The organism is Pseudomonadota bacterium, assembly GCA_030859565.1.
Taxonomy (GTDB): Bacteria; Pseudomonadota; Gammaproteobacteria; order JACCXJ01; family JACCXJ01; genus USCg-Taylor.
On record JALZJW010000011.1, the window covers coordinates 1 to 47,226 of the forward strand.

Consider the following 47,226-nt stretch of genomic DNA (forward strand, 5'->3'; position numbering starts at 1 on the left):
ACCTCGGCGATACCAAGAGCACGATCACGCACCCGGCGACCACCACCCACAGCCGCTTGACACCCGAAGAGCGTATCCAGGCGGGGATCGGCGAAGGCTTAATCCGCATCTCGGTGGGGATCGAGGATAGCGCGGATTTGATCCGCGATCTGGAGCGGGGATTGGCGCAAGTTTGAACGGCCTCACGCCGGTTTCCGAAGCTTAGAACTCGGTGTGTGCAACACCGTGGCGGGCGCATGGCGGAGCGGCGCGCGCGGGTTGCGCATGGGAGTTTGCGCGTGTTAGATTGGCGCCGAGCTTGATCTCCAATAATCGCCCGCCTCTTCAAGCCGGCGGCGGTTAAAAAACAATTTAGAATTCTCGCCCATTCTCAGCGGAGGACCCCCCACGATGGCCGGACGTAATTTCTTGTTTATTCCTGGACCGACCAATGTCCCGGAGCGCATCTTGAATGCCATGCATATCTCGCAAGAAGACATGCGCGCCTTGGACTTCCCGAATTTCACGCTCCCGCTCTACCGGGATCTCAAGAAGATCTTCAAGACCAAAAACGCTCAGGTGTTTATTTTTCCGGCCTCGGGCACCGGCGGATGGGAGGCGGCGATTACCAACACGCTGTCCCCCGGCGACAAGGTGCTCGCCTCGGGCTTTGGTCATTTCAGTAATCTCTTCATCGATCTCTGCCAGCGGCAAAAGATGGATGTGCAGGCCCTCGAGGTCGATTGGGGCGAAGGCGTGCCAATCGAGAAGTACGCCGACATTCTCAAGAAGGACAAGAACTACAAGATCAAGGCCGTGCTCGCCACCCATAACGAGACCGCGACCGGTGTCACCAGCAACGTGGCCGCCGTGCGTAAGGCGCTCGATGATGCGAAACACCCGGCCCTGCTCATCGTCGATGGGGTCAGCTCGATCGCGAGCATCGATTTTCGCATGGACGAATGGGGCGTGGATGTGGCCGTCTCCGGATCGCAGAAGGGCTTCATGTTGCCGACCGGCCTCGCCATCCTCTGTTTCAGCGAGAAAGCCTTGAAAGCGAGGCTCAGCGCCAAGTGCCCGCGCTGTTTCTTCGATATCGAGGACATGATCAAGGTCAACGTCAACGGCTTTTTCCCCTACACACCGGCGACGATCATGTTGCGCGGCCTGCGAGCGTCGGCGGACATGCTGCTCGAAGAAGGTTTGAACAAAGTGTTCGCGCGCCATCATCGCATGGCCGAGGCGGTGCGCCGCGCGGTCGCGGCGTGGGGCCTCAAGCTGGTGGCGAAGGAACCCAAGTGGCATTCCGATACCGTGAGCGCCATCTACGTGCCGGCGGGGTTCGACGGCAACGAAGTGGTCCGCCACGCTTACCGGCGATTCAACCTGGCGCTGAGCGTGAGTCTCGCCAAGATCGCGGGTAAGGCGTTCCGCATCGGTCACCTGGGCGATCTCAACGAGCTCATGGTCCTCACGCCGATCACCGGCGCCGAGATGGCCATGAAGGACCTCGGGATCCCGATCCAGCTCGGCAGCGGGGTCGCGGCGGCTCAGGAGTATCTGCGCAAGACCGCCAAGGACATCAAGAGCCTGAAGCCGATGAAATAGGGACCGGTTACTGGTCCTGGACAAAATTGAAATAACGATTTTTTAGTAGCAGAGGAATATGAGTCACACACGATATGAACCCGCGCGTCAGCGCGTGCAGCGGAGCGAGCTGGCGGTACCGGGCTCGAACCCGGCCATGATCGAGAAGGCGGCCCAGAGCGAGGCGGACTTTGTCTTTCTCGATGTCGAGGACGCAGTCGCGCCCGATGATAAGGAGCGGGCGCGAAAAAATATCATTGCCGCGCTCAACGATATCGACTGGAGTGGTAAGACCATTTCGGTACGCATCAACGGTATCGACACCCATTACATGTACCGTGATGTGGTCGACATCGTGGAGCAGGCCGGCCACAAGCTCGACACCATTCTCATCCCCAAGGCCGGCGTACCGGCGGACATCTACATGGTGGACGCAATGATCACGCAGATCGAGATCGCCAAAGGCATCAAGCACCGCATCGGTCTCGAGGCGCTCATCGAGACGGCGCTTGGCATGGCCAATGTCGAGGTCATCGCGGCGTGCTGCCGGCGGCTTGAGGCCTTGCACTTCGGGGTGGCCGATTACGCCGCCAGTTGCCGCGCGCGTACCGTCAACATCGGAGGACTGAATCCCGATTATCCGGGCGATCAATGGCACGCGGCCTTGTCGCGCATGGTGGTCGCCTGCCGGGCTTATGGACTGCGGGCGATCGACGGCCCCTTCGGCGATTTCAACGATCCCGAAGGGTACAGGCTCGGCGCGCGGCGCGCGGCGGCGCTCGGCTATGAAGGCAAGTGGGCAATTCATCCGAGTCAGGTCGCGCTCGCCAATGAGGTCATGTCGCCGCCTGAGAAAGAGGTCACGCGGGCCAAGCGCATCTTGGTGGCCTTGAAGGAAGCGGCAAAGGCCGGCAAGGGCGCCGCGCAGCTCGACGGCAGGATGATCGACGCCGCCTCGGCGCGCATGGCGGAGAACATCGTCAATATCAACAAGGCTATCCAAGCCCGCCAGCGGGTGAAGACCAAGTCGAAGAAAAAGTAGCGAGGTTTGTTTCCGATGGACATTCATGAATATCAGGCGAAAGAGATCCTGAAAGACTTTGGGGTCGCGATCCCTGCCGGAGGGCTGGCCTACAGCCCCGAACAGGCGGTCTACCGCGCGAAAGAAATCGGCGGTGAGAAATGGGTGGTCAAAGCCCAGATCCACTCCGGGGCGCGCGGCAAAGCGGGCGGCATCAAGGTCTGCTCCAATGACCATGAGATTTGGGAGATCGCGGACGATCTGCTCGGCAAGCGGCTGGTGACCCACCAGACCGGTCCGAGCGGGAAAGTGGTCCATCGCTTATACATCGAGGCGGCGACCAGCATCGAACGCGAGATCTATCTCGGCTTCGTGCTCGACCGTCAGTCGGAGCGCGTGATGGTCGTGGCGTCCGGCGAAGGCGGCATGGAAATCGAAGAGATCGCGGTCAAGAGACCGCAGTCGATCCTGCGCCAATCGGTGGAGCCCGCGGTCGGTATGCAGGACTTTCAATGCCGGGAGATCGCGTTCGGGCTGGGGCTGCCCGCGGCGATAATTAGCCAGGCGGTGACGACCATTCAGGGCTGTTACCGTGCGTTTCGGGACCTCGACGCCACGATGGCGGAGATCAACCCCTTGGTGGTGACGAAGGATGGGCGCCTGCTCGCGCTCGATGCCAAGATGGCCTTCGACGACAACGCGCTTTTCCGGCACGCCAGTGTCTCCGAGCTGCGCGACAAATCGCAAGAAGATCCTCGCGAGATGGCGGCCGCGGATCGCGGCTTGAGCTATGTCGGGCTCGATGGAAACATCGGCTGCATCATCAACGGGGCGGGCCTCGCGATGGCGACCATGGACATGATCAAGCACGCCGGGGGCGAGCCCGCGAATTTCCTGGACATCGGCGGCGGCGCCTCGCCCGAGCGGACCGCCAAGGCCTTTAATCTGGTGCTTTCCGATGACAAGGTGCAGGCGATCCTGGTCAATATTTTCGCCGGCATCAATCGCTGCGACTGGGTGGCGGAGGGCGTGGTGCAGGCGGTCAAGAAGACCGAATTGAAGATCCCGCTCGTGGTGCGCTTATCCGGCACCAATGTCGAGGAAGGCCGCAAGATATTGAAAGACAGCGGCCTGCCGATCATCATGGCCGAGACCTTAGCGGATGCGGCCGGCAAAGCTGTCGCCGCCTGGAAGCAAGCGACCGGGAAGGCGTAACGCGGGAGTATGAGATGAGCATTTTAATCGACAACAAAACACCGGTCATCGTCCAGGGATTTACCGGGCAGATCGGGACCTTCCACGCCAAGGACATGATAAAATACGGCACCAATGTGGTCGGTGGGGTGACGCCCGGCAAGGGGGGCGGCACGCACCTCGAAAGGCCGGTCTTCAACACGGTCAAGGAGGCGGCGGACGCGACGGGAGCCCACGCGAGTATCATTTTCGTGCCGGCGCCTTTTGCCGCCGATTCGATCATGGAGGCGGCCGATGCGGGGATCCGTTATTGCGTCGCCATCACCGATGGGATCCCCTCCCAGGACATGATCCGGGTGAAGCGCTACATGCGCCGCTACCGTGCCGAAAACCGTATGCGGCTGACGGGGCCGAACTGCGCCGGAACCATTAGCCCGGGCAAGGCGATGATGGGGATCATGCCGGGGCATATTTACATGCCGGGCTATGTGGGGATCGTGGGACGTTCGGGAACGCTCGGTTACGAGGCCGCCTCGCAGATGAAGGCGCTGGGGATCGGCGTGACCACCAGCGTCGGGATCGGCGGCGATCCCATCAACGGCAGTTCCTTCAAGGACATCTTGGAACTCTTCCAGGACGACCCCGATACCAAGGCCATCATGATGATTGGTGAGATCGGCGGTCCACAGGAGGCCGAGGCCGCCCATTTCGTGAAGGACAATATGAGCAAACCCGTGGTCGGCTATATCGCGGGACTAACCGCGCCCAAGGGCCGGCGCATGGGACACGCCGGCGCCATCATCTCGGCCTTCGGTGAGAGTGCCGCCGAGAAGGTAGAGATTCTCCAGGAATGCGGCGTGACCGTCGCCCCGAGCCCGGCCGATCTCGGTACGACGATGGCGCGGGTGCTCAAGAAGGTAAGCTAGGAAGGGTTTTTAGACATGAGCAAACCAAAAGTCATCGTGACGCGCCGCTGGCCGGCGGAGGTCGAAGCGCGGCTCCAGGAGCTTTACGACGCCAGACTGAATACCGACGACAAACCCATGACGGGCACCGAGCTTCAAGACGCGCTGCGCGGCGCGGACGCGCTCTTGCCCACGGTGTCGGATAAGATCACGGCCGAGGTGCTTAGCGCCGAGCCGCTCAAAACCAAGGTCCTCGGTAACTTCGGCGTGGGTTTTAACCATATCGATATCGCGGCCGCCAAGAACCGGGGCCTTGTGGTTACCAACACTCCCGAGGTCCTGACCGATTGCACCGCCGATCTCGCGATGACCTTGCTCTGCATGATCGCGCGCCGGGCCGGAGAGGGCGAGCGCCACGTGCGGACCAAAGCGTGGACCGGCTGGCGGCCGACGCACATGATCGCGAGCAAGATCAGCGGAAAGACACTTGGATTGATCGGTTTCGGGCGCATCGCCCGGGCGGTCGCCGCGCGCGCACACCACGGCTTCGGGATGAAGATCCTCTTCCATGATCCCTACCCGCCACCCCAGGAGGCCGCGGACGCGGTAAAGGCGACTCAATGCGGCACGGTGGAGGAGGTCCTCGCACAGGCGGATTTCGTCTCGCTTCACTGTCCGGGTGGACAGGAGACACGGCACCTCATCAATGCCGAGCGCTTGAAACGGATGAAACCCACGGCGTTCTTGCTCAACACCGCACGCGGTGATGTCGTCGACGAACAGGCGTTGGCCGCGGCCCTTAAAAGCGAGACCATCGCCGGGGCCGGTCTCGATGTATACGAAAGCGAACCGCGTGTCACCGAAAAATTGCTCACCATGGAAAACGTCGTCCTGTTCCCGCACCTCGGGAGCGCGACCCGCGAGACCCGGGTCGCCATGGGGATGCGGGTGCTGGAAAACCTCGAGGCCTTCTTTGCCGGGAAACCACCGCGTGATCGCGTGGTGTGAGCGAGAAACGGCGCCCGGCGCGTAAGGGCAATAAGACCGGCGAGGGGGCGGGGGCTGCCTACGCCCAAGAGCTCCTCGATCTTCTTCTCAATCTCTTGTGCGAGATCGTACGCACGCGCCACCCGGAGGTGGAGGCGGTGCTGCGCGGGCGCGCGGCGCTCTCGCATAGCCCGCCTGAGCTTCTGCTGCGGACGCTGCAGGCCTGGGGGATCTGGTTCCAGCTCGTCACGCTCGTGGAACAGAACGCCACGATGCGCCGCTTGCGTCAGATGGAGGCCGAGCGCGGGGCGGAGCATGTTCCGGGTACGTTCGCGTTTGTCCTCGCTGAGGCCCAACGCGCCGGGATCGCGCCGGGTGTCATTCAGAGGGTCTTGGAGCGGGCGCGCATCCAGCCCGTGATCACCGCCCATCCCACCGAGGCCAAGCGCGTCACGGTGCTCGAAATTCACCGGCGGATCTATCTCTTTCTGGTGGAGTTGGAAACGCCGCGCTGGACCCCTCGGGAGCGCGAGAATCGTATCGGAAAACTGCGCAACGAAATCGAGCTCCTGTGGTTGACCGGCGAGCTGCGGCTCGAAAAGCCCACCGTGGCTCAAGAGGTCGCATGGGGATTGCACTTTTTCGATGAGGTATTGTTCGAGCGCGTGCCGGAGCTGATGGAGAAACTGGAACGGGCGCTCGACCAACACTACCGAGGCGCGGGCTTGACGCCCCCAGCGTTTCTTAAATTCGGATCGTGGATCGGGGGTGACCGCGACGGCAATCCCTTCGTTACCAACGAAGTGACGCGCGCTACCGTGCTCAGCAACCGCCGGGCGAGTCTCCACCGCTACCGCAGCCGCTTGGGTCACCTAGCGCGGGTCCTGAGCATCGCCGCTCATGCAGTCCCGGTTCCGCGTTATTTCGAAGCCGCATTGAACACGACCTTGGCGAAGTTTGAGGACCAAGCGGTGATTACACGCCGCAACCCGGGCGAGGTGTTCCGGCAATTCGCCGCCTGTATGTTGCGTAAGCTCGAAGCCACGCTTGCGGCGCCCGCTGCCGGAAACATCGATCCCCGCTACGGCAGCGCGGACGATCTCATCGACGATCTCAACACAGTAGAACGCGCGCTCGTGGATGCTCATTGCGAGAGCTTGGCGAAAAGCCTGGTGCGTCCGCTCCGGCGGGAGGTCGAGGTGTTCCGGTTCCGGACGGTGCGTTTGGATCTGCGTGAGAACTCGACCGTGACGACCAAGACATTGGCATCCGTCTGGCCAGATCAACACGGCGGCGCCGAGCCGCCCGAGATCGGGTCGGTGCGCTGGAATCAGTGGCTACACGATGGGCTGGCCCGGCCGCTCGGCGATCCGCTCCAGTTCCAAGGCCTCGATGAACAAGCCGTAGCGACGCTCGGCATGCTGCGAATGGTGCCGTTGCTGCGCCGGGAAGTGGATCGCGATGCGTTCGGCCATGTGATCTTAAGCATGACGCGCTCGGTAGCGGATATCCTGGGCGTCTATCTGCTTGCGAAATACGCCGGATTGTTCGCCGATCCCGAGGGCGTGGAGCACTGCACGCTGCCCATCGTGCCCTTGTTCGAGACCGTCGAGGATCTCAAGCGCGCGCCAGGGATCATGAAAGAGCTGCTGGCAGCGCCGGTGGTACGGCGCTCGGTCCGGGCGCAGGGCGGGGTGCAGGAGGTGATGATCGGGTATTCCGATTCCAATAAGGACGGCGGTTTTTTCACCTCCAACTGGGAGCTGAGCCGAGCCCAATCGCGTCTTACCCGGATCGGCGCCGAGGCAGGGATCGCGATCTCGTTCTTTCATGGCCGCGGGGGTTCGGTGAGCCGGGGGGGTGTCCCGACCGGGCATGCCATCGCGGCGCAACCGCCCGGCTCCATCGACGGACGCATGCGGATGACCGAACAGGGTGAGGTGGTTTCCTTCAAGTACGCGAACCGCGGCACGGCCTTGTATCAAATGGAGCTGCTCGCATCGAGCGTCCTGGAACATACGCTGAAATCCGAGCACGAGCGGGAACTGCGACCAGATGCCGAGACCGATGCCGCCATGGAGGCCCTCTCGGGGGCTGCCTACGCCGCCTACCGGCGCCTGGCCGAGCATCCAGGACTCGTGGACTACTACCAGGCCGCAAGCCCCGTCGATGAGTTGGTGCTCTTGAACATCGGCTCGCGTCCCGCGCGGCGCTTCGGCGCCAAGACCTTGAATGATCTGCGCGCCATTCCGTGGGTATTCGCGTGGACGCAGAATCGCCACATGATCCCCGGATGGTACGGGGTCGGAAGCGGCATCAAGAACTTCCTCGAGGTACGTGGCGCCGAAGGCCAAGCGCTCTTAAAACGCATGTTCCACCATGCGCGGCTGTTCCGGCTCATCATCGACGAGGTTGAAAAGACCCTCCCGCAAGTGAACTTAACCATCGCCCGTGAATACGCCGAGCTTGTTCCGAGCGCGGAGGCGCGCGAGGAGATCTATGCCATGGTCAAGGACGAGTACGAGCGCACTGTCGCGATGGTACATCGCGTGAGCGGCGCGCGGGATCTCTGCGTCCGCTTCCCGCGCTTTCGCCGGCGGCTCGCGCGAAGGCTCGCGATCATCGACCAAGTCGGCCACGAACAAGTGAGGCTGATTCGGCAGTTCCGCGGCGCCAAGAAATCCGAGAGAGAGCGGCGCCGGGAGCTCGTGCCCTTGCTGCTTTCGATCAACTGCATCGCCTCGGGCCTCGGCTGGACGGGTTAGATGCCGAGACCAAGCACGAAGCGGAAATTCTCTTCCAAGACTTCTAAAACGGTCTGGCCACGTTTGAGGTCGGTGGCTGTCGTTGCGCATCGATACCGAGGTCTTAGAAAGCCAACGATTAGCTTGAAGTGCGCGGCAACGCGTCACCTCGAAGCGGTTGTTATGCGGCAGTTTTCTCTGCCGCGTCCCATCCCGGAAATACCAAAACAGCCGGATGACACTTCAGCGCCTTGGCGAGAACCTTTGCCCGCTCGACACCCAGGCTCACACGACCGTTCTCGATCGCAGAAATAGTGGCCTGCGGGATACCGGTAAGCCGAGCGAGTTGGTTCTGGCTCAATTCCTGAAGCTCGCGAACGATCCGCAAGGACTCTCCAATCGATACCTCAATCCGCTTCTTGGCGGGATGAAACTGCTTCATATTCACGGTCTCCGATAGTCGTGGACGGTGATCGAGACGACCTGAAAGAGTTGTTCGTCGGAAACGAGTCTATAAATGACCCGGTATTTCAGCCCCAGGCGAGAGGAGCGATGCCCGGCCCACTCGCCCGACCGGGTTTCATCGTGAAACCCTTTGAGCCGGGAGGTCCAGAAATCACCGCGATGTCCTTCCACTTCTCGTAGCGCTTCAGTATTTCGCGGGGCGCGGAGTCAAGCTGCATGTCAACGCGCCGGTGCTCCTCGATGCGCCACATTTCATATTGTGTCTATACTATATATGATATGTCAAGCCTGGCGGTTACGGCCGCATAACGCCGAAAACCTTTCTCTCTTTGCGCATCGATACCGAGGTTTTACATAGCACCAAGCTCACCGGGCGCGACGATAGGAGCGCGCCGATGCAGCGCGTGGTTATGCGGCCTCGATTTCGACCAACTCGCTCGTTGACGAAGGATATGGAATAGGCTCTCCACCCTCCTTGATGTCAGCGAGATGCAGTTCGATGGCCTCTCGAATGAGGGTAAGAACCTCTTCCTTTGTTTCCCCAGCAGCGATACAACCGGGGAGGTCGGGCACGTACGCACCAAACGAAGTCGGTCCTTCTTCAACAACAACCAAGTAACGCATTCTTGATACTCCTACTTTTTGAGTCCGGCCTGTTCCAGTACATTGCTCAAGGTCCCGGGAGGCACATCGACGCTAGGCTTACCCGCAACGGTAACCGTCCCTTATTTGGTCGGATGGTGAAACTGCCGGTGGCTTACCTTCATGCGGACTTGATACCACCCATCGGATTTGAGCACGGCGATGAGCTCTTTGACCTTCATTCTTCATAGTCTACTACCGTGGCGCCGCAAGCCGCATAACGCTCAGATAAGCCGCGTCCGCCATTAGCGATGGGAAGAATCCGCGCCGATCTCTGGCGTCGGCTTGCGTGCCGGGTTGGGCCGTTGTGATTCAGAGATGAAACAGCTACCACTGTTTTGCAGCTACTCGTATGGCTTCCTGGATCTCTCGTACCGGATATCCCAACACGGTCCGCTCGCTACCCTCACGATCCGTAAAAACCATTACGCTGCCGTCAAACCGATACCTCGTTTCCCACTCGACGGCAAAATTATCCGGCGTTTCCGTGATACCAGACGGCATCAGCTGGCTATCTCTGGCAAGACAGCGCGCCAAACAATTTTCTGGTTCGAGCGCCCAGGCGTCGCCTGTCTCCGTCGAAAAGAAAAGTAGAGGTCCAAGCGTGACCACACGGGCGTCGTGTCGGGAAGCGCAATTGCTGATGTAATCCGCCTCGCGCTGAATACTGACTTGACAGCCCGACAGCGGAGTAGTCTTCCTGCGTTTCTTCACACAGGCCCTCCAAGTTCTAGTGAGCTTTCTGGCATGCCATACGCTATCCAGCATACGCCCGCTTTAGTTCATCAATGTCGATCTTCTTCATTTGAAGGATTGCCTCCATGGCTCTTTGGGATTTTTCAGAATCGGGGTCATTGATCATCTCGATCAAAACGCTGGGAACAACTTGCCATGAAGCGCCGTATTTGTCCTTGAGCCAGCCGCACTGCTGTGCCTTTTCATCGCCGCTCTCAGATAGCTTCTCCCAGTAATAGTCCACTTCTTCCTGCGTCTCGCAATTGACTTGGAACGAGATAGCCTCGTTGAATTTGAACATCGGCCCGCCGTTGAGTGCGGTAAACGCCTGCCCATCAAGTTTAAATGCCACGGTCATTACTGTTCCCGCCGGTTTTCCGTGGACCTCACGCCCGCTTCTCCATACCGAGCAATGTTTACGATCTTTGAATTTCTAAAGATAGCGGTATAAAACTCAACTGCCTCTTCGGCTTGATCATCAAACCACAAACATGGGGTGATCTTTTGAATGTATTGCATGGTGTTTCTCCTAGTCGGGTCTAATCACGGATGGGGATCACCGTGACTATCAGCTAGTCGTCTGCAGCAGCCCAAAACTAACGGGGCTGTCATCATGCTGACGTCCAGCGCCTAAGTTGAGCGGCGCGGCGTTTTTTGCCGCGTCCGTCTCGAACGCGATGTAAGCCCTGCTGACACCTGTGCAAGACCAAGAAGGGACCGCAGAGCGGTATTGACGGCGGTGGAATCGGGGAAGGCTTTTAATACGTCGGGGTCAAGGGCTACAACATTCGAGCCCTCCTTCAAAAGGCGCTTGTAGTACTTACCGCGTTCACCTTTGGAAAAATCCAAATCGTACTCAGGGCGCAGATCGTCATCGAGTTCGTGGCTTTTGCGTTTCATATTTTCGTCTTTCGCGAGGTGTGGCCATCCGCGCGCTGATTATCCGGATCCCGTCGGCTTGGTCTGTGTGTGCGATGACGAGCAGGTGATCGTGTGCGGAACAGCCAAAAGTAATGAATCGAAGTTCTTCAATTGAATGATCTGGATCTTTTAGGGTGACAGCAAGCGGGTCATAGAAAGCAGTAATGGCTTCTTCGAAGGACACACCGTGCTTTCGGACGTTTCGCTCGGCCTTCTTGCGATCCCATTCAAAACGCATGGAACCATTATAGTCTGTGCTGAACTTGCAGGCCCAACCGTACCCAACTCACCGGCGCGCTGTTTTTTGCCGTGCCCGGTGGAGCGCCTTGTTGGGCACATTGCCTGTGAAAACAGCGACCGGCACATGACGAGCCGAGCCAGTGCTACGGACTTACGAAGTGCCTTAATACGTTCAATCTCGTGAATGGTTTGAGCCGTGAAATACGACTCACCGCAATGGGGACATGACCACATCGGGATGCTCTCTATCACAAGAAGCTTAGGACCATGACCAAAACTCCGGGTGGAGGTGTACGGTGATGACGACAAGCCTTCCGGTGGGACCAATTTTGACAATGGTTTCTGCTTCGAGGTCATCGAGTGTGAAACCGCGGATGACACACTTGACCTCGCGGGTTTGGCGGTCGCGCTGGCGCTCGATGATTGCGCTCGTGAGGATGATGTTTTCGAGATCGAGGATCGTGAGGTTGTCATCGTCCTAGCTCTTCGGCGGCATGGATAGAGACTACATAGTTCAGTGAGCGAATAAATTCGCGCAACTGGGAAATCGTCAGCTTCGGCACTCATGAATTCTAGCAACGATCTATGTGTGTGCTCAACGAGGGTGTAGAAAAAAGCCGTTTCTGAAGACCCCCGGGCCGCGGGGTGATTTTTTTTCACGGGCGAGCGAAGCGAAGCAGGGACGTCCCCTGGCGCCGTTGATTAGCGGCTACCTTACCCGACGATACGCAGCGCGACATACGGAACGAGGTTAAACAGAAGGATGCCGATCTTATAAAGCGCCATCCCTGCGTAATGGATGGCGTCGAATTGCTCAGCCGACAATCGAAACCACCGACCGTGGAACCGATGCATCCAATCGTGAGCGAAGTTGAAGAATAGAAACCACCAAAGCAGCGCGCCATAGTTGATGGCGGCACACCAAAAAAGGACATCACGTGCTATCTCGATGCTCATCGGCCATTCTCTTTAGCAGCTAACGCCTAGCTAAGCCGCGTCCGTCGCCGACGCTCGGAAAAACCGCCGCGATGCCGGGGTCGGCTTGTAACGCAGGTAAGCAGGTAAGCAGGTAAGGGGTCGGAGTGATTTAAATTTGGGCATCCGCTGCTTGATGTATCGGACGGCCTCGCTTCTTCGCGCCGACCGTTTTGCCCAGTGCCGTCTCGATCTCGTTACGAAAGCGATCATTGCCCAGGGATATAGTTATAGGCAAGACACTCTCGGATTGGGTCATTTTTACTTCATCGCTAACACAGCGCCTTGTTGGGCGCCAGCCTCATGACTCGAACTCGCTGCGCGGTACGCCGGACTGACGAATGATGGACTGAAGCGTGCCTATGCGAAGCTCTGGATGATCTGGCACTGGCACCGTGATCGTTGTGCCCGGCAGCTTCTTCTGCATTACGATATGGCTACCCCGCTGACGCACTTCCGCAAATCCATGCCGGTTGAGAATAGCACATGCCTCTTCCCCGGAAAGCGTTCGCAATTTAGCCAATGGCAACGGGCACCCGCGTTACGTACACTTCCTCGTGGACACGTTCCTTGATCTCATCAGGCGAAGCCGATTCAAAGAAAAGCTCAAGCGCTTCTCGAAGGTTGTCGCGCGCCTCTTCGATAGTGCCACCCTGGCTGGCAACGTCCAGCTCAGGGCAGAGCGACACATAGCCATCTCCCTCACGCTCGATGATAGCTGTAAGTTGCCTTTGCATAGCATCTACTCCAGTCTACGAATATAGCGCCCAAACGACGAAGCTCACCTGACGCTTTGGATCTGGCGACGATAGGAGCCAGCGGAAAAGTCGTCAGGTGGAGCGCCTTGTTATGCGATACTGTCTACAAACCTAAATCTGAAACGACCCTTTCTAACGGCACGCCCTCTTTACCCTTAGATTCTTCTTTCGCTTCTCTGAGGTCTCGAAGATCTTCATAATCATGCATTACTTCTTCGAGCGCTTTGAATTCTTCATAAGAACAACAAATTCCTTTCTACCATCCTTTTCTATAACTTGCAGATGAAGCTCCATAACAGGTAAGCCTTTGGCCGTATTCGAGCTTCCATCGGTATGTCAAACAGGGGTGGCTGCCAGCCAATTGGGGAAGCAACATCGAACCACTCAACGGCGCTGACTTCGTGAATGAGTTGGCGCGGACACGCGCCCTACGCTCGCTTGAGTGTTTCGTTAGGCGGCTCATGATTTTTTACTCAGACTTCAGCGCAACGCCGACCCCACTGCTTTCACCGCCTGAAATACCTTCCCTGAGAATGTCGCTCGTACCATCGCGATTGCGTGCAGTGTAACCCGTCCCGATAACGTCCCGAATTCTGTTTTTATTCGCACCGCCGCGTGTTTCTGTATTTTGGGAGTCGCAGATGGGGCAGAGGAAGCGAAGGCTGCCGGGAGTGTTGTCGCAGTGATAGCCATATCTATGATCGAGAATGGGTGAAAATGGTTTTCCATTCCATTCGAGCGGACCGCTGTGGAACTGGCAGTCACGGTTGTCGCAACGGTCTGGCCAGTCTTGCTCACGACGAAACGCCTCGTAGTAGCGGCGTATGGTCGCCTGATTCCTCTTCTTGAACGTATCCTGAACGAGCACATCGCGCCAGTTGCGTTTCTGCTTCTTAATTTCCATTGTTTCTCCTGTGACTGAAAACGTTACTGTAACCTATCTGCCCGGCCGGTCACAGCTAGAACATAGGATGATGATCTTGGGTGAGATTCGCGCAGTCCGTTGCGCGATGTGCAGCGGTATGACCTCGCGTACGGTATCTTGGAAGACGTTCCTCTGGCCGGAATAGAGGCCGCGTGTTGAGCCTTCGATCTCTATCAACTTGAAACTATCTTTGTCGAACAAAGTAAACGCGACACGCATCGCGGGGTTTCGAACATACACGAGGTATATGGTTCCGTTATGTGGTGTCTGACCCCATTGATCCTCATCTTGCGCCTCTAGGATCTATTCCCCCTGGCGCAGCCCTTAAGAATCGATTTAGAGGTCTGTCGCTACGATGACCTTGACCCCGAGTGCGCCTATGGCGCGGGCTGCGCGGGGGTCTCCGCGATGCGCGGGCGGATCGATCGCCATAGGCCGTGGGTCGAATAACAGCCCCATCCCCAGCGCAGCCATCCGAGCAGGGCATAGGCGAGCCACAAGGCCCACGCGAGCATCAGTAGCCGGTAGGCGCTGAGCGGCACCGACCACACCTCGGTCTGCGGTAAGGCCGGATCGCTGCGGTCCTGAAACCAATTGAGATCATAGGCGGTCGAGCCATTGCCGGCGACTTGCATCTCCGGATATCCCAGGAGCCCGTTCTGGATCGCATCGAAAAGGCAGGACAATGCCACCACTGTAAGCAAACCCAGACCAAGCTGTATAGCGTCGAAAGCGTACGGTTTGATGGCGGGATTCAGTTGCGCGCGCCCACCGAGGGCGAGCAGCCAACCCACGACGATGAGCGCTCCCCAGATTGAGGCTTGGCTGAGTCCGATTCCGAGCGAGAACCACTGCCAGCCCTTGAGCGGCGTGAACCGCGTGCGCCCGAGCCCGTAGGCCACGAGCACGAGCACCGCCAGCACACCCCAAATGAGCACCGCGGGCCCGAGGCGCGGCCCCCGGCTCAGGAGCAGCCAGCGGTCGTTGCCCAGCGTGACCTTGAGGTAATGATTGACGCTCGGCAGGCCGAGATCGACCTCGGGCGAAAGGAACCGCGTCTCCATCCCGCGCGGCTCGCGCCACAGGAGTTGAAAACGTTGCGTCCCAGGCACCACCGGCAAGGTGACCCGGCGGCCTTGCTGGCGGATCGGTTGGGCGGCGCCGCCGATGGTGATCTGTTGTAGCCGGGCCGTCTCGGGCAGCGTGAGCGTGTGCTGGCCCCCTTGGCTGCTCTCGAGGGTGAGGTCCAAGGTGGCATCGATCGCGCGTTCCCCCGCGCTGACAGTCAGCCGGCTATTCTGTAGCGTCAGGGTCGGACCGGAGACCCCCGCGGGTCTAGAAATACCCAGCGTGACCGATTCGCCCGGCCAAGGGCGCCATTCCGGCAGCCAGCGGCCGCTCGGATCCTGATGATGCACGACCGCGATGCCTTGAACCGCCAGATGCCAGATCGGGCTCACATCCGCACGCCAGGTCTCGGTCCACTGCGTGGTCTCGGGTGCGGTCAGCTCGAAGGTGGGCGCATGCTCCAGCACGGAGTCCCAGCGTACCGATATCTGTTGTGCATCCAGGCTCACCAGCACCTTCTTGTCCTTCACCCGCACGCCGGAGGTGGTCACCGATTCGCCCGCGAGCAGTGGAACTTCGATGACCACCGGCTCGAGCGTTGGAGAGATGCGGGTCACGGTGGTTTCGACGCGCCAATCGAGTCCTAGCCGCAAGGTGCGCTCGACCCGTGCGAACGAGGGCAGGGGGCCGGGTTCCAAGACCGGAAGATCGTCCGTGCCCGCGGTGCGGGTGAGTTGGATCTGGGCATCGGGGACACCGTTCTCATGCACGCCATCGACACGCCAGCCCTCGGCGCGCACCTCGACGCGGTGCGGCCTCAAGGGTAGCGGCAATTGCAGTTGCGGGCGCGGCGGCAGGGGTCCCGAGAGCAGAAGCTCATGGCGTCCGGGTTCCAGGTGCACCCAGATCTCGCCACCCTCGGTGCGCGCCAGATCCGTGGCCGGCTGGGAATCGACCAAGATCTCTTGCGGCAGCCACTGGCCGGCCTGGGTGGGCAGGGGCACGGATACGGACTCCGCGACGTGGATCTCGACGCGCAACCGCATCGCCGTGGGCGTAATTTCCGCATAGAGTCTCGGGCTTTGCGCGCAATTGGGCAGGCACTCCGGCGGGGCTAGCAGACGCTGGCGGAGTTGTTCGAGGAGCTTGGCGCTCGGGTACTCGGCGCGCGCCTCGGGCACGGGTGCGAAAAGGTAAGCAAGAACCAAGAGCACCGGGGTCTTAGCCACCGGCGTGCCGGCGCCCCAGGTGGTCGCGAACGGCACTATCATCCGTGCGCACAGCACCAGGAGCAGGATCACGCGCGCGAGGCTCAAGCCTAGGTTCATCGCGGGTGAGAGGAGCACCAGCCGCAGCTCTTGTTCGCGTTCCACCGGACCGTTCCAGCGCAGCGCTACCTCGTTCCAACGCCATTCGGGCCGGCCCGGCCCGGTCTGGACGCGAGCCTTGGGGTCTACTTCGCCCAAGACACCCACCCGCGCCCTTACCTTTGGCGCGTCAGCCTCTGCCATCAATCGCCGCGCCATCCTATCCGTTTTCTGTTCGGCACGCTCTCTCATCTCCTCTACGCTCATGGGCGCATCCAAGCTGTCCGCCCTGCCGCCGGCCACCCCTTCCCCGGGCTGGCTAAGGGTGGCCGCCTCGGGCGGGGCGGCCGGTGAAACTTTCGTCACCGGTTGCACAAGCCCGGGCCGCTCGAGCTGCGGATAGAGACCCAGGCGCACTTGCTCGATCGCGAACGGGATCGCGATCAGCAGCAAAATCGCGGCGCTCACGTTTCGGTAGCCGCGTGCCAGAGCGAGGAAGCGGCCTGCGGGCAGCACCCGGACCAAGGCGTTCGCGGCAAGAAGATGTAACCAGATGAACTGTGGCGCATCGGCTTCGTGCCAGATAAGCGCGAGCCCGGCGAGCATCGCGAGTCCCCAGCGCCAATGCCACAGCCGGGCCGTCGCCAAGGCAGCGATTATGACCAAGAAGAGATCGAGCAGCGTCCAGCGTTCGACCCAACTCGCGGTCACGTCGTCGCTGCCCGCGGCCGCGAACAACCGCCATCCCGGGGGAAGGTGGAGGGTCGCTTGGAGCGACTGGACGTCTTGATTCCAACCCACCGCGGGGAAGCGGCCCACTTCGCCCTCGTAGCGGCTGTCGGCATCGAGATTCAACGCGCCGCGCCGGACTTCGACGCCAGGCCGGTTGGAGTCGGGGAGGGTGGTAATGAATTGCGGGACAGCGTCGATCGCGACCCGTCCGAGGTGTAATTGGTCGCCGGCCTCGATCCGCCAACCGCGGGTCATCGTGCCGCTCACGAGATCGCGGACGGTATACCCGCTCCCCTCCATGTCGAGCCACAGGTTCCGCACGAGACTCAAGCGGTCGGGGGCCGGATCGGGATCGCCCCGCCGCACCAGCTTGAATTCCAGGACATCCTTCGGGCCCACGCGGTACGCGGGCAAAGATTGCCACTCGGGGGGCACATTGGTCTGACGCGAATCGATGGCCGTCACGCCTTGGATCTCGACCAGACGCAGGTGATTGCGGGCATCGAATACCCAGATCTCCGTCTGCGGCCAAGGGTCGGTTGGAGACGCCGCGTGCAGCGCGGTCACCGTGCTTGGCGCGCGCGCGCTCAACTCCACCGCCCAGTGCCCCGGGCGCAGTTGCAATCGCAACCGGCCATCGGGCTCGAGACGCGCGGGCAGCGCGCTCGATAAACCCAAGGGAATGAACTCCGGTAGGAGCGCACTGCTTAGCATCACTTCGCGCGGCTCGCCGGCAACATCGATCTCAAGCCGGGTGACAAGCTCAAGCGGCACCTCGTCGATGATGCGCCGGAACACCTGGATCTCCAGCCGCTCTTCGAGCGCGGTCTTTCCCGCCTGTCGCTTCAACCAGAGCTGTCCATCGGGGCGGATGTCAGGCCAGCTTACGGCTGTCTCATTGACGATGAGTGATACTAAAGCGGTATCGGGCGGCACATACAGGGAGTCGGGCAAGCGTTCCCAGCGCCACCGGCCGGTGATCTGATACCGTCCCGGCGGCAGCGATACGCCGGGTTTACCCTCGCGCTCGGTCACGGAAGCAGGTTGCCCATCCACCTGCACCTCTTGGGGCCAGCGCTTGAGATCTCCCGGCAACCCGATCCAGCTTTCGCGGTAGACGCGCCAGAACTGGATAAACTCCCCCTCGCCCTGGTCGATCTTGAGCACCAGCCGCGATGGCCAAGCGCAGCGCCGCGCCGCGGGCTGGTTATGGATGAACGGGCACTCGCGATCGCGCTCTTCGTACAGCACCCACGGTACCCAGGGGGCGAGGCTAGGCGGGATCTCGTTGTCCCGAAGCGGGCGCGCCTCGGTGCCGAGGCTCGGGCAAAGCAAACTCAATAAGACCAACACGGCTCGGATATGCATAGCGAGGGAATCCCGGTTCGGTTCGAGCGGCGCTTTAAACACTACCCGCTAACGCGGGCTGTTGATTATGGAACCACCTTCGGTGTTCCGCGGGACCCTCATTGCTCACGGAAAATTTCCAGATCATCGGCGCGCGTTGACCAGGAGCGGAAAACCTGTTCGCGATGGGTAAAGTAGTAAAAATCAGCCGCATCCCATCCGAAAAGTTCCCAACCAGCGGACTTGATCCGTCCGTGGTGTTATCTATCATACCTTGAGCTTCGGTGTTCGTGTAAACCTACCTGATCCCCACATGAGGGAAATTGCATGTTGCTCTACCTATTCGAACGCATCAAGAGAGTGCTGTTTGATGTTGCCCTGTGTTTTGTTCGCAACCCGAACCTCAAGTTTCATTCCTTGAATCTGAAGTTCAAGCATGAGGGGGATCTGTCACAGATTTCCGAAAAATTCGGCATCAGACTGGAAACTCTTCAAAGACAACGAGATACCGGTCTTGACAACCCTGCTTATAGATTTCACCGTGACGAGGGTTTCCTGTCGTATTTTGCTTCCCACGCTGAAGTCCTTAAGGGATGTTCGTGGTTGGACGTTGGAGCCAACACAGGGGCCGTGAGCTTGTATCTTTCCGAGATCCTGGATTCTAGCAATTTCGAACTGTGCGATATCACTGTCGCTCGTCGTTCGAACTTCCCCGTGAAGAAAATTGCTGGCACGCACTTGGACTATGAGAGCAACAGCTTCGATCTCGTCTTCTTCAGTTATGTTTTGCATCACGCAGCGGACAATACCATACAGCTCTTACGGGACGCTCATCGAATTGCACGGAAGTACGTGGTTGTGACCGAAGACCCCAAGGAAACTCAGGACGACTACCTTTGGGCGTACATGCACGACAGAGGAGGTACTTTTAGAGGGCGGAAAGAATGGAGGGAACTGTTTTCCACTCTTGGTTTTTCGGTTGTCTACGAGAAGGCGCTCGATTGCCAACCGCACAGCCGTCACTTTTTTCTACTTGCGCCCAACAAAGTCAGTACCACGTAAGCTCGCACATGCGAACAGCGCTTTTAAACGCCCTTTTTCGTCGGGTGACCGTCGCGATGGACTGGATCGTCCGGAGGATACGCATGGCTCGAGTGATACAGATCGGTGCCCGGTGGTCGTAAGGATAGGCATTTCAACGCGAGTCTTCAACGGGCGATGTTTCGTCGGACGGTCAGAAAAACCTATCCCCTCACCCGGCCGCGACGATCGGTTCGCTCAAGCGCGCCTCTTGGGCACGCTCCAATTCCTTTGCCTCTTCTTCCTGCTGCAGGGCCCACATGCGCGCATAGGCGCCGTCAAGGTCGAGTAGCTCGCGGTGGCCGCCGCGCTCGATGATGCGGCCCTGCTCCATGACAAGGATCTGATCCGCGTCGACGATGGTGGACAGGCGATGGGCGATCACCAAGGTGGTGTGGTTCTGCGCCACCTGTTTGAGCTCGGCCTGGATGGTTTTCTCGGTCTTGGAGTCGAGCGCAGAGGTGGCTTCGTCAAACACCAAGATGCAGGGATCCTTCAAGATGGTGCGCGCGATGGCGACGCGCTGTTTCTCGCCGCCCGAGAGTTTCAGGCCGCGCTCTCCCACCAGCGAGTCATATTTGTCGGGCAGCGACTCGATGAAATCGTGGATATGCGCATGCTTGGCCGCCTGGATGACTTCAGCGCGCGACGCGTGGGGTTCACCATAGGCGATGTTGTAGTAGATGGTGTCGTTAAAGAGCACCGTATCTTGCGGCACGATACCGATGGCGCGGCGCAGACTTTTCTGCGTGACCCGGCGAATGTCCTGGCCGTCGATGGCGATGCACCCGGCGCTCACGTCGTAGAAGCGGAACAGCAAGCGCGAAAGGGTCGATTTACCCGCGCCGCTGGTCCCCACGACCGCGATCTTGTGGCCGGCCGGTATATCGAAGCTAACATCGTGCAAGATCGGGCGCCGCGGGTCATAGGCGAAATCAACACGCTCGAAACGCACCGCGCCCGGCCCGGCGGCCAGATCTTTGGCGCCGGGATCGTCTTGGATCTCGGCGTTGATTGCGAGCAGCCTGAACATCTTTTCCATGTCGGCGAGCGACTGCCTGATCTCGCGATACACCATACCGAGGAAGTTGAGCGGGATGTAGAGCTGGATCATCAGCGTGTTGATCAGCACCAGATCGCCGAGCGTCATCGTATGCTGCACGACGCCATCGGCGGCCCGCAACAGGAGCAGCGTCAGGCCGGTCGCGATGACCGCGCTCTGCGCGATGTTGAGGCCGGCAAGCGACGTTTGGCTGCGCACCGAAGCCTGCTCCCAGCATTGCAGGTTATCGTCGTAACGCCGCGCTTCGAATTCTTCGTTGCCGAAATACTTGACCGTCTCATAGTTGAGCAGGCTGTCGATGGCTTTGGTGTTGGCCCTGGAGTCCATCTCGTTCATCGCCCGGCGGAACTTGGTGCGCCACTCCGTGATGCTGATGGTCAGCACGATATAAATGACCAGAGTCCCGAGCGTAATGAGCGCGAACCAGATCTCATATTGGGTGATAAGGATTGCGCCCACGAGCGCCATTTCCAGCAAGGTGGGAACGATGCTGAAGATGAGCAAGCGCATCAGGTTTTCGATCCCGCGCGTGCCGCGCTCGATGTCGCGCGCCACGCCCCCGGTTTGGCGTTCCAGGTGGAAGCGCAAGCTCAGCGCGTGCAAATGCTGAAATACATCGAGCGCTAGGCGCCGGATTGCACGCTGCGTGACGCGCGCGAAGACGACGTCTCTGAGATCGGTAAATAGCGTCGTCGAGAATCGGAGCAAGCCATAGCCGATTAGCAGAAACGCCGGCACCATCAACAGCGCTGTGGGTTGATTCAGCCCATCGACGATCTGTTTTAGGACCAGGGGAACCGATACATTGGCAAGCTTGGCGACGATAAGGCAAGAGAGCGCCAAGACTAAGCGCCCGCGGTATTCCCACAAATAGGGTAGCAACACGCGCAACGCCTTGAGGTCGGCGGGATCGTCAGTCAACGGAGGCCGGCGGGATTCGGAACGCATATGTATATAAGGTCAGCTGCCGGCCGGATCGTCTGCCGTAGGCGTCCGAGCATCTATGTGACGCTCGCAGGGAACGCCTCCGGCGCCGGGGCTTCCGAAGACGATCAACTTGTGTGCGGCCCTGCAGCGTTCGGCCACTTGAAAGAGCGACGGCTTCTGTGGAAGCATCGCCGAAAAACGCACGATATCGGCCCAGCCGAGGTCATCCTCCGTCAAGGGTTCGCAGTTCAGGTCCACCAGGCGGATCTCATAGCGGCTGGGGGTCAACGCGCCGATGGTGATAAGGCCGAGCGGCGGCATCAGAGCTTGCTTGCCGATGAGAAGAAGAAAGTATTGCATTCCCCAGTAGGTCTTCGGAAATTCCGGGTAGACCATCAATAGGTGCCGATAGCGCATGCGCATAGCGTCGGGAAACGGGCGGCTCACCTTGTGCGTCAAACTATAGTTACACCCGGTCCAAGCTCATGCGGCCCGGGCCGTTAAACACAACGTAGAGCATACCACCCATAATTGCCAGGTTTTTCTGGAACTGGATAAGCTGCATCTTCACTTGCTCGGGGTCTACCGCCCAGAAAGCGTGAAAGATCAGGGTGGCCGGGATGAGGAACAGGAAAATCGCGAGCGCCGCCCAGCGAGCTTTGTAGCCGAGGGCGAGCAGCAGGCCGCCGCCCAACTCGATGAGGAAACGATAATCAACAACACCTCGCTTGGCGCCCCGAGGATGGAAGGCGCATCCACTACGAGCGGCGGGAGCGCGAGACGCCAACTGGTCTCGAAACTTGGCGCCTCGGGCCAATGAATGGCCAGAAAATTCTCCGATCCAGGACCCGCGTGTTTGACAGCTAACAGGTCCAGTCGCATCTTCCCTTCTGAAGAAAAAGGCCTTTTAAAATCCCTATTCCCAGCGCTCGTCTTGACGATGAGATGCAATCTAAATGTGAATTTCTCACAGAATTTTTGTGACAAAGTTCCTAGCTGAGCTTCGATTCAGTCACTATCTTACCTCGCATGCTGGAGAGTGATTGCCGGTGTGCAACTGCCAAGGCAACACGCTAAGGTCAGTAAGATAATCGCTACCTCAAGAAGGGGCGAACAGGACGTAGATGTTTTCTCCAGCATGACCTTACCACACTAACGCGTGTAAGGTTGACCCGGAGGCGTATTGGGCCGTGCTAAAAGCCCTGCGGCAAGGACGCCGGTTTCATTTCCGCGGCTTGAAGTATGACCAAGGTAGATCACAACATATTGGTTACCGTAGTTAAACCCGTGAAACATTAAAGGAGAGAAAGATGGACCCAATTCTGTTTTGGAACGACGTTTCACTCGAAGCCAATCGTGTAAGCCACACGAACGGCAAGAACGAGCAAACTGGCCCCACGCTGAGCGCACGCGCCTTGGGGATTGTGCATCTCGCAATGTACGATGCCTACGCCGGAGCATCGGGATATCCCGCGGGACTTGCCCCCTACCTAGGCGTGCCGGCACCCGCCGGCGCTCCGCTTCCCGACAACGCCAAAGACGCTGCCGTCGCCGCGGCAGCGCATGCCACGCTTTCGAAATTGTTTCCCAGCCAAAAAGCGTTCTTTGACGCCAAGCACACTGAGGCGGGCTTGGGCGGTACGGGGTTGAAGGCGGGCCATGAGTTTGGGCTTTTGGTTGCTCAAAAGTTGCTGGAAGATCGAAAGGATGATCCGAACGCGAGCGATGACGGCTACGCGGCGTCGATGGCGCGTGGCGCCCATCGCCCCGACCCTGATAATCCCGATCAAGGCTATCACGCTCCGTTTTACGGTGCGAAGTCCAACGGTTTTGCTGTCACATTCCGGCATAAGCTCGCTGCGCCACCGCAGCCAGGCACTTCCGCCTACACAAGCGCGCTCCGGCAAGTACGCGGCAAAGGCATCGCACCGGAGTTGATGGGAACCGTGCCCTCCAATACTCGCCGTACAGTAGACGAGACATTGATCGGCGTTTATTGGGGGTATGACGGAGCTGCCGATCTTGGCACCCCACCGCGCGAATACAACCAGATCGTGCGTGAAGTCGCCCGCAAAAAACCCAACCCCAACACCGGCAACCCCAACACTGCGGCGGAGAATGCTCGATTGTTTGCGTTGGTAAATGTGGCGATGGCCGATGCTGGCATCCTGGCGTGGGATCAGAAGTACATCCACGACTTCTGGCGGCCGGTCGTGGGCATTCGCGAGCATGACGCGTCCATGGGTCCAACGGGCATGGGTAACAACAACATCGATAACGACACCCACACGCTTTGGTTGCCGCTGGGCGCGCCAGCGACGAACTCGATGCACAAAGACTTCACACCATCGTATTCGATGTATCCATGCGGACATACAATAACGGGCAAGGCCAAGAATTTTACGCCGCCGTTTCCGGCCTACCCCTCCGGGCATGCCACGTTCGGCGCAGCAGCATTTCACATGACGCGTCTGTTCTATGGGACTGCTGTTGGCGATAAAAATCCGGACGCTTTGTTCCAAGATCTCACGTTCGTGTCCGATGAACACAATGGCGTGAACAAGGACAACAACGGAACGGTGCGGCCAAAACACGTCCGCGACTTCCCAAACGGCCTGTGGCAGATGATCGAGGAGAACGGCCTCAGCCGCATTTATTTGGGCGTGCATTGGGTGTTTGACGCCTTCGCTGTCGGTAACAACGGTAAGCCTGATTACACACAGAACGTTGGCGGTGTTCCACTTGGTGTGACGATTGCCGAGGACATCTTTGGCAGTGGGATGACGAAATCGCCAGTGCCTCTCCCGTCGTGAAGTAATGGCACACCGGTGGCGCGAGCGCCACCGGTGTGCTTATCCTAACGGTCCCGCCACACTCTTGAGCGCAAAACGCGGGCTCATATCTTTGATGTTCTGATATGTAAGCCGGCTGTACTTCAGCCGAGGCCCGTAGTTTTTTTACCCACTCAAGCTCCATCTTCAGCCGCCCGATCTCCTCATATATCGACGCCTGCACCACCTCTTGGTCCCGCACCTTTCTTGAGGCGTCGGCTCCTGAAGGCCTCCTTCGATTCCGCCCGAGCTGGCGCTTCCACTGGCTGATCTGCGTCGGACGCACCCCGTACTGCGTCCCCGGGGGCAGATTGTGAATCTGTCACAGAATGTTTGTACGAAAAGTCACTGAACAAGCGAAGTGCACTTCGTATCCTTAGGCAGCGTAAAAAAACTTGCTGCGGATTGGCCCCGCCCCGTGAAAGTCATCACCGAGTCGGGCAACGGTCAAGAGATCACCTGATTCAATACGAGAGTCACTCAGTTAATTAAAGTACCGGTTTTTAGATGAGAAACCAATCATTACGCTGGTACGGCATTGTCACTGCCATTGTGTTTGTGATCAGTTTAATCCTGATACAGAAACCCGCAACGGCTGAGCAAGAACGTTCCAATAACTGGCGAGTTTCACCGCGTCTTGCACGAATCGCAAATCCGATTACGGCGGACGCGTCCTCTGTGGCGATGGGTAAAAATCTCTACCTGCGAGAATGTCAACAGTGCCACGAAAAAAGCGGAAAAGGGGATGGCCCGGTAGCCGCTGCTCTGGGCAACACGGTCGCAAACCTGACGAGCTCCGAGGTTTTAGGGCAGTCTGACGGCGCGATTTACACGAAAATCAGGACCGGCAGATCCCCTATGCCCAGTTTCAAGAATCATCTAGCGAAAGAAGAAATATGGCATCTGATTAATTTCATCCGTTACGAGTTCGGCCCTAAGAGAATTTCGTCGGATGCTGACCATACGATGGTCGACAATGCTGATGGTAAATCGGGGGGTAAGTCTCACGAAGAACTGTTTAAAAAGGCCGAATTCCCATCTGCGCAAGAGTGCGGCGCCTGCCACCTGCAAATCTACCGTGAATGGTCTGTTTCGCGACATGCTTTCGCTCAGATAAGTCCTACCTTCCTTGCCTACCAGGCGACGTTGGTGAAATTGACTAAGGGGACCATGGGTGATTTCTGCGAGCGATGTCACACCCAAGCGGGCATGTTTACCGGCGAGCCAATTCTTACCAGCAATAGTAACCGTGCGAAGGTGTCTTTAGAGGGGATCACCTGTGTCGTCTGTCACCGAGTTCCCGAGGCCTATGGCAAAATCACCGGCCGTTTTCCCCTTGAACCCGGCGATATCCGCAACCCCATTTACGGTCCCCGCAAAGATGATGAGCTGCGACGTGTGCTCGATTCCCATTCAGACAACCCCCCAAAAACCCATCGCGAGGCACGTCTTCTTGAGCAGGTTTCCCAACCGGGGTTTTGTGCTCGCTGCCACGACGTACGCCTAGCTAACGGCATTCGGTTTGAGGATCTGTTTAGTGAATACAAGCAAACACCGGCGGCTAAACGGGGAGTGACGTGTCAAGGCTGTCACATGGGCCCGACCTCCGGTATACCGTCGGAGTACCCGCCCGCTTCCGCAGCGATCGTCCGCGGTGTGCCAACCCGGCCCGCTCGGCGCACTAATCATATGTTCCCGGGACCCGATAGTTCCGTGGTCCATCCAGGCATCTTTCCCATCAACCCAGAGGCGCAGGAGTTTGCCACGCCAGAGGAATGGTTGAGTTTTGACGTCGCAGCCGGGTGGGGATCCGAAGCATTCGAAAAAAGCGTGCCTGACGACGCAAAATTTCCCGGCATTTGGGCAGATCCCGAAGAGCGTATTGTGGCCCGGGAAATTATCGATCAGCAACTGGCGCTACTGGCCGAGAACCGAGCCCGTGCCACTACCTTATTGCGTAATGGCTACGGTCTCGGTGAAATAAAAATCATTGAAAAAGAAGACGGACTTAAGTTCGACGTCGAAGTTAAGAACCTGACCGACGGCCACAGCGTGCCCTCGGGGTTGATTGCCGAGCGCAACGTCTTCTTGCAGGTCACGGTGACCGACGCCGACGGAACGGTAATTTTGCGCTCCGGCGATCTGGACCCTAACGGAGACGTTCGCGACACGCACTCCTTGTACGTACACAATGGCGCCATACCAAGAGACGAACAGCTCTTCAACCTGCGGTCTCCAATTTTGGTCGGTACGGCTCATGGAGGAGAGCGCGAGCAGGTGATACCGGCCAACTACTCCTTAAATCCGTTGATCTACATGCGGCCCTCGCACACGCCATCGGTACTGTTTGGCGGCATTCGCGACCTTCGGCTGCAGAAGAAAAACATCGAGGCGCTGGGGCATCGCTGGGCAAGTTACCACGTCGATCCCAAACTCCTCACCGGTCGAACGCCTTATCGTTTAAACATCAAGCTCGTGGCGGGCCAACTCCCTCCGCATTTGATCCATGCCATTTCCGGAGCGGGCTTCGAGTACGGACTCAGTGCACGTGCCATCGGAGACAAATTGGTTGATCTTTACCGCGTACTTTGGGAACGAAATCTTGTTATTGAATAAAACCAGGGTGAGACGGTACTTGGGATTGCTAACAATGTTCGCGATCTTTGTGAGTGGTCTCGCTTTAGCACAAGGGCATCAGCCGCAAAGCAATCAGTCAAACGTACCGAAGGCCCAGAATCAGGCAACAGAAACTACCGTTCCCGAAGGTCGTAGTGCCGTCGATTTCTATCGCGACCAAGCGGTGGCGGATGACGACCCATGGCGTCTGCCCGATGAGGTTGTACAATATCCCGTAGATCCGGTGGAACGTTTGCAGCCGCTCCTCGAGATCGGTGATCCTTTTCTCGGAAAAGGACCAATCCAGCCCGGTATTAAAACGCCGACCGGTCAAATGCTCCAACCTTGGTTTTTGTTATTCGGAACTTTCCGCAGCGCCTTCCAGAGCTTCGAGAGCGGCGATGAAAACATCATTGAATGGAGCAACCGGCTTGATTTGCACGGTAACCTAAACCTCTCGGGAACTGAGCGGCTGCTCTTCTCCATGCGCCCAATCGATCGCGAAACCGGCGACTATACAGGCTACAATTTCGAACCCAACAAAGATGAGGGATGGCAGCAGGACTTCAACGCCAGGTTGACCCAACTCTTTTTTGAAGGTGATGTCGGTGAGATCTTCCCGGGGTTGGATCCGACCGACTCCGGCACCTTTGACGTGGGTTTTTCCATTGGTCGCCAGCCAGTACTGCTCCAGGATGGGCTCCTACTGAACGACATCATTGATATGGTCGGAATCACCCGCAACTCCCTTGTGTTTGACGGTGTGTCAAACCTCCGCTTGACTGGGGTATATGGCTGGAATCATATCAATCGAGGCAACAACGACCTAGCCGACAACAACAATGACCACTCTGCGCACCTGTTTGGTTTGTTCTCGGAAGCAGACACCGCATGGAATAACACCGTTTCGCTGGATTTCATTTATGTTGACGACGATCGCGATGGACATGCCTGGTATGCGGGAGCTGCATCGACCCAACGCTTCGGCTGGCTGAACACGACGTTCAGGGTTAATGCCTCTATTCCGGAGCAAGACGAAACGCCCACAGTGGGACGCGGAGTACTTCTACTCTCTCAACTGTCTAGCACGCTGCCTGGTTCCGACAATATCGCCTATTTCAATACGTTCTGGAACATTGACCAGTTCACATCGGCTGCGCGGAGCCCAGATCAGGGTGGCCCCCTGGCAAACCTCGGCATCTTGTATGGCCCAGTGGGAATGGGCCGTTACGGAGTGCCTCTCGGGCAGCCGATCGACGATACCATTGGTACGGCAATCGGCTACCAGATGTTTCTCGACGGCATCGATAGCCAGCTTATCTTGGAACTCGGCGCCCGCACGAGCACCAAAAGCGGGAGAGATGAAGGTGTCCTAGGTTTTGGCGCCCGCTATCAGCGCACTATCGGCAAACACCATGTGCTGCGTTTGGATTCTTCTGTGGCCGGCCAAGAAAGAGACGGGCCTTCTTACGGATTGCGTATAGAGTGGATGATTAAATTCTGAGGCAGATTAGCGATTAGATCTCTCTTCCTGATTGTTCCCTTGAAAACCGCATTATCAGGGCTAATAGACCAGCTACAGACGCACCATGCGGCGGACAACGCCATCGTTGCGGAAGGCATGGTACAGGGCGCCGCTGATATGCGCGGCCATCAGGGCCAGCAATATCCAGCAGGTCCACAAGTGAATATCAGAGTAAAACATGTTGAGGTCTTCGTTTTCGTAACCCCAGTCGGGCAGGTCCACCATCCACCAGAGTGTCGTACCCCAACCACTGTAGGATGAAGACATGTAGCCGCTGATACAGCAGGCAAGTATCGTCACGTACAGAATAATGTGATCGACAATCGCCAGTTTATGCATCCAGGGCTTCAACGCAGCGGATTGTTCCGGGGCCGGGCGATGCAGAAAACGCACATAGAGCAATAACAACAGCACGAACACCAGGGTAATGCCAAGATTCTTGTGTAACTGGAATGGAAATTCGCGGTAGCGATATTCTTCAGATGGCAACGGCAATGCCAGCATCCACCAGCTTGAAATAAACAAAAAGAATACCGATACAGCCAATAACCAGTGCATTATTACCGCTGCTCTACTATAACCTTGTCTTTGCATAACCCATCCCGCTCTTTATTCCATTCATTGGCAGACTCTGGCGCCAGCGATCTGCCAAATCAATCAACCGTACCGTTATGCCGCAGCCTGTTCAAGGTGTCCGGCAACGGCGGCAACCGTCATCATCATGTGCAACAGGAACCATAGCAGAACATTCCAGAGATACATTTCTCTGACGATGGGCCCGGTACTCACGACGCTCAGAAAGCTGACCAGATCTATCAGCGTAAGCGCAGCGAATGTCAGCAGCGCAACTGTCGAAGCCCAGGGCCGGTAATTAACCAGCGCAATCCCCACAAAGATCGAGAAGGCCGCAACCAGCGTACCGACAAAAGCCACGGTCATCATGAAACCCGGATACCAGTCCGGACTGGACATGCTAATATTATGGATGACGACACCCATTTGATGACACTGCGCTACCGTGATGCCCTCCTCCGCAAGCTCGCCAGGGTCGCAATCAATCGGTGGCGCGGATTCCAGTGTATGCGCCGGCTCTCCTATCAGCGCCAGCTTCATCCACTCGTTGGCATTCGATGCCGTCAGGAAAATACCAAGCACGATCGCGACAACGCCCAGGGCACTGGCCCAAGCCGGGCCCGGTGATGACGAACGGGTTGGATTATCAGGCGATAATGTTGCCATGCAGCACCTGCTTTGTATTAGACCCAGATAACGATATGAACTGTCCGTGGCGACAACCATAGTCGCATCCCGGCATTTTATGCTGAAATCAAACGATCGCCCGGATGCCGCGTTGCTGTCAGGCGTTAACGATATGATGACGGATAGCCAGGCTGAACCAAGTCGTTGAGCGTCGGGGAACGGGCGGCTCACCTTGTGCGTTAAACCATCCACGCGTTACGCTCGGTCCAAGCTCATGCGGCCCGGGCCGTTAAACACAACGTAGAGCATACCGCCCATAATTGCCAGGTTTTTCTGGAACTGGATAAGCTGCATCTTCACTTGCTCGGGGTCTACCGCCCAGAAAGCGTGAAAGATCAGGGTGGCCGGAATCAGGAACAGGAAAATCGCGAGCGCCGCCCAGCGAGCTTTGTAGCCGAGGGCGAGCAGCAGGCCGCCGCCTAACTCGATGAGGATGGCGATAATCAACAACACCTCCACCATCGGTATGCCCTTGGCGGCCATGGAGGCCGCGGTGTCCGCGAATCCGGTGATCTTGCTAAAGCCGGAGCCAATGAAGATGAGGGCCAGTAGGACGCGGCCCACGAGGAGGCCAAGTGGCTGTACGGTGTTCATGCTCTATGCTCCTTACAAGCGGTTGAGATCGAGCATGTCGATCGTGTTTCCCGAGGTACTGGCTAGCCGCCGTTGTACATCACGCGCGACGTCTGCCCCATTTTAATGTCTGCCGAATTGTAACCTCCCTTTGAGAGCAACCGCACCGATATCCGCCCGGCCCCGTGTATTTTTTTGACTGAGCGGCGGTACAATAACCCTGGCTACGGCAGGGGACATGGGGAAAGTAATCGCGATCACCAACCAGAAGGGAGGCGTGGGTAAGACCACGACCAGCGTCAATCTCGCCGCCTCGCTGGCCGCGACCAAGCGGCGCGTCCTGCTCGTGGACCTGGATCCACAAGGCAACGCCACCATGGGAAGCGGTGTCGATAAGCGCTCGCTGTCCACTTCCGCCTATGATGTCCTCACGGGCGAGGTTTCAATCGCGGGCTCCGCTATCCCGGCGGCCGCGGGCGGCTACGATCTGGTGCCGGCCAACAGCGACCTCACCGGGGCCGAGGTGCAATTACTCTCGTTTGATAGCCGCGAGTCCTGCCTGCGCGCGGCACTGGCGCCGGTGGCGGAGAACTATGACTATATTTTTATCGATTGTCCGCCGGCGCTCAACATGCTCACCGTGAATGCATTGGTGGCGGCGGACTCGGTCATCATTCCCATGCAATGCGAGTACTACGCGCTGGAAGGTTTGACCGCGCTTCTCGCCACCATTGCTACGATCAAGAACCGTTTGAATCCCGCGCTCGATGTCGAAGGGCTGCTGCGCACCATGTTCGATCCCAGGAATACCCTCGCGAACGATGTCTCGGCGCAGTTGCTAAACCATTTCGGCGCCCAGGTCTATCGCACGACCATCCCGCGCAACGTGCGCTTGGCCGAAGCCCCGAGCCACGGATTGCCGGCCCTGCAGTACGACAAGACATCGAGCGGGGCGATCGCTTATCTCGCCTTGGCGGGGGAGATCCTGCGCCGGCATGCGCTCCCCATGGCCCCGGGCGTGCCGGCGCAAACCGTAGCGGACGGAGCCATGCGCAATGAGCATTAAGAAACGGGGACTGGGGAGAGGTCTGGAGGCCTTGCTGGGGGTGGACGCTGCGCCCGGCCTTGCACCCGCTGGAGAAGTCCGTGCCCTCCCGATCGAGATGATCCAAAAGGGCCGCCATCAACCCCGGCTCGACCTCCGACCGGAAGCGCTCGAAGACCTGGCCCATTCGATTCGCGCTCAGGGGGTGGTACAGCCCATCGTCGTCCGTCCGCTCGGCGGCGGTCAGCGTTACGAGCTCATCGCCGGGGAACGGCGCTGGCGCGCCTCGCAGCTCGCGGGTCTGCACGAGATCCCGGCGATCGTGCGCGATGTCACCGACGCGGTCGCGCTCAGCATCGCGCTCATCGAAAATATACAGCGTGAGGATCTCAATCCCTTGGAAGAAGCGACGGCGTTTTCGCGCCTGGTGAACGAATTCAGCATGACCCACCAAGAGGTGGCGGATGCCGTCGGCCGATCGCGCGCCGCCGTGAGCAACCTGTTGCGGCTTTTGGAGTTGCAGGAGGAGGTCAAGCGCAAGCTCGAGGCGGGGGATCTCGAGATGGGCCATGCCCGCGCTTTGTTAGCCCTGGAGGGGCGGACGCAAATCGAAGCGGCGCAACGCGTCGTTGCCCAGCGCCTGTCCGTACGCGAATCGGAGCGCTTGGTGCGCCGGCTCCAGGAGGCTAAGCCAGCGGACGCGCGGCCGCCGAAGGAACCCAATATCGCGGCCTTGGAGCAACAGATCTCGGAACGCTTGGGCGCCAAGACCAGCGTACGCCATGATGGGCACGGCCGCGGAAGCGTGGTGATCTATTACAACTCGCTCGATGAGCTGGACGGGATCCTGAACCATATCAAATAAGGTCACCGCGCGGAAAAAAGTCAAACCCGGCGCGAGCAGCGGATCGGTACCGGAGCCGAAGCGCGGGTGTTGTCCTAATTAGCCCAGGTTGCCGGGTAATGCTTACGTAAAGTATTCTTTCGTTTTAGTGGCAAACTAAATTGTGGGGGTATTTGTGGCCGACAATCAAGATAGGGCAAATATACTTCAAGCAAGGATAAATGCTGCGGTCCAATCGGACATTCCTAAGATCAACTTCAACGGGATAGTAACCACCCTAGGGACGGCGGACATAACTGTTGTGCTTGAGCGGAACGGTCAACCCGTTGCGTTATTGAATGCTTCTTACACCGCCGCCAAGACCTTATCGGTGATGCTTGGCAATGCTATTGCCCAACTTGAAGAACTATCCGGCCAATCAATAATGACAACCGCGGAAGTTGAGCGATTTCTTGCGGCTGTAAAACCCAAAGAAGAATCGACGTCAACCGGCGCGAAACGCCAAAAGAAATCCAAACCCGAGACGGAAAAGGTGAAGCATTAAGGTTCTATCCATGACAATCAATTTCACATCAGCCTCGGATTTCGTCTCGGCGACGGCGGCGAAAATCAAATCGTTTAGGTCGTTGCCAATAGGCTGGCATTATGGCCAAGGCGGCCCATTAAGCGTGGATGTCGTCAACAAGGCGCTTGAGATCGATGGTTATTATCGCCAGCTTGGCTTTACAACCACGGATGCGTTTCCTGGCGCTAACGGTGAGCTGATGATTACCGCATATCGTGGGCTCCACTGCATCGAGACCACCATTTCTACCGACTTGCGTTATTCGGTGACGCATGAACGTGACAATGCAGAGATATCTGCCACTCAGGACGTAAGTGAAATTATTGCCAAAAGGATAATTAACCAAATCGGGGCGGAAATATGGCGCTCGTTCGGCTTATCCACGGAAAGCACTACGACAAGAGGCGGAAAAGGTTCACAAGCCTCGCGTTCAAAAACTCAAAGGGTGGTGGTATTTCTGTCATTCTCCGAGAGTGTGTGGATGCCACAAAGAAATCCATTTGCCAACACATCCGCACCTATTACCAGGCGCGGATCGCTGGCGAGCCCCCGATTTACTGGGACTTCCCTCAATCAATACTTCCTGACGAACACCACGTAGAACCGCATGCTACCAATGACCCTTGCCACGCAAATATTCTGCGGGTATCCGACTCGCAGGCCAAAGAACTTTTGCCGCGAGACCTTGCCGTCTATCAAATATGCGTGCATGGCGGAAGCCGAAGTCTCACCGAGGCTGACGTCTCGCAATATTGCCCGCAGTAATGACGGCTCTCCCTTTTGCCAGCTTTGCTAGCTGGCGACGCCTCCGTTATTATCCCTCGCGTGTTCATTAGTCTGTCCCTAGCGGCCCTCGATCGGCGTCTGCTATAGTGGATATTCTTACGGTGAACGAGCAGCTTTAAAGTCGGCCACGATAGCCGCTCTAACAGCAGCTTGCCGGGAATCGCGCGATCCCCGTTGACGCTGTCCTTGTTTTTGCATTAGCATGCCGCGCTTGTCCTGAATTGGGGGTCGCATGGACCGGGGTTTGCGAAAACTCATCGCCCTGCAGCTTGGACTGACGTTGCTCGCGGCGGGTTTATGTGCAATCCGGGAGATCGACTGGGCCGTCTCCGCATTGGCCGGGGGCGGTATCGGGACGGCGGCGACCGGCGCAGCGGCGGTGTGTATCACCCGAATCAAGGGGGGCTCGCCGGGGACGCTCCTAGGGGCGCAGATCCTCGCCGAGGTGATTAAAATTGGGGTCACGATGGGTCTTTTCGTCGCGGCGTTCGTTTTTTATAAGGAAGTCGCCGTCGGACCGCTTTTTGTCGCCTACGCGGCGACGCTCATCGCATACGGGTTGGCCATGGCAATGACTTAAAATGAGAATTAATGGCATCGCAAGCACCGCAGTCAACGTCCGAATACATCCTGCACCATCTCACCAATAACGCGCAGGGTTCGGGGTTTTGGACCTTTCATGTAGACACGCTCGCGGTCTCGGCATTTATTGGATTCGTCGTTTTCGGTTTGTTGTACTGGGTGGGCCGCAAGGCGAGTTCGGGGGTGCCCGGCCGCTTGCAGAATTTCGTCGAGATGGTCGTGGAGCTTGTGGACGGATCGGTCAAGGGGATCTTTCACGGCAAGAACGAGCTGGTGGCGCCCTTGGCGCTCACGATCTTCGTCTGGGTGTTCATGATGAACGCCATGGATCTCCTACCCATCGATCTCCTGCCGAAGCTCGTGGGTTACGCCGGCGTTCACGAATTCAAGTCGGTTCCGACAACCGATCCCAATCTGACTTTCGCCATGTCCTTGTCGGTCTTCGGTCTCATGATCTACTACAACTACAAGATCAAAGGGGCCAGCGGATTCGCGCACGAAGCCATGTCCTCGCCTTTCGGACCGAAGCTGGCGCCGATCAATGTGCTGTTTAGAATCATCGAGGACATCGCAAAACCGCTGTCGCTGGCGTTGCGGCTCTTCGGGAACATGTACGCCGGTGAGATGGTGTTTATCCTGATCGCGCTCTTGCCGTACTGGGTACAATGGCTGCTCGGTGCGCCGTGGGCGATATTTCACATCCTTATCATCACACTGCAGGCGTATATTTTCATGATGCTGACGATCGTGTACCTCAGCATGGCGCATGAAAGTCATTAAATCTTAAATAAAGGAGAATGCTATGGAGCTGGTGAATGTATTGAGCAACGTCCAGGGGCTCGCGGTGCTCGCGGTGGCCTTGATGCTGGGCTTAGGTGCGTTGGGAGCGGCCATCGGCGTCGGTCTGCTGGGAGGTAAATTCCTCGAAGGGGTGGCGCGCCAGCCCGAGCTCGCCAACCTGCTCATCGGCCGGTTCTTCCTGGTCGCCGGCCTGGTCGATGCCGTACCCATGATCAGCGCGGCCATGGGCCTCTATGTGCTGTTTGCCGATCCCTTCGGATTCAGCGACGCGTTGGCGAAAGTCGCCGGCGATTAAAGCACGTGCCTAGGCGCTAAATCTAAAGTTAAGGAGCTCGACCGTGGATATCAACGCCACCTTGCTTGGCCAGGCGATTACCTTTGCCATTCTGGTGTGGTTCACCATGCGTTTCGTGTGGCCGCCCTTGATGGAGGCGATGGAGGAGCGCGCGAAGCGCATCGCCGACGGTCTCGCCGCCGCAGACAAAGGCCGCCACGATCTGGAGTTAGCCGAAACCCGCGCCAACACCATCTTGCGCGAGGGCAAGCAGAAAGCCCAGGAAAACATTACCCACGCCCAGAAACGCGCCGATGAGATCATCGAAGAGGCGAAGGCGAACGCTCGCAATGAGGGCGAACGCATCGTCGCCGCCGCGCGAGATCAAATCACCCAAGAGACCCAACAAGCCAAAGAACAACTGCAACGGGAAGTGGCCAGGCTCGCGCTGGTGGGCGCGGAGCAGGTCTTGATGCGCGAGGTCGATGCCAACGCGCATCGGGACGTACTGGATAAACTCGCGGCCCGACTGTAAAGCGATGCAAGAAACAGCGACACTGGCACGCCCCTATGCGCAAGCGGTGTTTGAACGCGCCCGCGAGCGCGGTCAATGGGACGAATGGTCCGGCGCCTTAGTGTTTCTTCGGTTGTTGATGCAGGATCCAATGATGCACAAGATCGCTCTCGATCCGCGCATCGAGCGGTCTAAGCTGGAGCGGCTGATCTTCGATCTCGCCGAGGATAGGTTCACGCCCGAAGTCCGCAATCTCATTCGTGTGCTTCTCGACGGCGGGCGGTTGCAGGCCCTGCCCGAGATCGCCCGGCTTTTCGAGGAGCTGCGCGCCGAGGCCCAGGGGAGCGTCGATGTGGAGGTCATATCCGCTTTCGCTCTGAGTGCCGAGCAAGAACAAGTAATCGCCGCGGCCATGAAACGGCGCGTAGGCAAGGATCTCAAGGTGACAACGCGCATCGATCGGGGCTTGATCGGCGGTGCGATCGTGCGCATCGGAGATCTCGTGATCGACGCCTCCTTGCGGAGACGCTTACAGCAATTGAGCACGCGGTTTAATTGATAAAAGAGGAACGATATTCCGGCCATGGATTACCCGGAATCCAGGCACAGGGATGCCTCCCTTGGTGCTGGATTCCGTACACTCCCTGTACGGAATGACGGGTTACCGAACCTAGCGGGGTCACCGGAAAACGTTGCAATACTTAGGGATGGCTTAGCACTCCAGTGAGAATTTAAAGATGCCAATCAGCGCAATCGAGATCAGCGATCTCATAAAGAAGAAGATCCAGGAATATGATCTCCCGACCGAGGCCCGGACCGAAGGCACGGTGGTGAGCCTCACCGACGGCATCGCCCGCATTCACGGACTGAGCGACGTGATGCAGGGCGAGATGATCGAGTTTCCCGGAAGCGTGTACGGCCTGGCGCTTAATCTCGAGCGGGATTCCGTGGGCGCCGTCATTATGGGCGGCTACCAGCACCTCACGGAGGGTGATGTCGTACGCTGCACCAAGCGCATCTTGGAAGTCCCGGTCGGACCGGCTTTGCTCGGCCGCGTCGTCGATTCCCTCGGGATCCCCATCGACGGCAAAGGACCGATCGCGGCGGAGGAATCCTCGCCGATCGAGAAGATTGCGCCCGGCGTCATCACCCGGCAATCGGTCAGCCAGCCGGTGCAGACGGGACTGAAAGCTATCGACGCAATGGTGCCCATCGGCCGCGGCCAGCGCGAGCTCATCATCGGCGATCGGCAGACCGGCAAGACCGCGCTCGCCATCGATACCATCATCAATCAGCGCGGCACCGGGGTGAAGTGCGTTTACGTGGCGATCGGCCAGAAGGCCTCGTCCATCAATACCGTCGTGCATAAACTCCAAGAGCACGCGGCGCTGGAACATACCATCGTGGTCGCGGCGAGCGCCTCGGAGTCGGCGGCGATGCAATACATCGCCCCCTACTCGGGTTGCGCCATGGGAGAGTACTTCCGCGATCGCGGCGAGGACGCCTTGATCATTTACGACGATCTCACCAAGCAAGCGTGGGCGTACCGGCAAGTCTCCCTGCTGTTGCGGCGGCCGCCCGGCCGTGAAGCCTATCCCGGCGATATCTTCTACCTCCATTCGCGCCTGCTGGAACGGGCCTCGCGCCTGAACGCCGCGGAGGTCGAGAAGCGTACCGGCGGCCGGGTGAAGGGCAGGACCGGTTCGCTCACGGCCTTGCCGATCATCGAGACCCAAGCCGGCGACGTGTCCGCCTTCGTGCCGACCAACGTGATCTCGATCACCGATGGGCAAATCTATTTAGAGACCGACCTTTTTAATGCGGGCATACGGCCGGCCATCAACGCGGGGCTCTCGGTGTCGCGCGTGGGCGGCGCGGCCCAAACTAAAATCGTTAAGAAACTCGGTGGCGGTATTCGCTTGGCACTGGCCCAGTTTCGCGAGCTCGCGGCCTTCGCTCAATTCGCCTCCGATCTCGACGAGGCGACCCGCAAACAGCTCGAACGCGGGCAGCGCATAACGGAATTGATGAAGCAGAAGCAGTATTCACCCCTCACGGTCGCGGAGATGGCGGCGAGCCTCTATGCCGCCGACCGGGGCTATCTCGATGACATCCCGCTCGATCAGGTGGGACCCTTCGAGGCGGCGCTGCATAGTTTCGTGAATAGCGAGCGCGCGGATTTAATGCAACGCATTAACGAGGCCGGCGATTTCAACGATGACATCGATGCGGGGTTGAAAGCCGCCTTGGATGATTTCAAGTCAAATCATGCGTGGTGAGAGTTTGTGAAAAAACCTACTACGCTCGGGATCTCGCGTTCCGGCGGTGCTCGGAATCCTCATGTATTTCAATATACACTCCGGTTCCTGCGCTCCGGCGGAACGCGACCTCCCTTCGCTCGCGACGTTTTTTTCACAAACTCTGAGGCCGGGGCAGGCGCATAAGGTGGAGATCGATGGCGGCAGGAAAAGAGATCCGCACTAAGATCAAGAGCGTTCAAAGCACGCAAAAGATCACCCGCGCCATGGAAATGGTCGCGGCCAGTAAGATGCGTAAAGCGCAAGAGCGGATGCGTACCGCGCGCCCCTACGCGGATAAGATCCGCAAGGTGGTCGCGCACCTGGCGCACGCGCATAGCGAATACCACCATCCCTACATGATCGCGCGCGAACCGCGGCGCGTGGGCATGATCGTGGTGTCCACCGATCGAGGTCTCTGCGGCGGGCTCAACGCGAACATGTTTCGCGCTACGTTATTGCAGACCAAGGAGTGGAACGCCAAAGGGATCGGTCTCGAGGTGTGTACGATCGGCGCCAAGGCGGCCGGTTTTTTCGCCCGGGTGGGCGGCGCGATAGCCGCGCAGGCGAGCCATCTGGGTGATGCCCCGCGCCTCGAAAGTCTGATCGGCACCGTGAAAGTCATGCTCGATGGGTATAACGAGGAGCGTATCGATCGACTGTACTTAGTCTATAACCGCTTCGTGAACTCGATGACGCAGCAACCGCGGATCGAAGCGCTGTTGCCGCTTCAGGCCGATCCCGGGGGTGGGCTTGAACACCACTGGGATTATCTGTATGAACCTGAAGCCAAGGAAGTATTGGACCATTTGCTGCAACGTTACTTGGAGTCCTTGGTGTATCAAGGCGTGGTCGAGAACATCGCCTGCGAGCAGGCCGCCCGGATGGTGGCGATGAAGAGCGCTTCGGATAACGCCGGGAAGCTCATCGACGAATTGCGGCTGGTGTATAACAAGGCCCGGCAGGCGTCCATTACTCAAGAGCTGGCGGAAATCGTGGGCGGCGCCGCGGCGGTTTGACCTTTAGAGTTTGTGAAAGAACCGTCGCGAGCGAAGGGAGGTCGCGTTCCGCCGGAGCGCAGGAACCGGAGTGTATGTTGAAATACATGAGGATTCCGAGCACCGCCGGAACGCGAGATCCCGAGCGCAGTAGGTTTTTTCACAAACTCTTTAGAGAAGGGGATTAGCAATGGCGAGTAGCGGAAAGGTAGTGCAAATCATCGGCTCGGTGGTGGATGCGGAGTTCCCGAGCGGCGCTGTGCCCAAAATCTACGACGCGTTATTGGTGGAGGAGAGCGGCACCACGCTCGAGGTACAGCAGCAGCTTGGAGGCGGTGTGGTACGCACCATTGCGCTCGGATCGACCGATGGCTTGCGGCGCGGTTTGAAGGTCGCCAACACGGAGGCCCCGATCTCCGTTCCGGTCGGGCAAAAGACACTCGGACGCATCATCAACGTGCTAGGCGAGGCCATCGACGAGAAGGGGCCGATCGGCGCCGAGGTGACCTGGCCCATCCATCGTGATGCCCCGAAATTCATCGAGCTCTCGCCGACCACGGATCTCTTGGAGACCGGGATCAAGGTCATCGATTTGATTTGCCCCTTCGCGAAGGGCGGCAAGGTCGGGCTCTTCGGCGGCGCGGGCGTGGGCAAGACCGTCAACATGCTGGAGCTCATCCGCAACATCGCCATCGAACACAGCGGCTATTCCGTCTTCGCGGGAGTCGGTGAGCGTACCCGCGAGGGCAATGACTTCTATCACGAGATGACCGAATCCAAGGTGCTCGACAAGGTGTCGCTGGTGTACGGCCAGATGAACGAGCCGCCGGGAAACCGGCTGCGGGTGGGTCTCACGGGTCTCACCTTGGCGGAATATTTCCGCGACGAGGGCCGGGATGTGTTGCTTTTCATCGACAACATCTACCGCTTCACGCTGGCGGGGGTGGAGTGCTCGGCGCTCTTGGGCCGCATGCCCTCGGCGGTGGGCTATCAACCGACCCTGGCCGAAGAGATGGGTAAGCTGCAAGAACGCATCACCTCGACCCGCACCGGATCGATTACTTCCGTTCAGGCGGTCTACGTTCCGGCGGACGATCTCACCGATCCCTCGCCCGCTACAACCTTTGCGCATTTGGACGCGACCGTGGTGTTGTCGCGCCAGATCGCGGAGCTTGGGATCTATCCAGCCGTGGACCCGCTCGATTCCACCAGCCGTCAGCTCGATCCACTGGTGGTCGGTCAGGAACACTACGACGCCGCACGTGCAGTTCAGAAGACCTTGCAACGCTATAAGGAGCTTCGGGACATCATCGCCATCCTCGGCATGGACGAGCTGTCCGAGGTAGACAGGCTCACGGTGTCGCGGGCGCGCAAGATCCAGCGCTTTCTGTCGCAACCGTTTTTCGTGGCCGAGGTCTTCACCGGAAGCTCCGGAAAGTATGTGTCGTTGAAAGATACCATCAAGGGCTTCCGGGGCATCGTCGAGGGCGAATACGACCATCTGCCGGAGCAGGCGTTTTACATGGTGGGCGGGATCGAAGAAGCGGCAGAGAAAGCGAAACGTGTCTAGACGACTGCGCCGGCCATGACCATCCATGTCGATATCGTGAGCGCCGAGGCCGAGATTTACTCCGGGCAGGCGGAGATGGTGTTCGCGCCGGCGCTGATGGGGGAGGTGGGGATCGCGCCCGGGCATACGCCTATGTTGACACGGCTCAAGCCTGGCGAGGTGAGGCTCAAGCTTGCCGATGGCAGTGAAGAAGCCTTTTACGTCTCGGGTGGGATGCTCGAGGTGCAGCCGCGCATGGTGACGGTGCTTTCCGATACCGCCGTGCGCGCCCACGATATCGACGAAGCAGCGGCGCTGGAAGCGAAGCAGCGCGCCGAGCAAATGCTCTCTGATCGGAGCGCCGAGATCGACTACGCCAAGGCCTTGGCCGAGTACGCCGAGGCGGCGGCCCAACTTCAGGCGATCCAACGCTTGCGGCAACGCTCCGGGCGGAGCTAGCTCACCCTCCTGCGTACATGCGCGGTAGCCCCGACGGATCGAGAGTCAGAAATCGAGGCAAAAGGCAGATTCTGGCTAGTTCAATAAATTCTGTTTGTCTAATCAACTGTTGAATTAGCGGTCATGAGATAGCAGAGCCCATGAGCAAGTTGATGCGCTGGCCAATACTTTCACTCGGTCTTACGCTTTTTCTAGGCTGCGCCCCAGATCCATATGAAAATGATGCCCCTCGCGCGTTCTTCGGCAAGCACAAAATTGGCACATCGCCAGACTATGGCATCGTTAAATTCGGCAACATTGAAGACCATGTTATTACGGTTCATGGTTTTGCCAATGATTTTGCGTCATGTCAACAAATCGTGAGGGCGCTAAACAAAGATGCCTGTCAAGAAATCACCGATGGCTCTGCTTGCCTGGACCCTTACTCGTGCCAGCCCCTCAACCACTGACCGCTAACCCGGCGCTGGAGAGGGACACAAAAAAAGCGCGGTGCCCCTCAGCTTGGTTCGGTTATGTTGCAAAGTCACATTGTATTTTGGCCGTTGTTATACAACTGACATGAAACGCAGCTTATTCATGACAGTGACGGTTGCTATGTATTCTATGGTGGCGGGAAACTCCGTACGCGCGGACACAGCCATGCAAGTTCATTTTGCCGAATTGATTACACAGCACCCTGTTCATTTCACGCTGGGTTTGCAGAAGCAACTGTCTTCCCGCTCACCTCAGCAAGCACCGCACTTGCGATGGTTTGAGGTTCAGCAATGGGAATTCACATGTGGCATGTATCAGATTTGCCGTTTGCAGCGAAAAGTGGTTGATTGTATGCACAACAGCTTGAACACTGTGGAATACCAGAACAGCGTTGAGGCTGGAGATATGGTCATTGAAAACTATGTCCCACGCAAGGGAGTCCTTCGATTCCGCTTCCGCGAGAAGCCGCTAGGTGAAGAATGGGTTGCTGCGCATGTCGTGCTTGAAGGAAGCCGTTACGTTAAGGATGTGAAGGCGGAAGTAACTGAGTGGGGTCGAGTCGACCCAAAGAAGCAACTAGGCGTTTACGAATTCATCTCAGACCGTGGTACGTTTGAACGATCAATACCTTGCAAGGTTTCCTGGCCAGGTATGGTTGATGGCCGGTAATCGATGCAGACAATCGCAACATAACATTTGGCTCAACCGGACTCTGGTAAACTCCGTGGCGCCTCTCGGCGTATTCTAGGACGGCGCCGGTGTAGCTTGGGCGTTTAGACCCTTCCCGTGCCGAGTCTCTACAAGTACCTTCCTGCGAAGAACGTTGATGCCTTTATGCACAGAGGGGAGGTACTCTTTCGCGCGCTATCCTACTTCCGAGACTACGAGGACGCACAGGTTAGAGGCGATGAGTTCGAAGGAACGAAGCTCTATCGCCCAAAGGGAGGCTTGGAGATCACGCTAACCGAAACACAGGAGAAGCGGATATTACCCCATTCCTTTGAATCGGCCGCAAACGAAGACGACATATTTGTCTTCTGCCTCAGTACTGCGCTTAGTCGAGAGCTGGCGACCCAGTTTAACGCCAACGCCTGCATCGAGATCATCAACCCTCAAAGGTTCATTTCAGGGGTTCGCTCAGCGCTGCTAAGGCGGCCGTCGGTCAAGGACAAGACCCTCGTACACGGCGACGTAAGGTACTACGCACCCGATGAGCCACCAATCGTCGATTGGGCCCTCCCAGAGAAGATCGCAATGTCAAAGCTCAACTTATACAGCTACAGCGCACAGAACGAGTATCGACTCGCGTTTGCCGTCAACGGAGCATTCAAGGTCGAGAACACGCGCCTTCGCTTGGTAACACCTGGAGAACGGCGGCACCCAAGGTCAGTGGGTCATCCTGAGCGCCTGCTCAAGCTTGGCAATCTTTCAAGGCTATGCAAAGTTCATCCGTTCGAATAACAAGGTCTAACGATCGGTTCCAGGCGTCGGCTCACCTTCGCTTCGCCGCACCTGAACCGGGTCGTTGCCCGTGTAGCATGGGTTGGCGGCGTGGTGGCGGCGCCCAAGCTGTTTGGCGCGGAGTTGAACGGGATGCTGGATGAGTTGAGTGAGGCGTTGGTGGCGTGACACCACGGCGGTTGATGCATATACTTACAACCATATCGTATGCATCGGAGCCCGCCATGAGAACCACCATCAACATCGATGACGAGCTTCTCCTCGAAGCCCAGAAAATAACGCACATCAAGGAAAAAACGGCAGTCGTGCATGCCGGCCTCAAGGCGCTCATCGAGCGCGAAGCCGCCCGCCGCTTGGCCGAACGCGGCGGCAGCGACCCGGCAGCCACTGCCGGCCCGCGACGCCGCAGCGCACCGCCGCCTGAATGATCCTGGCCGACAGCTCGGTCTGGATCGACCATCTGCGCAAGGGCGATCCGCAACTGGCGGACTTGCTCCTGCGCGAGCAGATCGTCATGCACACCATGGTCTTAGGCGAACTGGCCTGCGGCAGCCTGAAGGACCGCGAAAGCGTATTGCTGCTCTGGCGCCGGCTGCCCCGGCTGGAGGCTGCGAGCGACGAGATCGCCGTGCAGTTTCTGGAACGCCATAGGCTGATGAGCCGCGGCATCGGCTTCGTGGACGTGCACCTGCTGGCGGCCGTTGCGGAGCGGCAGGGCGCGCATCTTTGGACTAAAGACAGGCGGCTTGCGGACATAGCACAGGAATTGGGATTGGGCTTCCCGCCTCCCTGATCGTGCTGTTCACCGTGCCGTAATGCACAGCGAAATGTCGTGCGATGCCAACGAACGAATACTGCCCGGACCGGGACGCGTGGCTACCATGGCGGCACGCCGGTCCCAGTAAGCGTTGGCATACGCCGGGAGCGGTTTGACGGGAGGGCGTCAACGCAAAATCTGGCTCGTTCTGCTGCGCAACAGCAGCCTGAGCCAGCCGCCGGGTAGCCGTCGAAAGGAGCGGGGTACCCGGCATCGCCAAGTGAGCGGTGATCCGCAGGCAACCCTTCCGGCACAGCGGATAGGGAGCGCGCCGAGCAAATGCTCTCCGATCGGAGCGCCGAGATCGACTACGCCAAGGCCCTGGCCGAGTACGCCGAGGCCGCCGCACAGCTTCAGGCGATCCAACGTTTGCGGCAACGCGCCGGGCGGAGCTAGCCCACCCGTCCGGCGCGGCGGAAAGCCCTTTTTCCTCAGGCGAAGATACGCCCACCGAAACCTGGTCGGTGTCGGCCAGGTAGGTCATGTCCTGCTCTTTAAATGAGATAGCCTTGGCGTGTCAACAACCGCATAAGACCCGTGATGATCCGGGTAGGATGTTGACGCACCTAGCCTCGGCGGGGCCAATCTGCATTTGTGCGGTGTGGAAATCGGAATTTCCGAAATCTCTCAAAACGGCAGATTTGCCCTGGTGCTGGTTGTAGTCTATTGTTATGCAAAGCAAGAATGACAGTGAAGAAAATACGAGTTTGCCGCGATGCTGAATGCCTTTAGAGGGACAAAGAAAAAGCTTCACTCGTAAGAATCACAAAAGCTCCGCAGCAGGCAAATCGAAAGGGGAGACGGCAATGTGGAACGGTTTAGTCCGATTGTGCGCCGGCTTTGTTGGCGCGTCTCTGATGTTTGCACTGTTTGCATCTGGCGTACACAGTGCGGAGGTTACGCCAGAACAGCCCGCTGTGCCGGCAGCACCCGCCGCGGCGCCTCCAGCAGGTAAGCCGCCGGCAAAATCTCCGGCGCCGCCTCCACCAAACTCTCCGCCCCCGGAGACGAAAGCCGCGCCGCCGGCGGTGACAATCCGGTGCGTCTTCGTAAGAGACCATGAATTTCTCGATGGGCTGGGTCTGGACGCGGACCGGGGTACACAGCAAGCGAACGCGCCGAAGAAGTCCGACGCGTCAGCTGCGAATCCAGGCTTTGGCGCTGACAGGACGCAGGAGCCGACGGCGTGTCCCCAGGACGCGTCTGATGAGACTGTCATGACCTATGGCACGCTGACCGGAGCCGGCGACGTCGAGGTCGTTGTCACGCAAGCCAGCTACAAGCTGGCGCTGGGCTACGAAGTAAACACCGGCATGCCCATGGTGCTGTACCTCAACGGCGTGGCGTTGGGTTCGGACGCAGAGTTAATCGCGATAGAGAACCGGAACCGGGATGTCCATCTGCGTTATCGGGTGAAGCCCGAAAAGAACAGCCAGAAGCTGTGGGCCATGCTATATCGCAGCGGAGCATTGACGGAACTTCATCCGCTGCGTGTCGCGCTGGGGTGGACCGGGGCGCCGACGAGCGCACCGCAGGCGACGGATCGCCGCGCAAAGATCGCGGTTACGAACACCCTGAAGGAGATTATTGTTGCGGTTGTGCTGATTCTTCTCGGCGCTCTTACCCTCGTCATCGCAAAAAAAACGGACGCGCTTCGGGACGCGCCGCTGCCCAAGGAGCAGAAGGATCAGCGGAAACCGGTGCGGGCGGCGTTCAGCCTTGCTCGAGTCCAGCTCGCTGTCTGGTTTGTTTTCGCGGTGGCTGCCGGGGTGTTCATGTGGATCGTATACGGACAGTTGCCGCCGATCGATGCGTCGCTGCTGGCTTTGCTGGGCCTCAGCGTCGGCACTGCCGGAGTTTCACTGGCTGTCGATAAGAACTCGGGCGGGCGTACCTATTCCCCGTCTCAAGGCTTTCTGACGGACCTTGTGACGGGTTTCGACGATAAGCAGCAGGTGCATCGGTACCAGGCCGTGGTGGTAAACCTGCTCCTGCTCTTCGTCGGGATATCGCACGTCCTCCAGCAATTGACCTACCCGATCTTCGACGCGACATGGCTCGCTTTGCTCGGAGTTAGCGGGGTCGCCTTGGGCGTGGGCAAGCAACTCCTTGAAGACCCGAAAACACAGCCCGGTCAGGCCCCGGCTCCGGCGCCCGCTCAAGGCGGCGCCACCCCTGCCAGCGACGAGGCTGGCGCAGTAGGCTGAGGAGAGCCGACATGTTCTTAATTAATAAGCACATTCTCTCCGGCCAGGATCCTCAAGGAAACGCTGTCGTGCAATCATCGTCCTCCAACCATCACGGTGAGATACGCCCGAAGTTTCTCGTCTTTCATTACACGGCTTGCGATGTCCAAGCGGCGACGAATGTCTTCCTGCGGAAAACGGGCGCCAACCGGGTGTCTGCGCATCTGCTGGTGGACACCAACGGATCGGTGACTCAGTTCGTGCCGTTGAATCTACGGGCATGGCACGCCGGGGAGAGCGAGTGGGGGGGCTACAAGGATATCAATTCGCACTCGATCGGCATCGAGGTCGTGAACTACGGGTATTTGCTCAAGAGCGCTGCCGGTACTTTCCACACGGCCGAGGCGAAGCTGACGATCAACGCGGCTCAGGTCATCGACGCTCGCCACCGGCTGGTGCATTGGCCATGGCATTACTGGCACGCGTTCACCGCTGAGCAGATCGCAACCTGCGAGGCGCTCGCAGAACTTCTTACCCCGGCGTGCGCTCTCCAGGACGTGTTGGGGCATGACGACATCGCGCCAACGCGCAAGGCGGATCCCGGGCCCGCATTTCCTCTGCCGCGCATCCGCGGACTGGCTCTCGGGCGTGACAGCCAACAAATCGCGGACGGCGTGGTCTACGTGTCCGTCGACAAGCTAAACATCCGAAAAGGCGCTGGCACCTCCTTCGAAAAGGTTGGGCCTGCCCTGATCAGAAATACGCAACTGAAGGTGATCAGCCCGGACGTGAGCGATTGGCTACATGTTGTGACCGCGCAGGAGCCGGCTGTCGACGGTTGGGTGATGGCGGCCTATACCAGCAACCAACCGACGTGACCGGCACGTTAGGCACTGAAAAAGCGACGACCAGACCGGGTCAAAAATAACTTGGCACGCGGCTCAAGCCTGGCGAAGTGAGGCTCAAGCTTTCCGATGGCAGTGAAGAAGCCTTTTACGTCTCGGGCGGGATGCTCGAGGTGCAGCCGCGCATGGTGACCGTGCTTTCCGATACCGCCGTGCGCGCCCACGATATCGACGAAGCAGCGGCGCTGGAAGCGAAGCAGCGCGCCGAGCAAATGCTCTCTGATCGGAGCGCCGAGATCGACTACGCCAAGGCCCTGGCCAA

At 58.5% G+C, this 47,226-nt stretch carries 48 protein-coding genes and 6 pseudogenes; 33 read left to right on the forward strand and 21 right to left on the reverse strand.

Annotated elements, in window-relative coordinates; genetic code table 11:
• The 7 genes from M3436_02920 to M3436_02950 form a co-directional block, all read left to right on the forward strand.
• On the forward strand, positions 1 to 176 hold a 176-nt coding region (locus tag M3436_02920), incomplete at its 5' end, for a PLP-dependent transferase (GenBank protein ID MDQ3563122.1).
• Positions 177 to 390: 214 nt separating this feature from the next.
• Positions 391 to 1,587 (forward strand): aminotransferase class V-fold PLP-dependent enzyme, encoded by a 1,197-nt coding sequence (locus M3436_02925; protein ID MDQ3563123.1) that lies wholly within the window; start codon positions 391 to 393, stop codon positions 1,585 to 1,587.
• 58 nt (positions 1,588 to 1,645) lie between these two features.
• Positions 1,646 to 2,608: a CoA ester lyase gene (locus tag M3436_02930; protein ID MDQ3563124.1), complete on the forward strand. Its 963-nt coding sequence runs from the start codon at positions 1,646 to 1,648 to the stop codon at positions 2,606 to 2,608.
• A 15-nt stretch (positions 2,609 to 2,623) separates the two neighbouring features.
• Complete coding sequence (locus M3436_02935; GenBank protein MDQ3563125.1) at positions 2,624 to 3,802, forward strand: malate--CoA ligase subunit beta; 1,179 nt, start codon at positions 2,624 to 2,626, stop codon at positions 3,800 to 3,802.
• A 14-nt stretch (positions 3,803 to 3,816) separates the two neighbouring features.
• The gene (gene sucD / locus M3436_02940) at positions 3,817 to 4,707 is read left to right on the forward strand and encodes a succinate--CoA ligase subunit alpha (protein ID MDQ3563126.1); all 891 of its coding nucleotides are present in this window, start codon (positions 3,817 to 3,819) and stop codon (positions 4,705 to 4,707) included.
• A gap of 15 nt (positions 4,708 to 4,722) precedes the next feature.
• Entirely contained in the window at positions 4,723 to 5,694 is a 972-nt protein-coding gene (locus M3436_02945) for a D-glycerate dehydrogenase (protein ID MDQ3563127.1), read from the forward strand.
• Entirely contained in the window at positions 5,691 to 8,438 is a 2,748-nt protein-coding gene (locus M3436_02950) for a phosphoenolpyruvate carboxylase (protein ID MDQ3563128.1), read from the forward strand. The genes M3436_02945 and M3436_02950 overlap by 4 nt, the downstream gene beginning before the upstream one ends.
• 160 nt (positions 8,439 to 8,598) lie before the next feature.
• Here the strand turns inward: M3436_02950 and M3436_02955 are convergent, their stop codons facing one another.
• The 9 genes and pseudogenes from M3436_02955 to M3436_02995 all read right to left on the reverse strand — a co-directional run bounded on the left by M3436_02955 (position 8,599) and on the right by M3436_02995 (position 11,747).
• Positions 8,599 to 8,859 carry a helix-turn-helix domain-containing protein gene (locus M3436_02955; GenBank protein MDQ3563129.1) on the reverse strand — a complete coding sequence of 87 codons (261 nt, stop codon included), beginning with the start codon at positions 8,857 to 8,859 and terminating at the stop codon, positions 8,599 to 8,601.
• A gap of 2 nt (positions 8,860 to 8,861) precedes the next feature.
• Positions 8,862 to 9,133, reverse strand: a pseudogene (locus M3436_02960) (type II toxin-antitoxin system mRNA interferase toxin, RelE/StbE family).
• 157 nt (positions 9,134 to 9,290) lie between these two features.
• Positions 9,291 to 9,506 (reverse strand): type II toxin-antitoxin system HicB family antitoxin, encoded by a 216-nt coding sequence (locus tag M3436_02965; GenBank protein MDQ3563130.1) that lies wholly within the window; start codon positions 9,504 to 9,506, stop codon positions 9,291 to 9,293.
• Positions 9,507 to 9,517: 11 nt separating this feature from the next.
• A pseudogene (locus M3436_02970) lies at positions 9,518 to 9,706 on the reverse strand (type II toxin-antitoxin system HicA family toxin).
• 145 nt (positions 9,707 to 9,851) lie between these two features.
• On the reverse strand, positions 9,852 to 10,238 hold the full coding sequence (locus tag M3436_02975) for a hypothetical protein (protein MDQ3563131.1): 387 nt from the start codon (positions 10,236 to 10,238) through the stop codon (positions 9,852 to 9,854).
• Between the two features lie 43 nt (positions 10,239 to 10,281).
• A pseudogene (locus M3436_02980) lies at positions 10,282 to 10,778 on the reverse strand (VOC family protein).
• 111 nt (positions 10,779 to 10,889) lie between these two features.
• Complete coding sequence (locus M3436_02985) at positions 10,890 to 11,159, reverse strand: hypothetical protein (protein ID MDQ3563132.1); 270 nt, start codon at positions 11,157 to 11,159, stop codon at positions 10,890 to 10,892.
• Positions 11,131 to 11,418, reverse strand: a complete 288-nt coding sequence (locus M3436_02990) for a BrnT family toxin (GenBank protein ID MDQ3563133.1) — start codon at positions 11,416 to 11,418, stop codon at positions 11,131 to 11,133. Before M3436_02990 ends, M3436_02985 begins: the two co-directional genes overlap by 29 nt.
• A gap of 140 nt (positions 11,419 to 11,558) precedes the next feature.
• Positions 11,559 to 11,747 (reverse strand): annotated as a pseudogene (locus M3436_02995) (YgiT-type zinc finger protein).
• Here M3436_02995 and M3436_03000 point away from each other — a divergent pair.
• Positions 11,710 to 11,922: a hypothetical protein gene (locus tag M3436_03000; GenBank protein ID MDQ3563134.1), complete on the forward strand. Its 213-nt coding sequence runs from the start codon at positions 11,710 to 11,712 to the stop codon at positions 11,920 to 11,922. The pseudogene M3436_02995 and the gene M3436_03000 sit on opposite strands and share 38 nt — an antisense overlap.
• Positions 11,923 to 12,134: 212 nt before the next feature.
• On the opposite strand, the gene M3436_03005 is transcribed toward M3436_03000, so the two are convergent.
• The 6 genes and pseudogenes from M3436_03005 to M3436_03030 all read right to left on the reverse strand — a co-directional run bounded on the left by M3436_03005 (position 12,135) and on the right by M3436_03030 (position 18,553).
• Complete coding sequence (locus M3436_03005) at positions 12,135 to 12,377, reverse strand: hypothetical protein (GenBank protein ID MDQ3563135.1); 243 nt, start codon at positions 12,375 to 12,377, stop codon at positions 12,135 to 12,137.
• A 319-nt stretch (positions 12,378 to 12,696) separates the two neighbouring features.
• Positions 12,697 to 12,918 carry a type II toxin-antitoxin system HicA family toxin gene (locus M3436_03010; GenBank protein MDQ3563136.1) on the reverse strand — a complete coding sequence of 74 codons (222 nt, stop codon included), beginning with the start codon at positions 12,916 to 12,918 and terminating at the stop codon, positions 12,697 to 12,699.
• Positions 12,911 to 13,132, reverse strand: coding sequence for a type II toxin-antitoxin system HicB family antitoxin (locus M3436_03015; GenBank protein ID MDQ3563137.1), 222 nt, complete (start codon positions 13,130 to 13,132; stop codon positions 12,911 to 12,913). Before M3436_03015 ends, M3436_03010 begins: the two co-directional genes overlap by 8 nt.
• Positions 13,133 to 13,256: 124 nt before the next feature.
• Positions 13,257 to 13,447, reverse strand: a pseudogene (locus tag M3436_03020) (type II toxin-antitoxin system Phd/YefM family antitoxin).
• A 175-nt stretch (positions 13,448 to 13,622) separates the two neighbouring features.
• The gene (locus M3436_03025; protein MDQ3563138.1) at positions 13,623 to 14,057 is read right to left on the reverse strand and encodes a hypothetical protein; all 435 of its coding nucleotides are present in this window, start codon (positions 14,055 to 14,057) and stop codon (positions 13,623 to 13,625) included.
• Between the two features lie 398 nt (positions 14,058 to 14,455).
• Positions 14,456 to 18,553 carry a hypothetical protein gene (locus M3436_03030; GenBank protein ID MDQ3563139.1) on the reverse strand — a complete coding sequence of 1,366 codons (4,098 nt, stop codon included), beginning with the start codon at positions 18,551 to 18,553 and terminating at the stop codon, positions 14,456 to 14,458.
• A gap of 306 nt (positions 18,554 to 18,859) precedes the next feature.
• Between M3436_03030 and M3436_03035 the strand changes: the two genes are divergently transcribed.
• Positions 18,860 to 19,594: a class I SAM-dependent methyltransferase gene (locus tag M3436_03035; GenBank protein MDQ3563140.1), complete on the forward strand. Its 735-nt coding sequence runs from the start codon at positions 18,860 to 18,862 to the stop codon at positions 19,592 to 19,594.
• A gap of 190 nt (positions 19,595 to 19,784) precedes the next feature.
• On the opposite strand, the gene M3436_03040 is transcribed toward M3436_03035, so the two are convergent.
• The 3 genes from M3436_03040 to M3436_03050 are packed head-to-tail and all read right to left on the reverse strand — an operon-like array spanning position 19,785 to position 22,296.
• Entirely contained in the window at positions 19,785 to 21,623 is a 1,839-nt protein-coding gene (locus M3436_03040; GenBank protein MDQ3563141.1) for an ABC transporter ATP-binding protein/permease, read from the reverse strand.
• A 12-nt stretch (positions 21,624 to 21,635) separates the two neighbouring features.
• Complete coding sequence (locus M3436_03045) at positions 21,636 to 22,049, reverse strand: hypothetical protein (GenBank protein MDQ3563142.1); 414 nt, start codon at positions 22,047 to 22,049, stop codon at positions 21,636 to 21,638.
• Positions 22,050 to 22,068: 19 nt separating this feature from the next.
• The gene (locus tag M3436_03050) at positions 22,069 to 22,296 is read right to left on the reverse strand and encodes a DoxX family protein (protein ID MDQ3563143.1); all 228 of its coding nucleotides are present in this window, start codon (positions 22,294 to 22,296) and stop codon (positions 22,069 to 22,071) included.
• Between the two features lie 616 nt (positions 22,297 to 22,912).
• On the opposite strand from M3436_03050, the gene M3436_03055 reads away from it, so the two are divergent.
• The 3 genes from M3436_03055 (at position 22,913) to M3436_03065 (ending at position 28,553) form a co-directional block, all read left to right on the forward strand.
• Complete coding sequence (locus M3436_03055) at positions 22,913 to 24,415, forward strand: phosphatase PAP2 family protein (GenBank protein MDQ3563144.1); 1,503 nt, start codon at positions 22,913 to 22,915, stop codon at positions 24,413 to 24,415.
• A 525-nt stretch (positions 24,416 to 24,940) separates the two neighbouring features.
• Positions 24,941 to 27,049, forward strand: coding sequence for a c-type cytochrome (locus tag M3436_03060; protein MDQ3563145.1), 2,109 nt, complete (start codon positions 24,941 to 24,943; stop codon positions 27,047 to 27,049).
• Positions 27,050 to 27,083: 34 nt separating this feature from the next.
• A complete protein-coding gene (locus M3436_03065; GenBank protein ID MDQ3563146.1) occupies positions 27,084 to 28,553 on the forward strand; it encodes a hypothetical protein in 1,470 nt (489 codons plus the stop codon).
• A gap of 72 nt (positions 28,554 to 28,625) precedes the next feature.
• Here M3436_03065 and M3436_03070 read toward each other — a convergent pair whose 3' ends face one another.
• The 3 genes from M3436_03070 to M3436_03080 form a co-directional block, all read right to left on the reverse strand.
• Entirely contained in the window at positions 28,626 to 29,132 is a 507-nt protein-coding gene (locus M3436_03070) for a cytochrome b/b6 domain-containing protein (protein MDQ3563147.1), read from the reverse strand.
• 111 nt (positions 29,133 to 29,243) lie between these two features.
• The gene (locus tag M3436_03075; protein MDQ3563148.1) at positions 29,244 to 29,813 is read right to left on the reverse strand and encodes a hypothetical protein; all 570 of its coding nucleotides are present in this window, start codon (positions 29,811 to 29,813) and stop codon (positions 29,244 to 29,246) included.
• Positions 29,814 to 30,029: 216 nt separating this feature from the next.
• Entirely contained in the window at positions 30,030 to 30,428 is a 399-nt protein-coding gene (locus tag M3436_03080; protein ID MDQ3563149.1) for a DoxX family protein, read from the reverse strand.
• 217 nt (positions 30,429 to 30,645) lie between these two features.
• On the opposite strand from M3436_03080, the gene M3436_03085 reads away from it, so the two are divergent.
• The 21 genes and pseudogenes from M3436_03085 (at position 30,646) to atpC (ending at position 47,226) form a co-directional block, all read left to right on the forward strand.
• Complete coding sequence (locus tag M3436_03085; protein MDQ3563150.1) at positions 30,646 to 31,473, forward strand: AAA family ATPase; 828 nt, start codon at positions 30,646 to 30,648, stop codon at positions 31,471 to 31,473.
• Positions 31,463 to 32,317: a ParB/RepB/Spo0J family partition protein gene (locus M3436_03090; GenBank protein MDQ3563151.1), complete on the forward strand. Its 855-nt coding sequence runs from the start codon at positions 31,463 to 31,465 to the stop codon at positions 32,315 to 32,317. Before M3436_03085 ends, M3436_03090 begins: the two co-directional genes overlap by 11 nt.
• Before the next feature lie 154 nt (positions 32,318 to 32,471).
• The gene (locus M3436_03095) at positions 32,472 to 32,840 is read left to right on the forward strand and encodes a hypothetical protein (protein ID MDQ3563152.1); all 369 of its coding nucleotides are present in this window, start codon (positions 32,472 to 32,474) and stop codon (positions 32,838 to 32,840) included.
• A gap of 10 nt (positions 32,841 to 32,850) precedes the next feature.
• Positions 32,851 to 33,462, forward strand: coding sequence for a hypothetical protein (locus tag M3436_03100; GenBank protein MDQ3563153.1), 612 nt, complete (start codon positions 32,851 to 32,853; stop codon positions 33,460 to 33,462).
• A gap of 429 nt (positions 33,463 to 33,891) precedes the next feature.
• The gene (locus M3436_03105; GenBank protein ID MDQ3563154.1) at positions 33,892 to 34,227 is read left to right on the forward strand and encodes an ATP synthase subunit I; all 336 of its coding nucleotides are present in this window, start codon (positions 33,892 to 33,894) and stop codon (positions 34,225 to 34,227) included.
• 11 nt (positions 34,228 to 34,238) lie between these two features.
• A complete protein-coding gene (gene atpB, locus M3436_03110; GenBank protein MDQ3563155.1) occupies positions 34,239 to 35,009 on the forward strand; it encodes a F0F1 ATP synthase subunit A in 771 nt (256 codons plus the stop codon).
• A 22-nt stretch (positions 35,010 to 35,031) separates the two neighbouring features.
• Positions 35,032 to 35,325 (forward strand): F0F1 ATP synthase subunit C, encoded by a 294-nt coding sequence (gene atpE, locus M3436_03115; protein ID MDQ3563156.1) that lies wholly within the window; start codon positions 35,032 to 35,034, stop codon positions 35,323 to 35,325.
• A 43-nt stretch (positions 35,326 to 35,368) separates the two neighbouring features.
• The gene (locus tag M3436_03120; GenBank protein MDQ3563157.1) at positions 35,369 to 35,839 is read left to right on the forward strand and encodes a F0F1 ATP synthase subunit B; all 471 of its coding nucleotides are present in this window, start codon (positions 35,369 to 35,371) and stop codon (positions 35,837 to 35,839) included.
• Between the two features lie 4 nt (positions 35,840 to 35,843).
• The gene (locus M3436_03125) at positions 35,844 to 36,377 is read left to right on the forward strand and encodes a F0F1 ATP synthase subunit delta (GenBank protein ID MDQ3563158.1); all 534 of its coding nucleotides are present in this window, start codon (positions 35,844 to 35,846) and stop codon (positions 36,375 to 36,377) included.
• A gap of 178 nt (positions 36,378 to 36,555) precedes the next feature.
• Entirely contained in the window at positions 36,556 to 38,097 is a 1,542-nt protein-coding gene (gene atpA, locus M3436_03130; GenBank protein MDQ3563159.1) for a F0F1 ATP synthase subunit alpha, read from the forward strand.
• Between the two features lie 176 nt (positions 38,098 to 38,273).
• Positions 38,274 to 39,134: a F0F1 ATP synthase subunit gamma gene (gene atpG / locus M3436_03135; protein ID MDQ3563160.1), complete on the forward strand. Its 861-nt coding sequence runs from the start codon at positions 38,274 to 38,276 to the stop codon at positions 39,132 to 39,134.
• A gap of 169 nt (positions 39,135 to 39,303) precedes the next feature.
• On the forward strand, positions 39,304 to 40,683 hold the full coding sequence (atpD, locus tag M3436_03140) for a F0F1 ATP synthase subunit beta (GenBank protein MDQ3563161.1): 1,380 nt from the start codon (positions 39,304 to 39,306) through the stop codon (positions 40,681 to 40,683).
• A gap of 15 nt (positions 40,684 to 40,698) precedes the next feature.
• On the forward strand, positions 40,699 to 41,121 hold the full coding sequence (locus tag M3436_03145) for a F0F1 ATP synthase subunit epsilon (protein ID MDQ3563162.1): 423 nt from the start codon (positions 40,699 to 40,701) through the stop codon (positions 41,119 to 41,121).
• A 140-nt stretch (positions 41,122 to 41,261) separates the two neighbouring features.
• The gene (locus M3436_03150) at positions 41,262 to 41,570 is read left to right on the forward strand and encodes a hypothetical protein (GenBank protein MDQ3563163.1); all 309 of its coding nucleotides are present in this window, start codon (positions 41,262 to 41,264) and stop codon (positions 41,568 to 41,570) included.
• 127 nt (positions 41,571 to 41,697) lie between these two features.
• Positions 41,698 to 42,264, forward strand: a complete 567-nt coding sequence (locus M3436_03155) for a hypothetical protein (GenBank protein ID MDQ3563164.1) — start codon at positions 41,698 to 41,700, stop codon at positions 42,262 to 42,264.
• Between the two features lie 117 nt (positions 42,265 to 42,381).
• Positions 42,382 to 43,056, forward strand: coding sequence for a hypothetical protein (locus M3436_03160; protein MDQ3563165.1), 675 nt, complete (start codon positions 42,382 to 42,384; stop codon positions 43,054 to 43,056).
• A gap of 224 nt (positions 43,057 to 43,280) precedes the next feature.
• A complete protein-coding gene (locus tag M3436_03165) occupies positions 43,281 to 43,484 on the forward strand; it encodes a type II toxin-antitoxin system VapB family antitoxin (protein ID MDQ3563166.1) in 204 nt (67 codons plus the stop codon).
• Positions 43,481 to 43,849 (forward strand): type II toxin-antitoxin system VapC family toxin, encoded by a 369-nt coding sequence (locus M3436_03170; protein ID MDQ3563167.1) that lies wholly within the window; start codon positions 43,481 to 43,483, stop codon positions 43,847 to 43,849. Before M3436_03165 ends, M3436_03170 begins: the two co-directional genes overlap by 4 nt.
• Before the next feature lie 1,241 nt (positions 43,850 to 45,090).
• Positions 45,091 to 46,080 (forward strand): hypothetical protein, encoded by a 990-nt coding sequence (locus tag M3436_03175; protein MDQ3563168.1) that lies wholly within the window; start codon positions 45,091 to 45,093, stop codon positions 46,078 to 46,080.
• Between the two features lie 11 nt (positions 46,081 to 46,091).
• Entirely contained in the window at positions 46,092 to 46,937 is an 846-nt protein-coding gene (locus tag M3436_03180) for an N-acetylmuramoyl-L-alanine amidase (GenBank protein MDQ3563169.1), read from the forward strand.
• A gap of 50 nt (positions 46,938 to 46,987) precedes the next feature.
• Positions 46,988 to 47,226: pseudogene (gene atpC, locus M3436_03185) on the forward strand (ATP synthase F1 subunit epsilon).

Bases quoted from the DNA above. Each gene is read 5' to 3' on its own strand.
- M3436_02925 (MDQ3563123.1), top strand. From the start codon at position 391: ATGGCCGGACGTAATTTCTTGTTTATTCCTGGACCGACCAATGTCCCG.
- M3436_02930 (MDQ3563124.1), top strand. From the start codon at position 1,646: ATGAGTCACACACGATATGAACCCGCGCGTCAGCGCGTGCAGCGGAGC.
- M3436_02935 (MDQ3563125.1), top strand. From the start codon at position 2,624: ATGGACATTCATGAATATCAGGCGAAAGAGATCCTGAAAGACTTTGGG.
- sucD (MDQ3563126.1), top strand. From the start codon at position 3,817: ATGAGCATTTTAATCGACAACAAAACACCGGTCATCGTCCAGGGATTT.
- M3436_02945 (MDQ3563127.1), top strand. From the start codon at position 4,723: ATGAGCAAACCAAAAGTCATCGTGACGCGCCGCTGGCCGGCGGAGGTC.
- M3436_02955 (MDQ3563129.1), bottom strand. From the start codon at position 8,859: ATGAAGCAGTTTCATCCCGCCAAGAAGCGGATTGAGGTATCGATTGGA.
- M3436_02965 (MDQ3563130.1), bottom strand. From the start codon at position 9,506: ATGCGTTACTTGGTTGTTGTTGAAGAAGGACCGACTTCGTTTGGTGCG.
- M3436_02985 (MDQ3563132.1), bottom strand. From the start codon at position 11,159: ATGAAACGCAAAAGCCACGAACTCGATGACGATCTGCGCCCTGAGTAC.
- M3436_02990 (MDQ3563133.1), bottom strand. From the start codon at position 11,418: ATGCGTTTTGAATGGGATCGCAAGAAGGCCGAGCGAAACGTCCGAAAG.
- M3436_03005 (MDQ3563135.1), bottom strand. From the start codon at position 12,377: ATGAGCATCGAGATAGCACGTGATGTCCTTTTTTGGTGTGCCGCCATC.
- M3436_03015 (MDQ3563137.1), bottom strand. From the start codon at position 13,132: ATGCAAAGGCAACTTACAGCTATCATCGAGCGTGAGGGAGATGGCTAT.
- M3436_03025 (MDQ3563138.1), bottom strand. From the start codon at position 14,057: ATGGAAATTAAGAAGCAGAAACGCAACTGGCGCGATGTGCTCGTTCAG.
- M3436_03030 (MDQ3563139.1), bottom strand. From the start codon at position 18,553: ATGCATATCCGAGCCGTGTTGGTCTTATTGAGTTTGCTTTGCCCGAGC.
- M3436_03035 (MDQ3563140.1), top strand. From the start codon at position 18,860: ATGTTGCTCTACCTATTCGAACGCATCAAGAGAGTGCTGTTTGATGTT.
- M3436_03040 (MDQ3563141.1), bottom strand. From the start codon at position 21,623: ATGCGTTCCGAATCCCGCCGGCCTCCGTTGACTGACGATCCCGCCGAC.
- M3436_03055 (MDQ3563144.1), top strand. From the start codon at position 22,913: ATGGACCCAATTCTGTTTTGGAACGACGTTTCACTCGAAGCCAATCGT.
- M3436_03060 (MDQ3563145.1), top strand. From the start codon at position 24,941: ATGAGAAACCAATCATTACGCTGGTACGGCATTGTCACTGCCATTGTG.
- M3436_03065 (MDQ3563146.1), top strand. From the start codon at position 27,084: ATGTTCGCGATCTTTGTGAGTGGTCTCGCTTTAGCACAAGGGCATCAG.
- M3436_03070 (MDQ3563147.1), bottom strand. From the start codon at position 29,132: ATGCACTGGTTATTGGCTGTATCGGTATTCTTTTTGTTTATTTCAAGC.
- M3436_03075 (MDQ3563148.1), bottom strand. From the start codon at position 29,813: ATGGCAACATTATCGCCTGATAATCCAACCCGTTCGTCATCACCGGGC.
- M3436_03080 (MDQ3563149.1), bottom strand. From the start codon at position 30,428: ATGAACACCGTACAGCCACTTGGCCTCCTCGTGGGCCGCGTCCTACTG.
- M3436_03085 (MDQ3563150.1), top strand. From the start codon at position 30,646: ATGGGGAAAGTAATCGCGATCACCAACCAGAAGGGAGGCGTGGGTAAG.
- M3436_03090 (MDQ3563151.1), top strand. From the start codon at position 31,463: ATGAGCATTAAGAAACGGGGACTGGGGAGAGGTCTGGAGGCCTTGCTG.
- M3436_03100 (MDQ3563153.1), top strand. From the start codon at position 32,851: ATGACAATCAATTTCACATCAGCCTCGGATTTCGTCTCGGCGACGGCG.
- atpB (MDQ3563155.1), top strand. From the start codon at position 34,239: ATGGCATCGCAAGCACCGCAGTCAACGTCCGAATACATCCTGCACCAT.
- atpE (MDQ3563156.1), top strand. From the start codon at position 35,032: ATGGAGCTGGTGAATGTATTGAGCAACGTCCAGGGGCTCGCGGTGCTC.
- M3436_03125 (MDQ3563158.1), top strand. From the start codon at position 35,844: ATGCAAGAAACAGCGACACTGGCACGCCCCTATGCGCAAGCGGTGTTT.
- atpA (MDQ3563159.1), top strand. From the start codon at position 36,556: ATGCCAATCAGCGCAATCGAGATCAGCGATCTCATAAAGAAGAAGATC.
- atpG (MDQ3563160.1), top strand. From the start codon at position 38,274: ATGGCGGCAGGAAAAGAGATCCGCACTAAGATCAAGAGCGTTCAAAGC.
- atpD (MDQ3563161.1), top strand. From the start codon at position 39,304: ATGGCGAGTAGCGGAAAGGTAGTGCAAATCATCGGCTCGGTGGTGGAT.
- M3436_03145 (MDQ3563162.1), top strand. From the start codon at position 40,699: ATGACCATCCATGTCGATATCGTGAGCGCCGAGGCCGAGATTTACTCC.
- M3436_03150 (MDQ3563163.1), top strand. From the start codon at position 41,262: ATGAGCAAGTTGATGCGCTGGCCAATACTTTCACTCGGTCTTACGCTT.
- M3436_03155 (MDQ3563164.1), top strand. From the start codon at position 41,698: ATGACAGTGACGGTTGCTATGTATTCTATGGTGGCGGGAAACTCCGTA.
- M3436_03165 (MDQ3563166.1), top strand. From the start codon at position 43,281: ATGAGAACCACCATCAACATCGATGACGAGCTTCTCCTCGAAGCCCAG.
- M3436_03170 (MDQ3563167.1), top strand. From the start codon at position 43,481: ATGATCCTGGCCGACAGCTCGGTCTGGATCGACCATCTGCGCAAGGGC.
- M3436_03175 (MDQ3563168.1), top strand. From the start codon at position 45,091: ATGACCTATGGCACGCTGACCGGAGCCGGCGACGTCGAGGTCGTTGTC.
- M3436_03180 (MDQ3563169.1), top strand. From the start codon at position 46,092: ATGTTCTTAATTAATAAGCACATTCTCTCCGGCCAGGATCCTCAAGGA.